51 protein-coding genes, 1 pseudogene and 1 riboswitch (1 of these 53 only partly in view) are annotated in these 56,769 nt (G+C 70.2%); of the genes and pseudogenes, 26 read left to right on the top strand and 26 right to left on the bottom strand.

Translation table 11 applies throughout. The features are described 5' to 3' along the window. Window positions 1–1,015: 1,015 nt before the first annotated feature. Together AB0389_RS22050 and AB0389_RS22055 are read right to left on the bottom strand one after the other, a co-directional pair. Window positions 1,016–2,266, bottom strand: coding sequence for an XRE family transcriptional regulator (locus tag AB0389_RS22050; RefSeq protein ID WP_366397151.1), 1,251 nt, complete (start codon window positions 2,264–2,266; stop codon window positions 1,016–1,018). A 159-nt stretch (window positions 2,267–2,425) separates the two neighbouring features. Then, window positions 2,426–2,758, bottom strand: a complete 333-nt coding sequence (locus AB0389_RS22055; RefSeq protein WP_366397152.1) for a GntR family transcriptional regulator — start codon at window positions 2,756–2,758, stop codon at window positions 2,426–2,428. A gap of 215 nt (window positions 2,759–2,973) precedes the next feature. On the opposite strand from AB0389_RS22055, the gene AB0389_RS22060 reads away from it, so the two are divergent. From AB0389_RS22060 to AB0389_RS22080, 5 genes are all read left to right on the top strand, one after another. Beyond that, on the top strand, window positions 2,974–3,768 hold the full coding sequence (locus AB0389_RS22060) for a hypothetical protein (RefSeq protein WP_366397153.1): 795 nt from the start codon (window positions 2,974–2,976) through the stop codon (window positions 3,766–3,768). 2 nt (window positions 3,769–3,770) lie between these two features. Then, on the top strand, window positions 3,771–4,610 hold the full coding sequence (locus tag AB0389_RS22065) for an HNH endonuclease (protein ID WP_366397262.1): 840 nt from the start codon (window positions 3,771–3,773) through the stop codon (window positions 4,608–4,610). Further along, complete coding sequence (locus AB0389_RS22070; RefSeq protein WP_366397154.1) at window positions 4,607–6,280, top strand: ATP-binding protein; 1,674 nt, start codon at window positions 4,607–4,609, stop codon at window positions 6,278–6,280. Before AB0389_RS22065 ends, AB0389_RS22070 begins: the two co-directional genes overlap by 4 nt. Window positions 6,281–6,528: 248 nt before the next feature. Continuing rightward, window positions 6,529–6,765, top strand: a complete 237-nt coding sequence (locus tag AB0389_RS22075) for a helix-turn-helix domain-containing protein (RefSeq protein WP_366397155.1) — start codon at window positions 6,529–6,531, stop codon at window positions 6,763–6,765. Between the two features lie 206 nt (window positions 6,766–6,971). Beyond that, the gene (locus AB0389_RS22080; RefSeq protein ID WP_366397156.1) at window positions 6,972–8,207 is read left to right on the top strand and encodes a site-specific integrase; all 1,236 of its coding nucleotides are present in this window, start codon (window positions 6,972–6,974) and stop codon (window positions 8,205–8,207) included. A gap of 37 nt (window positions 8,208–8,244) precedes the next feature. Here the strand turns inward: AB0389_RS22080 and hisN are convergent, their stop codons facing one another. Continuing rightward, the gene (hisN, locus tag AB0389_RS22085; protein WP_366397157.1) at window positions 8,245–9,045 is read right to left on the bottom strand and encodes a histidinol-phosphatase; all 801 of its coding nucleotides are present in this window, start codon (window positions 9,043–9,045) and stop codon (window positions 8,245–8,247) included. Between the two features lie 224 nt (window positions 9,046–9,269). Here hisN and AB0389_RS22090 point away from each other — a divergent pair. Continuing rightward, a pseudogene (locus AB0389_RS22090) lies at window positions 9,270–9,725 on the top strand (TetR family transcriptional regulator); the annotation flags it as partial. A 268-nt stretch (window positions 9,726–9,993) separates the two neighbouring features. Here the strand turns inward: AB0389_RS22090 and AB0389_RS22095 are convergent. From AB0389_RS22095 to AB0389_RS22110, 4 genes are all read right to left on the bottom strand, one after another. Then, entirely contained in the window at window positions 9,994–10,317 is a 324-nt protein-coding gene (locus AB0389_RS22095; RefSeq protein ID WP_366397158.1) for a multidrug efflux SMR transporter, read from the bottom strand. Between the two features lie 99 nt (window positions 10,318–10,416). After that, window positions 10,417–11,427 carry a ribosome small subunit-dependent GTPase A gene (gene rsgA, locus AB0389_RS22100; RefSeq protein ID WP_366397159.1) on the bottom strand — a complete coding sequence of 337 codons (1,011 nt, stop codon included), beginning with the start codon at window positions 11,425–11,427 and terminating at the stop codon, window positions 10,417–10,419. A gap of 4 nt (window positions 11,428–11,431) precedes the next feature. After that, window positions 11,432–12,805 carry a 3-phosphoshikimate 1-carboxyvinyltransferase gene (gene aroA, locus AB0389_RS22105; RefSeq protein WP_366397160.1) on the bottom strand — a complete coding sequence of 458 codons (1,374 nt, stop codon included), beginning with the start codon at window positions 12,803–12,805 and terminating at the stop codon, window positions 11,432–11,434. Between the two features lie 107 nt (window positions 12,806–12,912). Next, complete coding sequence (locus tag AB0389_RS22110) at window positions 12,913–13,635, bottom strand: M50 family metallopeptidase (protein ID WP_366397161.1); 723 nt, start codon at window positions 13,633–13,635, stop codon at window positions 12,913–12,915. Window positions 13,636–13,774: 139 nt separating this feature from the next. Here AB0389_RS22110 and AB0389_RS22115 point away from each other — a divergent pair, with 139 nt between their 5' ends. From AB0389_RS22115 to def, 8 genes are all read left to right on the top strand, one after another. Further along, window positions 13,775–14,590, top strand: coding sequence for an SOS response-associated peptidase (locus AB0389_RS22115; protein WP_366397162.1), 816 nt, complete (start codon window positions 13,775–13,777; stop codon window positions 14,588–14,590). 30 nt (window positions 14,591–14,620) lie between these two features. Next, on the top strand, window positions 14,621–15,310 hold the full coding sequence (locus AB0389_RS22120; RefSeq protein WP_366397163.1) for an alpha/beta family hydrolase: 690 nt from the start codon (window positions 14,621–14,623) through the stop codon (window positions 15,308–15,310). A 279-nt stretch (window positions 15,311–15,589) separates the two neighbouring features. Next, entirely contained in the window at window positions 15,590–16,249 is a 660-nt protein-coding gene (locus AB0389_RS22125; protein ID WP_366397164.1) for a sigma-70 family RNA polymerase sigma factor, read from the top strand. Next, entirely contained in the window at window positions 16,246–16,629 is a 384-nt protein-coding gene (gene rsrA / locus AB0389_RS22130; RefSeq protein ID WP_366397165.1) for a mycothiol system anti-sigma-R factor, read from the top strand. The genes AB0389_RS22125 and rsrA overlap by 4 nt, the downstream gene beginning before the upstream one ends. A 230-nt stretch (window positions 16,630–16,859) precedes the next feature. After that, window positions 16,860–18,377 carry an HD-GYP domain-containing protein gene (locus AB0389_RS22135; protein WP_366397166.1) on the top strand — a complete coding sequence of 506 codons (1,518 nt, stop codon included), beginning with the start codon at window positions 16,860–16,862 and terminating at the stop codon, window positions 18,375–18,377. Further along, complete coding sequence (locus AB0389_RS22140; protein WP_366397167.1) at window positions 18,374–19,681, top strand: HD domain-containing protein; 1,308 nt, start codon at window positions 18,374–18,376, stop codon at window positions 19,679–19,681. Before AB0389_RS22135 ends, AB0389_RS22140 begins: the two co-directional genes overlap by 4 nt. Window positions 19,682–19,777: 96 nt before the next feature. After that, complete coding sequence (locus tag AB0389_RS22145; protein ID WP_366397168.1) at window positions 19,778–20,803, top strand: hypothetical protein; 1,026 nt, start codon at window positions 19,778–19,780, stop codon at window positions 20,801–20,803. 217 nt (window positions 20,804–21,020) lie between these two features. Next, window positions 21,021–21,677 carry a peptide deformylase gene (gene def / locus AB0389_RS22150; RefSeq protein ID WP_366397169.1) on the top strand — a complete coding sequence of 219 codons (657 nt, stop codon included), beginning with the start codon at window positions 21,021–21,023 and terminating at the stop codon, window positions 21,675–21,677. On the opposite strand, the gene AB0389_RS22155 is transcribed toward def, so the two are convergent. From AB0389_RS22155 to AB0389_RS22180, 6 genes are all read right to left on the bottom strand, one after another. Continuing rightward, window positions 21,653–23,923 (bottom strand): transglycosylase domain-containing protein, encoded by a 2,271-nt coding sequence (locus tag AB0389_RS22155; RefSeq protein ID WP_366397170.1) that lies wholly within the window; start codon window positions 23,921–23,923, stop codon window positions 21,653–21,655. The two genes, def and AB0389_RS22155, sit on opposite strands and share 25 nt — an antisense overlap. 94 nt (window positions 23,924–24,017) lie before the next feature. Next, window positions 24,018–24,272 carry a hypothetical protein gene (locus AB0389_RS22160; protein WP_366397171.1) on the bottom strand — a complete coding sequence of 85 codons (255 nt, stop codon included), beginning with the start codon at window positions 24,270–24,272 and terminating at the stop codon, window positions 24,018–24,020. 15 nt (window positions 24,273–24,287) lie between these two features. Further along, window positions 24,288–25,283, bottom strand: a complete 996-nt coding sequence (locus tag AB0389_RS22165) for a helix-turn-helix domain-containing protein (RefSeq protein ID WP_366397172.1) — start codon at window positions 25,281–25,283, stop codon at window positions 24,288–24,290. A 163-nt stretch (window positions 25,284–25,446) separates the two neighbouring features. After that, window positions 25,447–25,893, bottom strand: a complete 447-nt coding sequence (locus tag AB0389_RS22170; RefSeq protein ID WP_366397173.1) for a DUF2809 domain-containing protein — start codon at window positions 25,891–25,893, stop codon at window positions 25,447–25,449. A gap of 24 nt (window positions 25,894–25,917) precedes the next feature. After that, window positions 25,918–27,027, bottom strand: a complete 1,110-nt coding sequence (locus AB0389_RS22175; RefSeq protein ID WP_366397174.1) for a radical SAM protein — start codon at window positions 27,025–27,027, stop codon at window positions 25,918–25,920. A gap of 37 nt (window positions 27,028–27,064) precedes the next feature. Further along, window positions 27,065–27,598, bottom strand: coding sequence for a CYTH domain-containing protein (locus AB0389_RS22180; RefSeq protein ID WP_366397175.1), 534 nt, complete (start codon window positions 27,596–27,598; stop codon window positions 27,065–27,067). A gap of 141 nt (window positions 27,599–27,739) precedes the next feature. Here AB0389_RS22180 and AB0389_RS22185 point away from each other — a divergent pair, with 141 nt between their 5' ends. The 3 genes from AB0389_RS22185 to AB0389_RS22195 are packed head-to-tail and all read left to right on the top strand — an operon-like array spanning window position 27,740 to window position 29,490. Beyond that, window positions 27,740–28,174 (top strand): hypothetical protein, encoded by a 435-nt coding sequence (locus tag AB0389_RS22185; RefSeq protein WP_366397176.1) that lies wholly within the window; start codon window positions 27,740–27,742, stop codon window positions 28,172–28,174. After that, the gene (locus tag AB0389_RS22190) at window positions 28,119–28,643 is read left to right on the top strand and encodes a DUF6879 family protein (protein WP_366397177.1); all 525 of its coding nucleotides are present in this window, start codon (window positions 28,119–28,121) and stop codon (window positions 28,641–28,643) included. Before AB0389_RS22185 ends, AB0389_RS22190 begins: the two co-directional genes overlap by 56 nt. A 7-nt stretch (window positions 28,644–28,650) precedes the next feature. Continuing rightward, window positions 28,651–29,490 (top strand): helix-turn-helix transcriptional regulator, encoded by an 840-nt coding sequence (locus AB0389_RS22195; RefSeq protein WP_366397178.1) that lies wholly within the window; start codon window positions 28,651–28,653, stop codon window positions 29,488–29,490. 1,178 nt (window positions 29,491–30,668) lie between these two features. On the opposite strand, the gene AB0389_RS22200 is transcribed toward AB0389_RS22195, so the two are convergent. From AB0389_RS22200 to AB0389_RS22210, 3 genes are read right to left on the bottom strand one after another with little or no spacing between them, the layout of a single operon-like run. Further along, window positions 30,669–31,799, bottom strand: coding sequence for a hypothetical protein (locus tag AB0389_RS22200; RefSeq protein ID WP_366397179.1), 1,131 nt, complete (start codon window positions 31,797–31,799; stop codon window positions 30,669–30,671). Then, on the bottom strand, window positions 31,796–32,002 hold the full coding sequence (locus AB0389_RS22205) for a DUF397 domain-containing protein (protein WP_366397180.1): 207 nt from the start codon (window positions 32,000–32,002) through the stop codon (window positions 31,796–31,798). Before AB0389_RS22205 ends, AB0389_RS22200 begins: the two co-directional genes overlap by 4 nt. Further along, window positions 31,999–32,841: a helix-turn-helix transcriptional regulator gene (locus tag AB0389_RS22210; RefSeq protein WP_366397181.1), complete on the bottom strand. Its 843-nt coding sequence runs from the start codon at window positions 32,839–32,841 to the stop codon at window positions 31,999–32,001. The genes AB0389_RS22205 and AB0389_RS22210 overlap by 4 nt, the downstream gene beginning before the upstream one ends. Window positions 32,842–33,018: 177 nt before the next feature. Between AB0389_RS22210 and AB0389_RS22215 the strand changes: the two genes are divergently transcribed. Continuing rightward, the gene (locus AB0389_RS22215) at window positions 33,019–33,531 is read left to right on the top strand and encodes an ATP-binding protein (protein WP_366397182.1); all 513 of its coding nucleotides are present in this window, start codon (window positions 33,019–33,021) and stop codon (window positions 33,529–33,531) included. Window positions 33,532–33,605: 74 nt separating this feature from the next. Here AB0389_RS22215 and AB0389_RS22220 read toward each other — a convergent pair whose 3' ends face one another. The 3 genes from AB0389_RS22220 to AB0389_RS22230 form a co-directional block, all read right to left on the bottom strand. Continuing rightward, a complete protein-coding gene (locus AB0389_RS22220; RefSeq protein ID WP_366397183.1) occupies window positions 33,606–35,666 on the bottom strand; it encodes a DUF6461 domain-containing protein in 2,061 nt (686 codons plus the stop codon). A gap of 223 nt (window positions 35,667–35,889) precedes the next feature. Then, window positions 35,890–36,924 (bottom strand): ribonucleotide-diphosphate reductase subunit beta, encoded by a 1,035-nt coding sequence (locus AB0389_RS22225; RefSeq protein ID WP_366397184.1) that lies wholly within the window; start codon window positions 36,922–36,924, stop codon window positions 35,890–35,892. Then, complete coding sequence (locus tag AB0389_RS22230; protein ID WP_366397185.1) at window positions 36,924–39,353, bottom strand: ribonucleoside-diphosphate reductase subunit alpha; 2,430 nt, start codon at window positions 39,351–39,353, stop codon at window positions 36,924–36,926. The genes AB0389_RS22225 and AB0389_RS22230 overlap by 1 nt, the downstream gene beginning before the upstream one ends. 153 nt (window positions 39,354–39,506) lie before the next feature. After that, window positions 39,507–39,677, bottom strand: a riboswitch (cobalamin riboswitch). Between the two features lie 68 nt (window positions 39,678–39,745). On the opposite strand from AB0389_RS22230, the gene AB0389_RS22235 reads away from it, so the two are divergent. Continuing rightward, on the top strand, window positions 39,746–40,330 hold the full coding sequence (locus tag AB0389_RS22235) for a Uma2 family endonuclease (protein WP_366397186.1): 585 nt from the start codon (window positions 39,746–39,748) through the stop codon (window positions 40,328–40,330). 69 nt (window positions 40,331–40,399) lie between these two features. On the opposite strand, the gene AB0389_RS22240 is transcribed toward AB0389_RS22235, so the two are convergent. The 3 genes from AB0389_RS22240 to AB0389_RS22250 form a co-directional block, all read right to left on the bottom strand. After that, a complete protein-coding gene (locus AB0389_RS22240) occupies window positions 40,400–40,603 on the bottom strand; it encodes a YbdD/YjiX family protein (protein ID WP_366397263.1) in 204 nt (67 codons plus the stop codon). Beyond that, entirely contained in the window at window positions 40,603–42,828 is a 2,226-nt protein-coding gene (locus AB0389_RS22245; protein ID WP_366397187.1) for a carbon starvation CstA family protein, read from the bottom strand. The genes AB0389_RS22240 and AB0389_RS22245 overlap by 1 nt, the downstream gene beginning before the upstream one ends. Before the next feature lie 146 nt (window positions 42,829–42,974). Beyond that, window positions 42,975–43,769, bottom strand: a complete 795-nt coding sequence (locus tag AB0389_RS22250) for a GntR family transcriptional regulator (protein ID WP_366397188.1) — start codon at window positions 43,767–43,769, stop codon at window positions 42,975–42,977. 245 nt (window positions 43,770–44,014) lie between these two features. Between AB0389_RS22250 and AB0389_RS22255 the strand changes: the two genes are divergently transcribed. From AB0389_RS22255 to AB0389_RS22270, 4 genes are read left to right on the top strand one after another with little or no spacing between them, the layout of a single operon-like run. Further along, entirely contained in the window at window positions 44,015–45,307 is a 1,293-nt protein-coding gene (locus AB0389_RS22255) for an extracellular solute-binding protein (RefSeq protein WP_366397189.1), read from the top strand. 27 nt (window positions 45,308–45,334) lie between these two features. Beyond that, a complete protein-coding gene (locus tag AB0389_RS22260) occupies window positions 45,335–46,366 on the top strand; it encodes a sugar ABC transporter permease (protein ID WP_366397190.1) in 1,032 nt (343 codons plus the stop codon). Next, the gene (locus AB0389_RS22265) at window positions 46,363–47,223 is read left to right on the top strand and encodes a carbohydrate ABC transporter permease (RefSeq protein WP_366397191.1); all 861 of its coding nucleotides are present in this window, start codon (window positions 46,363–46,365) and stop codon (window positions 47,221–47,223) included. Before AB0389_RS22260 ends, AB0389_RS22265 begins: the two co-directional genes overlap by 4 nt. 7 nt (window positions 47,224–47,230) lie before the next feature. After that, entirely contained in the window at window positions 47,231–48,799 is a 1,569-nt protein-coding gene (locus tag AB0389_RS22270) for a glycoside hydrolase family 3 N-terminal domain-containing protein (RefSeq protein ID WP_366397192.1), read from the top strand. 647 nt (window positions 48,800–49,446) lie between these two features. Here AB0389_RS22270 and nagB read toward each other — a convergent pair. Beyond that, on the bottom strand, window positions 49,447–50,229 hold the full coding sequence (nagB, locus tag AB0389_RS22275) for a glucosamine-6-phosphate deaminase (protein ID WP_366397193.1): 783 nt from the start codon (window positions 50,227–50,229) through the stop codon (window positions 49,447–49,449). Window positions 50,230–50,408: 179 nt separating this feature from the next. Here nagB and AB0389_RS22280 point away from each other — a divergent pair, with 179 nt between their 5' ends. Together AB0389_RS22280 and AB0389_RS22285 are read left to right on the top strand one after the other, a co-directional pair. Next, complete coding sequence (locus AB0389_RS22280; RefSeq protein ID WP_366397194.1) at window positions 50,409–51,503, top strand: SIS domain-containing protein; 1,095 nt, start codon at window positions 50,409–50,411, stop codon at window positions 51,501–51,503. Window positions 51,504–51,801: 298 nt separating this feature from the next. Then, window positions 51,802–53,301, top strand: a complete 1,500-nt coding sequence (locus AB0389_RS22285; protein WP_366397264.1) for a PAS domain-containing sensor histidine kinase — start codon at window positions 51,802–51,804, stop codon at window positions 53,299–53,301. Window positions 53,302–53,576: 275 nt separating this feature from the next. Here the strand turns inward: AB0389_RS22285 and AB0389_RS22290 are convergent, their stop codons facing one another. Both AB0389_RS22290 and AB0389_RS22295 read right to left on the bottom strand, forming a co-directional pair. Continuing rightward, window positions 53,577–53,834 carry a WhiB family transcriptional regulator gene (locus tag AB0389_RS22290; RefSeq protein WP_004937597.1) on the bottom strand — a complete coding sequence of 86 codons (258 nt, stop codon included), beginning with the start codon at window positions 53,832–53,834 and terminating at the stop codon, window positions 53,577–53,579. A 317-nt stretch (window positions 53,835–54,151) separates the two neighbouring features. Further along, window positions 54,152–55,120: a diacylglycerol kinase family protein gene (locus AB0389_RS22295; protein WP_366397195.1), complete on the bottom strand. Its 969-nt coding sequence runs from the start codon at window positions 55,118–55,120 to the stop codon at window positions 54,152–54,154. Between the two features lie 232 nt (window positions 55,121–55,352). Here AB0389_RS22295 and AB0389_RS22300 point away from each other — a divergent pair, with 232 nt between their 5' ends. Beyond that, a complete protein-coding gene (locus AB0389_RS22300; RefSeq protein ID WP_366397265.1) occupies window positions 55,353–55,733 on the top strand; it encodes a hypothetical protein in 381 nt (126 codons plus the stop codon). Between the two features lie 79 nt (window positions 55,734–55,812). Here the strand turns inward: AB0389_RS22300 and AB0389_RS22305 are convergent, their stop codons facing one another. Further along, window positions 55,813–56,769 carry the 3' portion of a SigB/SigF/SigG family RNA polymerase sigma factor gene (locus tag AB0389_RS22305; protein WP_366397196.1) on the bottom strand. Its footprint extends 204 nt past the window's final position, so the window shows 957 of its 1,161 coding nt (coding positions 205–1,161); its start codon lies beyond the right edge, outside the window — the gene reads right to left on this strand; it ends in the stop codon at window positions 55,813–55,815.

The following is a 56,769-nucleotide window of genomic DNA, read 5'->3' on the forward strand; positions in this document are numbered from 1 at the left end:
CCCACCGAGCGCCCAGAAAGCGCCCCCGCACTACCCAACACCACCAACACGACCGCCACTTGATCGGCTACACCACTCGACGGGACATGACCCGGGCGCCCGTAGGGAATCCTCCGTACGGGCATGAACGGACCGCCCTCCGGGCGGACGACTCCCCGGCGCCTCGCCCCGGGCCTCCATGGCTCGTAGGCGTACGCGGCTCCGTGGACCTCACGGACGGGGCAAGAGGAGCACGCCTCCCCCGGGTGCTCCTCTTGTCTGTCTGGCGACGACCCAGCCGCTCCTGAATAGCCGTCTGTGCCGAGTCCGGCCGAAGAGCGAAGAGACCACCCGGGCCCGGGCGGCGGATGGTCTCTTCAGGAAGGGGCGAAGCGGCCGGACGAACGGTTCCGCTTGTGGAGGGGACCACCTCTTACTAGAGAGTTAAGAGGAGACAGCGTCCGCAGCGTCCGCAAGACCAGCCGCGCCCTGTCTGACCAGCGATAATCGGGCGGACGCTAACCAAAATGCTTAGCGTCCGGCAGCGTCCGCAGCGTCCGGACACGCTCTGCTACCTAAGAGGCATTATCCCAGGTCAAGAACCTCTTAGGCAGGGGAGACGTGCGGACGCTGCGGACGCTGTCTCTCGTCACGAACGGCTGTAACACCAGGGGGCAGCCACTCCGCTTGCAGGTGTTTCAGCCGGGCGCACTCGGCTGGCGAGCAACCGCGCCACGGCGCCCGGCATGGGCGGCGCCGGTCGCGCGCGAGCGGAGCGAGCTGCCAAGAGGATGTGCGGCTATGCCGCCCCTTCTATCACCCTACGTAGCAATGCCGGGCGCGCCGAACACCGCTAGACCTAGCACCACACCCTGCTAGGTCTAGCGGCACCGCTAGCGGCCCATATGCGCTCTGATCAGCGATCTAGCAACTAGCGGGCAGATCGGCAGAGCCCCGGATTCGCTCGGAATCCGGGGCTCTAGGGGTGTGCGCACGCTGCTAGCCTCCGATTCTGCAACGTCACGCAGGGTTAGCTCTACTGCGGAGGGAGGAAGCCCGGTTTCTCTTGGCCAAGCGCGCGCAGATGCGCCAAGTAGTCCTGCGCTGCCGGTTCGTCGCTGTACCGGCGCCTGATCTGCGCGGCCAGCTCACGGCTCGTCATGATGAGCGAGGGAACAGACTGCCGGTTCCCCTCAAGCGCTCGTTCCCCCATCAGGAGGGCACCCTCCAAGTCCCCTTCGCGCGCTGCGGCAACACCCAACGTCACCCGGGCCTCAGCGTTACGCATAGGCGCCCGTTCGGTTCCGTCAAAGTCCGTACCGGCCCTGAGTACCTCCTCTGCGAGCGTGCGCGCGATCTTGTCTTCTCCGACCAATCGATAGCAGTCCATCGAATAGAAGTCGAATTTAGCGGGATCAACGACGAAATGATTATCCAGATTCTCAGGGTGCGGCATTCCCTCCAAGAGTCGCCGCCCCTTGTCCAACGCAACCTCGACTTGACGACGGTCCCCCAACCGCGCCCACGCTTTGGCTTCCTGACCTGCAAGCTGAACCGCCACACCATGGCTTCCCGCCACCTCGGCCCCGGCCCGTGCTGCGGAAATGACTCCGCGATAGTCGCCGGTCGTCAGCGCAAACCAGGCACGCATTTCGTGCGCCCATCCCGCAATCTCGGCGTGGTCGGATTCTGTCGCAATCGAAAGGGCTGCCCGCCGCGTCGATTCGGCCGCGTGACGATCACCCGAGTCGTATTCAACGCACCCGACCAAAAGAGCAAGCCAACCCGAAAGCGCGAGCACTTCGCGATGCTGCGAAAGGGTAAGGCTCTTCGAGTGGAGTTCAACAACTCGGCGCAGCCACTGGCGCCCCTCAATGAGGAGTTGAGCACTCGGCATAAATGGGTACTCGGAACAGAGCCGATCCGTCGTGATGCGGAGCGCGTCCAACGTAGCGCCATCAACGTCAGATCGGTTGAGGCGACTCACGATCTCCAGCGTCTCCATACCGCTTGCGGCAAGGATCTCCCGCTCGCCATCCCGGCGGCTCGCCACGGGGAAGATCGCGTGCGTAACGGTCCCGAAGACAGCCGCAATTATGGGCTGATAGAAGTCGTTGGGAACGGCGCCAGCCTCCCAGCGCTTCCACTGACGGATCATGCTCTCGTCAGACGGCAGCTCGGTGGGGGCATGCGCCCGGAGCGCGCGTACCGCGTCGCGCTGAGACCAGTCCCGCGCGTTCCGCTCAGCAGCCATACGCCGCGCCCATGCGGGCCTGTCGTCACCCATACGCCCTCCTCCGACTAGCTACCCGCGAGTCTGGCCCATCCCCCAGGGGGACACACAAGGGGACAGGGTGGGGACACCCACTCTGTCCCCCCGCCTATCTCACTGCCCCCAAGCTGTCACCTGTTCCACACGCTCTGTTCACCGCATGGTTGTTGCAGATCACGCACCACCGGCTGCCGAGCGCGATTCCAGCTCCGCAACCCGTTCAGTCAACGCCTGAATCTGGGAGCGAATTTCCTTGATCTCGACACTCACACCTTCCTGCGCGCCACCGCCGCTGACGAAGTTCCCCAGGTTGCCGGCCGACTCGATTACCCCTTCAGCTCGCAGCATTGCCAAGCCGTTCTGAACGGTCTGTCCGGCGTACCCGAATCGGTCTGCCAACTCCCGCTGAGTCGGGAGTCGTTCACCCGGTTGCATCCTCCGGATCTCCTCCCTCAGCGCATCGGCAACCAGCACGGCCTTCGACTTGGGCCCTCTCGTCACAGTCATACTCCCGAGCGTACCCACCAGAGCGAACTAGCGCACACCACCGCACGAGGCTTGCGAACTAGTCTGGACTAGTGCAAGCTAGCTAGCAGATGCCCCGCCGGTTCCTCGGCAGGGAATCAGCAGGAAAGCGCTGGTCAAAGCCAGTGCCTGACAGGGAGCGGCGCCCAAACCGGCAAGTGAAGCCGCCGCTCCCCGACCCACAGAGGGGTAAATCCATGATGCCTGGAATCGTTGCTGAACGTCGTACCTCGCAGGTCACGGACGGGGTGCTGGTGGAGCGTCGGCGTGCGGGGGAGCTCTTCCCGCGTGTGCCGGTCGGCCCGGTGGAGCTGACGCGGGAGCAGGCGGCGGCTGGACTGTTCACGCAGCTCGACACGCTGCCCTCGCTGCCCGAGAGGCCGACCGACCTGGACTTGCTCCGGGCGCTGGACCGCGCTCTCGGCACGCTCGGGGTCACGGGGCTGGACAGGGTACAGCGGGAGCTGGAGGCACTGCCGCTGTTCACGCCGGGGGCCGGTACCGCGTGGGCGTTCGCGTACCGGCTGTGCGTCGAGTACTGGTACGAGGGTGCGCTGTGCGAGCCGCTTGGTCAGGGCGAGATGACCGTGGCGCTGTACACGTCGGACATCGTCGTCTCCCGCCGCCGTCGCGGGTGGGCCGACCACGTGGTCGACGGTCACCTGATGGAGGGCGTGGCCCGGATCGGCAGCAACGGGCTGGTCACGTTCGCGGACGAAGTGGGCTGGGAGTTCGGGAAGTTCGCCGGGCCCCGGGTGGCAGCGCTGGACCTGAGTGCCGAGTACCGGACGGTTATGCCCGACGCCCGGCGTCGGAAGTTCTGCTACGACATCGCGGTCGACCGGTGCTTTAAGCCCCGTCCGCTCATGGCCTGCTTCAACGACGGAGGGTTCGCGGTCGGGGCCGTTCCGCCGGAGTCGCCCCACCTGCTGGAGATGTTCCGGGACATCCGCGCCGGGCGTGCGTCCGCTGAGCGGGAGACGGTGGCGTGACGATGGCCCTCGCACCGTTGGGTGACGAAACCTGTGACGCGTCCCCCGTGGAGCAGGTGAGGCGTTCGGGTTCTCAGCTCAAGAAGCACCGGCGGTCGATGCTCGCCAAACGGGATGGCAGGCAGTGCTTCTACTGCCACCAGCCCTTCAACTGCCGCTTGACCGGCGCGACGATCGACCACGTCGTCCCCCGCAGCCTCTTCTCCACCAACGCGCAAGTCCACCTGGTACTCGCGTGCTTCTCGTGCAACCAGGCCAAGGCGGACCGGCTCCCGCTGTCGATCGCGCTGCTCCTGTGCGCCTACGCGGACGGGCGCCGGCCGGACACCGTGGCGGACACCCGTGACGCGGTGGACACCCGTACGACCTGGAGTGTTCCCGAGACCGTGAGGCCCCCCGTGCGGCCCCCGTACGGCCACGTCACCGGGTGTGCGGACGGTGTGCGGACACCCGATCCGCACACCCCGCACGGCCACCGTGCGGGCGATCCGCACACCCCGTACGGACCGGCCACCGGCCGGGGTGACGGGTCGACCGTCCACCCCGGTGTCACCCCGGAGTTCACCCCCGTCACCCCGGTGGCCGGGGTGACGGGGTGGGCCGGTTGGCTCGCGCTGGCCCGGCTCGCCGCCGCCAACGAGTCGGCCCAACGGTCGACCCATGACCTGCACCGGTCGACCCCCGCCGCCCAGGAGATCCCCCCGACCACCACGGGGACGTCCCCCGACCGGCCGGAGGGATCCACCACCCCCGACCACACCGACCGCCCCGACCGGGCCGACCGGTCGACCCTCCTCACCCTCGTACGCACCCGCCCGACCGATCGAAAGGTGGCCGCGTGACCACCCCGACCGCACCCGTGAACGGACACCTGCACCCCGGCATCCCCCCGACCGTCCCCCACGCCGACACGGCGCCGACCGCCGGTCCGCCCCCCGACCGGCAGACCCCTGACCAGCGTGACGCGCCGCGTCACACCCGCCGTCACACCCCCGACAACAGTCCGGAGACCGGGGGCAAGAAGCCGTCCGCCGCGTCCCGGTTGGTGACCATGGCGCGGGAGGAGTTCCGGTTCGTCGTGTCGACGGACGGGCGTCCCTACGCCGTCGCCATCGACGGCCCCTCGATCGTGCTTCCGTTGCGTGGCAGGGGCGGACTGCGCCAGCGCCTCGCACGCAGGTACGCCGACGCTTTCGAGGGGGACGTGGCCTCACAGTCCGCGCTGGCCGATGCCATGGCCGTACTCGAAGGGATCGCCGAAGATGGCGACCCGGTCCCCGTGCATCTGCGGGTGGGACCGGACGAGACGGGCGGCATCGTCGTGGACCTCGGCACGGCGGACGGGCGTGCGGTGACCGTGGGCGCCGGCGGGTGGCGCGTGGTCGACCGCTCCCCGATCCTCTTCCGCCGCTCCGGCGCCATGGCACCCATGCCCACCCCCGTCCTCGACAGCGACGGACTCGCCAAGCTCCACGGTCTGCTCAACATGGATCAGGACGCGTTCCGGCAGCTTGTCGCGTGGATGGTCGCCGCGTGGATCCCGACCATTCCCCACCCGGTACTCACCTTCAAAGGGGAGCAGGGGACGGGGAAGTCGTGGGCCGCGCAGATGGTCGTGAACCTCATCGACCCCACCCCCGCCGCCAAACGGTCCCAGCCCCGCGACATCAAGACATGGGCCACCCAGGCGTTCAACTCATGGGCGCTGTGCCTGGACAACGTGAGCGTCATCCCGCCGTGGCTGTCCGACACCCTGTGCAAGGCCGTCACCGGGGACGGCATCGTCGACCGCGCCCTCTACACCGATGACGACGTCGTCGTCCTCACCTTCCGCCGCGTACTCGCCATGACCACCATCGACGCCGGAGCGTTGGCGGGGGACCTGGCCGAACGTCTCCTCATGGTCGATCTCCAACTGATCGGGGAAGACCAGCGGCGCAGCGAGGAAGAGCTGAACGCGGCCTACACGGCGACGCGTCCGGCGGTGCTGGGAGCTCTGTTCGATGTGCTGGCGTGTGTGCTGGCGGTGCTGCCCACGGTGCGGCTCGACTCCATGCCGCGCATGGCGGATTTCGCCCGGGTGCTCGCCGCCGTCGACACGGTCATGGAGTGGCGCACCCTGGACTCCTACCTCGTAGCGTCGGCGGCCGTCGCCGGAGACGCGCTGGAGGGCGACGCGTTCGGGTCCGCCGTCGCCGCCCTGGTCGACACGGCAGGGACATGGTCGGGCACCGCCTCCCAACTCCTTGCCGCCCTCGGTACCGGGGAGGGGCACCGGCCGCAGGGCTGGCCCAAGGACCCCACCCGCGCCAGCGGCCGGATCAAACGCCTCGCGCCGCTGCTGCGGTCGATCGGCATCACCGTGGACGACACGCAGCGTAGTGGCGACCGGACCCGTCACAAGCTCATCGTCCTCTCCCGTACGCCCCCAGCGTCCGCAGCGTCCGCACCCGAGCAAGACGGACTCTGGCCACCCGTCGCACCAGTCGGACCCCACCCCGACACACCCTGACCAGCACGGACACCAGCATGGGCACCCGGACCGGGCCTCAGGAAGAGGCCCGGAAACGGGCGGACGCTGTGCGGACGCTACGAAACCCAGCGTCCGCACAGCGTCCGCACCCCACACCCCTCCTGAACTGCACAAACACCAGACTGCGGACGCTGAGACCCTGCGGACGCTGGAATACGGCCCTTCTCTAGGACCGCCACCCCACACCCCCGCACGCCATCCGACGGACACGAGGAGTCACCACCGCCATGGCCACCCCCTCGCACCAGGACCCGCGCGCCATCCTCCGATCCGGACTCCCCGACCGCTACCTCACCCCCGAAGATCTCGCCGCGATGCTCGCCGTCTCCATCGAAACCGTCTACGGCTGGCGCAAGAAGCGGACTGGGCCGCCCGGCTTCCGCGTCGGCAAACACGTCCGCTACGACCCCCGCGCCGTCGCCACCTGGATCACCGAACGGACCGCCCTCACGGACGCTGCCTGACCCTCCGGCCCCGGAAGAACGCCCCCACCGCGCCGCTATCGATAGCAGCCGCACCCGCTATCGATAGCCCCCCCAATAGCACGCCCACACCCTCGCTGATCAGGCCCCTAGCAGATAGCGGGTCTACCCCCGCACACCCAAAAACCGGCCGGAGAGCGCCCACACAGCGCTCCCGCACCCGGCTATCAGACACAGGAGTCCCACCCATGGCAGGCCACATCCAAGACCGCTGGTTCAAGACCGAGACCAGCACCAACGGCAAGACCACCCGCGTCAAGACCGACCGCCACGGCACCGGCATGCGCTACCGCGCCCGCTACATCGGCCCCGACGGAACCGAGAAGTCCAAGAGCTTCCCCGACAAGCAGAAGCGCCTTGCCGAGAAGTGGCTGTCCGGGATCGAGGCGGACATGTCGCGCGGTCAGTACATCGACCCCCGGGCCGGTCGCCTCACCGTGCGGCAGCACGGTGAACGGTGGTTGGCCTCCCTAACCATGGACCCCAGCACGTACGTGAGCACCGAGACACGCATCCGTCTGCACGTCCTGCCGCATCTGGGTAGCCGATCGCTCGACTCTCTGAGGGCGATCCACATTCGCGAGTGGCTCCGGAAGCTTGAAGACGCGGGATTGGCCCCTGCCTATCAGCGGGTCATTTTCGCGAACCTCAACGCGATGCTGGCGGCTGCCGTTGACGATCTCCTGATCCCGCACAATCCGTGCCGATCGTCATCTGTGAAGGCGCCCAAGCCGGAACCTCGCCGGATCGTGCCATGGGGGCCCGCACGCGTGCTGGCGGCGCGCTCGGCACTGCCAGAGCGGTACCGGGCCATGGTGGACTTGGCCGGCGGGTGCGGCATGCGGCAGGGCGAAGTGCTCGGCTTGGCCGTTGACGATGTGGACTTCGCCGAGGGAGTGGTTCACGTCGTCCGACAGGTCAAACTCATCGCTGGACGGCAGGTGTTCGCGCTGCCCAAGGGAGGCAAGACGCGTACCGTCCCGTTGCCGGAGAGCGTTGCTCGGGTACTTGACGCGCACATCGCACAGCACCCGCCCGTGGCCGTGACGTTGCCGTGGCGAGCTGTCGACGGTCCACCGGTCTCCGTATCCGTCCTCTTCCGAAATGCTGAGGGCCGCCCGGTGAACCGCTACGCCTTCAACGAGAAGGCATGGAGGCCCGCCCTCGACAAGGCATGCATCCCGCGCGGCCGGGAGAACGGCATGCACGCGCTGAGGCACTTCTACGCGTCCGTCCTGCTGGACGCGGGGGAGAGCATCAAGGCGCTGTCCGAGTACCTGGGACACCACGATCCGGGCTTCACGCTGCGGACGTACACGCACCTGATGCCCGCCAGCGAGAAGCGAACGAGGGAGGCAGTGAACCGGGCCTTCCAGAGCGGCCCGGACACCGACGACGGCCCACAGACGGCCCAACGGGGGTGAGAAGCCCCGAAACGTGCTGGTCAGACCCTAAGTGGCTTCAGTAGCGCTGGTTCAGATACCCGAGCAGCTCCTCGTGGAGCACCCCGTTCGACGCCGCCGCGTTGCCGCTGTGCGGGCCCGGACGGCCGTCAAGGCCGGTGAAGCTGCCGCCCGCCTCCTGGACGACGATCGCCGTCGCGGCCATGTCCCACAGCGACAGCTCGGGCTCGGCGCAGATGTCCACCGAGCCCTCCGCGACCATCATGTACGGCCAGAAGTCGCCATACCCGCGCGTACGCCAGCACGCTCTGGTCAGATCCAGGAAGCCGTCAAGGCGCCCCTGTTCCTCCCAGCCGGTCAGCGAGGAGTACGCGAACGACGCGTCCCTGATGTGTGCCACGTTCGAGACGCGCAGCGGCGTCGCCGAGGTCAGGCTGCGCCCGGTGTACGCGCCCCCGCCCTTCGCCGCCCACCAGCGCCGGCCCAGCGCCGGCGCCGAGACCACGCCGACGACCGGCTCGTACCCGCCCTCGGCGGCGACCATCAGCGAGATCAGCGTCGCCCATACGGGGACGCCCCTGACGTAGTTCTTGGTGCCGTCGATCGGGTCGATGACCCAGCGGCGCGGGCCCGTGCCCTCGACGCCGTACTCCTCGCCCAGGATCGCGTCGCGCGGCCGTGCCCGCTGGAGGTTGCCGCGGATCAGCTCCTCGGCAGCCTTGTCGGCCTCGCTCACCGGGGTCATGTCCGGTTTGGTCTCGACCTTGAGATCCAGGGCCTTGAACCGGTCCATGGTCACGGCGTCGGCGGCGTCCGCCAGAACATGGGCGAGGCGCAGGTCATCGTGGTAATCGGGCATGGGCGTCACAGTAGCGATCGGCCGCCCCTCCGGGCCACGGGGTCCGCTCCGTGGAAGGCAGGCCCGTCCGGTGCGGGTCCGGTGGGGATATGGCGGACGATGCGGCGTGAACTCGACGACGGTCTTGACAGAAAGCGACGACCCGTCAACTCTGAGCGCATATTCCAGCCCCAGAGTCGATTACCCAGCCGAGCCACGAGCCGAACCCGGCCCCGGAGACAACGATGCCAACAGCGCGCGAAGCCCTGCTCGACGCCGCCCTCTCCGCCCTCGCGGACCTGCCCTGGTCCGCGGTCAGGATGGTCGACGTCGCGTCGGCCGCCGGGCTCTCCCGGCAGACTCTGTACAACGAGTTCGGCACCAAGGACGGGCTCGCCCGCGCACTGCTGCGCCGGGAGGCGGACCGTTACCTGTACGGCGTGGAACGGCTGCTGCGGGAGCGCGCCGACGCCGCCGACCGGCTGGTGGCCGTCGCCGAGTGGACCGTCGTCGAGGGCCGCTCCAGGCCGCTGCTGCGGGCGCTGCTGACCGGCTGCTGGAGCGAGCGGCTGCCCGAGCCCCGGCCCGTACGGCCCACCGCCACGCCGTCCGTCGTCCCCGCCCAGCGCCGCGCCGACGCGGGCCCGCCGGCCGCCACCGAACTGGTCGCGCTCGTACGGGACAGATCGGCGGCGGCCCTGGGGCGCCGCCCGGCCGAGCCCCTGCGCAACGAACGCAGCGAACGCAGTGAACGGAACGAGCCGCCGCGCCCCGATCACCTGCGGCCCGAGCCGGTGCGCGGTGACCCGGGGCGGTTCGGCCGGGTCCGGCTCGACCAGGGCCGCGCCGAACTGCTGCACCGCTGCGAGCTGGCCGTACGCCTCGCGCTCGCGCATCTCGTCGCCCCCGGCGGTGACTCCGTGGGGCCGCTCGTGCGGACGGCCGTGACCGCCGTACCGTCCGCGCTGCTCAGTGCGCCGAGCCCGAGAGCTGGAGCCCGATGACGCCGATGATCACCAGCGAGATCGAGACCAGCTTGAGCACGGACACGATGTCGCCGAGGAAGACCATCCCGTAGATCGCGGTGCCGGCCGCGCCGATGCCCGTCCACACCGCGTAGGCGGGCCCCACGTCGAGCTTCCGCAGCGCCAGCGTCAGCAGGCCGAAACTGCCGAGGGCGAAGGCCGCGAAGGCGATCGTCGGCCAGAGCCGGGTGAATCCGTGGGAGAGCTTGAGACAGACGGCGAAGCCGGTCTCCAGAATCCCGGCGACGACTACCAGCAGCCACGCCATCGTGAAGGGCCTCCCCGTAGTGACCTTGTCCTGCCTGGTGTGATTATGGCCTTACCAGTCCGGGTTGATCGCAAACGCGCACGACTCGGACGGTCGGTCTCAGTCGCCTTCGCGTCGCTCCCGGGTGGCGAGAAGCCGGCGCAGCGAGTAGAGCCGGGCCGGGTCGGCGTGGCCCTCGGCCACCCACGCGTCCAGCGCGCAGTCCGGCTCGTCGTGGCTGCACGCGCGCGGGCAGCCCTCCGTGCCGGGCACCAGCTCGGGGAAGGCGAGGATGACCCGGGACGGGTCGACGTGGTGCAGCCCGAAGGAGCGGATGCCCGGCGTGTCGATCACCCAGCCCTCGGCCCCGGCCAGCGGCAGCGCGAGCGCCGAGGTGGTGGTGTGCCTGCCGCGGCCCGTGACCGCGTTGACCAGCCCGGTGGTGCGGTGCCTGTCGTCCGGCACCAGCGCGTTGACCAGCGTCGTCTTGCCGACGCCGGAGTGACCGACGAACGCGGTCGTGCGGCCCGCCAGATACTCGCGCACCCGGTCCGCCGCGTACCCGTCGGCCAGTTCGTCGCGGCGGGTGACGACATACCGGATACCGAGCGTCAGATACGTCTCCAGCAGCTGCTCCGGCGCCGCCAGGTCCGACTTCGTCAGCACCAGCAGCGGTTCGAGACCCGCGTCGTACGCCGCGACCAGACAGCGGTCGATCAGCCGGGGCCGCGGCTCCGGGTCGGCGAGGGCGGTGACGATCGCCAGCTGGTCGGCGTTGGCGACGACCACGCGCTCGTAGGGGTCGTCGTCGTCCGCCGTGCGCCTCAGTACAGAGGTTCGCTTCTCGATCCGTACGATCCGCGCCAGCGTGTCCTTCTTGCCCGACAGATCCCCGACGAGGAAGACCCTGTCGCCCACCACGGCGGCCTTGCGGCCCAGCTCGCGCGCCTTCATCGCGAGGACGGGCCGGTCCTCGACGAGACACGTCAGCCGGCCCCGGTCGACGGTCAGGACCATGCCCTCCGACGCGTCCTCGTGCTTGGGCCTGATGTTCGTGCGCGGCCGGTTGCCCTTGGGGTTGGGGCGGGTGCGGATGTCGTCCTCGTCCGGGTTCTTGCCGTAGCGGCGCATCGCGTCAGGCTCCCGCTCCCGCGAGCATGTCGGTCCACATCCGGGGGAAGTCGGGCAGGGTCTTCGCGGTCGTACCGACGTTCTCGATCTCCACCCCGTTCACCACCAGGCCGATGATCGAGCCCGCCGTGGCCATCCGGTGGTCCTCGTACGTGTGGAACACGCCGCCGTGCAGCGGGCGCGGGCGGATGTGGAGCCCGTCGGCGGTCTCGGTGACATCGCCGCCCAGCTCGTTGATCTCCTTGGTGAGCGCGGCGAGCCGGTCGGTCTCGTGCAGCCGCAGATGGGCGACGCCCCGCAGGGTGGAGGGCGAGTCGGCGAGCGCGGCCACGGCCGCGATGCCGGGCGTCAGCTCCCCGACCTCGCTCAGATCGAGATCGACGCCGTGGATCCGGCCGGTGCCGGTGAAGGTGAGGCTGGTGCCCTCGGCGGTCTCGGTGAACTCGCAGCTGCCACCCATGGCGGTGAAGATCTCCCGCAGCGCGTCACCCGGCTGGGTGGTCCGCACCGGCCAGTCAGGCACGGTCACCCGGCCCCCGGTGACCAGCGCGGCGGCCAGGAACGGCTGGGCGTTGGAGAGGTCGGGCTCGACGGTCAGATCGCGGCCGAGCAGCGCGCCGCTGGAGACCCGCCAGACATTGGGCTCCCCGCCGGTCTCGGGCTCGTCCACCTGCGCGCCGGCCGCGCGCAGCATGTCGACGGTCATCCTGATGTGCGGCAGGGACGGCAGCGTGGCGCCCACGTGCCGTACCTCCACGCCCTGGTTGAAGCGCGCGCCCGAGAGCAGCAGCGCCGAGACGAACTGGGAGGACGCGGAGGCGTCGATCTCCACCGGGCCGCCCTCCAGCGCACCGCCGCCGTGCACCGTCAGCGGCAGGGAGCCCCGGTTGTCGTCGTCGATCCGGGCGCCCAGGACGCGCAGCGCGTCGATGACGCTGTGCAGCGGACGCTCGTACGAGCGGGGGTCGCCGTCGAAGCGGACCGGGCCGTCGGCGAGCGTCGCGACGGGCGGCAGGAAGCGCATCACCGTACCGGCGTTGCCGACGTCCACCGTGACCGGGCCGTGCAGCCCCGAGGGGATCACCCGCCACGCCTCGCCGGTCGTCGTACCGTCGGCGGTGGCGGCGGAGCTCGCGCTGGAGCTGGACGAGACGGTCTCCTCGATGCGGACGCCCAGCGCGCGCAGCGCCTCGGCCATCAGCAGGGAGTCGCGCGAGCGCAGCGGGCGGCGGAGCCAGCCGGGCTCGGCGGCCAGCGCGGCGAGCACCAGCCCCCGGTTGGTGACCGATTTGGATCCGGGCACGGTGACCGTCGCTTCGACGGCCCCGCTCGCGTAGGGGGCGGGCCAGAGGGCGGGCTGCACGGAGCTTTCGGTCATGGCCAACACTTTAGTGGCTCTTGACGGGCCCTGATCCTGATCAAATACGCTGAAACCGGGGCGTAATCGGAGGGTGATAGAGCAGTTTCCGCCGGGGCAGAAGGCTCTCAGGCTTCCAGCAGCCAGCGTCCGCCGCCGATGAGCGAGCAGAGCGAGACCGCGTGGAAGAAGAGCAGCCACGCGAGCGGCGGCGTGTGCGTCAGCCGGCCCAGCTGGTCCGCGTCCGAGTCCCCGGCCCCCTCGCGCCGGCGCTTGGACTGGAGCTCGAACGCCGGACGTACACCGCCCAGCAGCAGGAACCACACGGCGGAGTACGCGAACGCCGCCTGGACCTCGGGTCCGGTCAGCCACGATACGAGCAGGAACGCCGCCCCCGTGACGACCACGGTCAGCACGCCGTACGCGTTGCGGATCATCACCAGCATCGCGACCAGCAGCGCCGTCGTCAGCCAGAGCAGCAGCGTGATGTGGTGTGCGGCGAGCAGCCACGCGCCGCCGAGCCCGAGCAGCGGCGGCGCGGTGTAGCCGGCCACCGCCGTCAGGATCATGCCGATGCCGGTCGGTTTCCCCCGGCTCACGGTCAGCCCCGAGGTGTCCGAGTGCAGTTGTATGCCCTCCAGCCGGCGCCCGGTCACCAGGGCTATCAGCCCGTGGCCGCCCTCGTGCGCGATGGTGATGGCGTTGCGCGAGAGCCGCCACACCGGGCGCGGTACGACGGCGGCGAGCGCGACGACCGCCGTCACGATCACCAGCCACTGGTCCGGTGCGGGCTGGCTCCCGAAGACGCGATCCCAGAGATCGCCGATCGAGGCGGGGTCGATGCTGGCCATGGCTCGGTGGGCTCCTCAACTGGGTTCGCGTCGTGGCAGTCTGGCACTCAAGTGCGGTGAGTGGAAAAGACGCTCAACGGCCCCCGGCCGTTCCCCGGGTCCCGGAACGCACAGCTGATCCACAGGGGGCGGAACGGGAATGTGCGGACGGTACGCGGCGAGCCGGCGGCCCGAGGACCTTCAGGGGCTCTTCGGCGTGGAGAAGTGGGAGCCCGAGGAGACCCTCGCCCCGGACTGGAACGTGGCGCCCACCAAGGAGGTCTACGCCGTTCTGGAGCGCCCTCTCAAAGAGGCGCCCGATCCCCGGCCGGTCCGGCAGCTGCGACGGCTCAAGTGGGGGCTGGTGCCGTCCTGGGCGAAGAGCCCCGAGGGCGCGGCCCGCATGATCAACGCGCGGTCGGAGACCGTGCACGAGAAGCCCTCGTTCCGGCGGGCGTTCACCGCGCGCCGCTGCATCCTGCCGGCCGACGGGTACTACGAGTGGGTCACCGGCTCCGACGAACGGCAGCTGGAGGAGCAGGGGCGCAAGAAGCGCTCGCGCAAGCAGCCGTACTTCGTCACCCCCGCCGACGGCTCCGTGATGGCGCTGGCCGGGCTGTACGAGTTCTGGCGCGACCCGGCGCTGCCGCCCGACCATCCGGGCGCCTGGTGGGCGACCTGCACGGTCCTCACCACCGAGGCGGAGACCACCCCGCTCGGGGTGGCGCCGGCCGACGGGCCCCGCGCGCTCGCCGACATCCACCCCCGGATGCCGCTGATGCTGACCCCGGACCGCTGGGACGCCTGGCTCGACCCGGCCCGCGCCGACCCCGAGGAGCTGCGGCATCTGCTCGTACCCCCGCCGGCCGGGCTGATGCGGGCGTACCCGGTGGCCACGGCCGTCAGCAACGTCCGCAACAACGGTCCCGAGCTGCTGACGGAGCTGGCCGCGCCCGAGGAGTCCACGCTGTTCTGAGCGGGGGCTCGCGGCGGGCACCATGGCCCGGTGACCACCACAGACACCCAGACCGTCGACACCCCCGCCGGGGACGCCAGGATCACCTGGCACCCCGCAGTCGGCCCCCGCCCCCGTCTCGTCCTCGCCCTCGGCCACGGCGCCGGCGGCGGGATCGAGGCGCGCGACCTCCGCGCGCTGGCCGCCGCGCTGCCCGCGCACGGCGTCACCGTCGCCCTGGTGGAGCAGCCCTGGCGGGTGGCGGGCAGGAAGGTGGCGCCCGCGCCGAAGACCCTCGACACCGGCTGGCGGGCGCTCTGGCCCGCGCTGGCCGCGGCCGGGCCGCCGGTCGTCGCGGGCGGGCGCAGCGCGGGCGCGCGCGTGGCCTGCCGTACGGCCCGTGAGCTGGGCGCCCGCGCCGTACTCGCCCTCAGCTTCCCGCTGCACCCGCCGGGGAGGCCCGAGAAGTCCCGGGCGGCCGAGCTGCTGGGGACCGGGCTGCCCACGCTGGTCGTCCAGGGCGGGAACGACCCCTTCGGGAAGCCCGCCGAGTTCCCCGACGAGTTCACGGCCGCGTCCCGGGACGGGGGCTCCGGGGAGGCCGCCAGGGAGATCGTCGAGGTGCCGTACGGCGATCACGCCTTCGCCGTACCCAAACGCGCGCCGGTCACTCAGGACGCCGCGCTGGAGGGGCTCACCCGGTCGGTCGCGGAGTGGCTGGCGGCCCTCCGGGACGCCTGAGCGGGAATGCGGAGCGAGGTGTCTCTGTTGTCAAGGGCGTGTCGTTGGTCTCAAGGGCACCGGCCAATCACGCTTCGAGAGGGAGTCCGTCGTATGGGTTCGACCATCTGCCCGCGCCGCTCAGACGCCACTGACCTGGAGTGGACGGTGCTTTCCGCGGCCAAAACCACCTCGCAGGGGGTGGCGGGCGGCACGGGCCGACAGGCCCCGTCGCGACAAGGTCGACTATTCTCCGATTCGAGTGGGTCCGCATTCGGCCCCGCCGCGGTGTTGGAGGAGGTGGGTCAGGTCACAGGGACCGACGGGACGACCGATGACGGACGGGCCGAGGAGACCACCGCCGAGCGCAATGCCCGGTTCGAGCGGGATGCCCTGGGCTATCTCGACCAGATGTACTCCGCCGCGCTGCGGATGACGCGCAATCCGGCCGACGCCGAGGACCTGGTGCAGGAGACCTACGCCAAGGCGTACGCGTCCTTCCACCAGTTCCGCGAGGGGACCAACCTCAAGGCGTGGATGTACCGCATCCTCACCAACACCTTCATCAACTCGTACCGCAAGAAGCAGCGCGAACCCCAGCGCAGCGCCGCCGAGGAGATCGAGGACTGGCAGCTGGCGCGCGCCGAGTCGCACATGTCGACCGGTCTGCGCTCCGCCGAGTCCCAGGCGCTCGACCACCTCCCGGACTCCGATGTGAAGTCCGCCCTCCAGGCGATCCCGGAGGAGTTCCGAATCGCGGTGTATCTCGCCGACGTCGAGGGCTTTGCGTACAAGGAGATCGCGGACATCATGGGAACCCCCATCGGTACGGTGATGTCTCGACTCCACCGTGGCCGCCGCCAGTTGCGCGGCATGCTGGAGGACTACGCCCGTGACCGCGGGCTCGTCCCGGCGGGTGCCGGGGAGTCGTCGGACGATCGGAAAGGTTCGGACTCATGAGCTGCGGAGAGCCGCATGAGACGGATTGCGCCGAGGTCCTCGACCATCTCTACGAGTTCCTCGACCACGAGATGCCGGACAGCGCCTGCACCAAGTTCGAGGTGCACTTCGAGGAGTGCTCGCCCTGCCTGGAGAAGTACGGGCTCGAACAGGCCGTGAAGAAGCTGGTGAAACGGTGCTGCGGCCAGGACGACGTACCGTCCGACCTGCGCGCCAAGGTCATGGGCCGGATCGACCTGATCAGATCGGGCCTCGCGGTGCCCGAGCACGACGTCGCGGTGACCCCGGACGAACCGGCACGAGGGCCGGCGGCGCGCGGCCTGACGACACACGAAGTGTCCCCGGCGGGCGCGGACTTCCCCGGCGTCGCCAAGGAGTAGGGCGTAGCAGGGCGTACGGCACGGGGAGAGATGGCCCCTGGCCCATGGCGATGAGGGCGTACCACGCGGTATACGGTGCGCCCTCGCCCGTACCCCCGCTCTTGTCCCCCTTACCACCCTTGTCACTCGAAGGTGCTAATCAACGGCATTCTTCCGATCGTCGCCCCCCAACTCGCTAGCCTGACCCTCTGTTCGGGGCGGGCGATGCAGACGGGGAGGGGCGAGGACGCGTGAGGGCCATACCGGGTGCGGCGGGCGCGTACATCCTGTGCGTCGTGCTCTGCGCCGCCGCCTGTATCCACCCCGCGCTGCGCGCCGACACCCCCTGGGGGGCGGTCGCGCTGCTGACGGCGGTGTACGCGTTCTGCGAGATGCCCGCCACCGGCCGGCTGCTGCGCGGGCCGCTCAACGGATCCGTGCCCGTCACCCCCGGGTCGTTCTTCCCCGTCCTGCTCGCCGCCGCGTTGCTGCTGCCGCCCGCCGCCGCCGCACTGGTGGCCGTGCCCGGCGCGCTCTGCGGCCGGGTCGAGCGCGCCCCGCGCACACCCCGGCGGATCTGGCGCGCGGCGCAGCTCGCCGTCGCCACCTGGGCGGCGTCGCGGGCACAGGTGCTCTTCGGCGGCCCCGTGGCGCTCGGCGGCGGGGGATACGGCCTCACGGCGCCGGACTTCCCGTACGTCCTGCTGCCCGCCGGCGCCGCCGCGCTCACCTTCTGCCTGGTGCTCTGCGCCCTCGACGGCGGCATCCTCGCCACCGCGGAGCGGCTGCCGGTGCGTACCGCCTGGCGCGGGCTGCTGGCGCGCTCGCTCGCCCCGCACGGCGCGCACGGGCTGGCCGGGCTGATGATGGCCGTCCTGTGGCGCTCCCCGTACGGCCCGCTCCCCTCGCTCTTCGTCCTGCTGCCCATGTACATCTCCTGCTGGGTCTTCGCCCAGTACCACCGCGAGCGCGCCGCCCACCAGGCCACCATCAGGGCGCTCGTGCAGGCCGTGGACATCAAGGACACCTACACCCGGGGCCACAGCGAGCGGGTCGGCCACGCCTCCGTGCTGATCGCCGAGGAAATGGGCATGGAACGGGAACGGATCGAGACGCTCCGCTTCGCCGGGATCCTGCACGACGTCGGCAAACTCGGCGTCCCCACGCGCGTGCTGCGCAAGGACGGACCGCTGACGCCCGACGAGCGGCGGGTGATCGAGCTGCACCCGGAGTACGGGCACGAGATGGTGCGCGGCATCGGCTTCCTGGGGGAGGCGCGGTCGGCGATCCTCCACCACCACGAACGGCTGGACGGCAGCGGCTACCCCTACGGGCTCGCCGGGGACCGCATCCCCGAGTTCGCGCGGGTGGTGGCCGTCGCCGACGCCTTCGACGCGATGACCTCGACCCGCTCGTACCGGCGCGGCCGGCCCGTACCCGCCGCGGTGGCGGAGCTTGAGCGGTGCGCGGGGACACAGTTCGACCCGGAGATGGTGCGGGCGCTGGTGCGGGCGCTGGACCGGCACGGCTGGCGGACGGCGGTCACGGCGGACGAGGAGGGGACGGGCGGGGCGGCTGGGTCCGCTGGAGCCGCCGGGGCCGCCGGGGGCGTTCCCTCGCCCGCCGGGCCGCCGGCCTCCGGGAGGCCCGCTCCCGCCGCGCCTCCGGGGGCCGTGCCCGAGCCCGCCTCCGCCGCGCGCGGAAACGTCCCTTCTGCCCTCCCTTCGGCCCTTCCCTCCCCGCCAGGCGGCGGCGGCGGTACGGGATGACGGCCCCGACCACGGTCGGCGCCACCCCCGGCCGCGACCACGACCACCGCCACCGCCTCCCCGGCACCGTCCTCGCCGTGTACGGAGGGGCCGCCGCGCTGACGGCCGCCGCGCTCGGCTCCGTCCTCCGCGACGGGCTCGCCGAACCCCGGATCGCCCTCGCCTTCGGCGTGCTCGTCGCCGTCGGGGAGCTGACCCGCTGGGGCGCGCCCTCCGGCCAGCGGGAGCCCGCGCCGCTCGCCGCCGCCGGGGCGCTCGCGTACGCGCTCCTCGGCGAGAACGCCGGGCAGGCCACACACCACGGCGTCCTCCAGACCGTCGCGGTCGTCCTCGCCGCCGGACTCGCCGGGGCCGTCCCCCGGGTGACCAGGGGCGAGGGGCTCTTCGCCCTGGACCACCCGGTCCGCCGCGTCCTCACCGTCGGCTTCGCCGCCGTCTGCTTCCAGCCCCTCTACAACGCGGGCGAGCTGCGCCACCAGCTCGGCGCGGGCCCCGGCTACGCACTGCTGCTCGTCCTCCTGCTGGCGCTCACCGCGCTCTGCGACGCCGTCCTGGCCGCGCTGCTGGTGCGCGCCCGCACCCGCCACCCCTTCGGGCCGCTGCTCCGCGACGAACTGCGCGCGCTGCCGCACATCGGCTCCGCCGTCTGCGCGACCGGCGCCGTCATCGCGCTCGGCGTCGCCGTCGCCGGACTCTGGGCGCTGCCCGTCTTCTGCGTACCCCTGCTGCTCACCCAGCTCTCCTACCGCCGGTACGCCGCCGTGCGCACGACCTACCGGCAGACCATCGCCTCGCTCGCCCGCGCCACCGAGATCGCCGGATACACCCGCCCCGGGCACGCCCGCAGGGTCGCGGAGCTGAGCTGCGCCGTAGGGCGTGAGCTGGGGCTCTCCGGACCCGAACTGACCGTTCTGGAGTACGCCGCCCTCATGCACGACATCGGCCAGCTGTCCCTCGTCGACCCGGTCCCCGAGGGCGCCACCGCGCTGCTGCCCATGGCCGAACAGCGGCGCATCGCCCTGCTCGGCGGCGCCGTCGTCCGGCAGACCGGAGTGCCGGCCGCCGTCGCCACCGTCGTGGAGCGGCAGGCCGACCCGTACCGGGAACAGCCGATGTCCGCCAGGATCGTCCGCGCCGTCAACGCGTACGACGACCTGGCCGGGGAATGTGCCAGTGCGAGTGGACCGCTCAGCGCACTGGAACGGCTGCGCCTCGGGACGGCGTACGACTACCAGCCCGAGGTGGTCGAATCCCTCGCGCGCGTCCTGTCCCGGGGCAGCCGGGCAGCGGGCCGGACGGGATAACCGATGGGTAATGAGCGGGCGTCCGACCGGGCATGGTTGGATGCGAAGAAGAGGGTGTACAGGGGCACTGACCCGAGCGACCGGCAGGCGGGAATCGTGAGGATCTTCGGGAAGGTACGGCATCGGCCCTCCGCCTCGTGGCGGCAGGCCACCGACCGCGCGTTCACGCTGATCGGTGACGGCCGGTACGAGGACGCGGGGGCGCTGCTGACGCGCGCGGCGGACCTGGAACCGTGGCTGGCCGAGTCCTGGTTCAATCTGGCGCTGCTGCACAAGTTCCGGCACGACTGGGAGCAGGCGCGCGCCGCCGGGCTGCGCGCCGTCGCGCTGCTCGACAAGGACACCGGCGCTCCCGACTGGTGGAACGTCGGGATCGCCGCCACCGCGCTCCAGGACTGGCCGCTGGCCCGCCGTGCCTGGCAGGCGTACGGGCTGCGCGTACCGGGCAATCCGGTCGGCGCCGTACAGACCGCGCACACCGGCGAGGCCAACGGCGAGCCCGACGGTATGGAGCTGGGCAGCGCGGCCGTGCGGCTCTCGCCCGAGGGCGAGGCCGAGGTGGTGTGGGGCCGCCGGCTCGACCCGGCCAGGATCGAGGTCCTGTCCATCCCGCTGCCGTCCTCAGGGCGGCGCTGGGGCGAGGTCGTCCTGCACGACGGCGTACCGAACGGCGAGCGCACGACGGCCACAGGACCGGCCGGCACCACGCGCGCGTACCCCGTCTTCGACGAGATCGAGCTGTGGGCGCCCTCGCCCGTACCCACCTGGGTCGTGCTGCTGGAAGCGGCGACCGAGGCGGACCGGGACGCCCTGGAGCGGCTGGCCGCCGACGCGGGCTTCGCCGCCGAGGACTGGTCCTCGTCCGTACGGCTGCTCTGCCGGGCCTGCTCGGAGAGCCGGATGCCCACCGCCGAGGGCGACGGCGAGCACCTCGACCCGCACGACCACAGCGAACCGGGCCACCCGGGGCCGCTCGGGCACCGGACGGCAGGGGAGCAGTGGGCGCCGGAGCGCGAGTGCGGGATCGCGGCGCCGCCGGGGCTGGTGCGCGGGCTGCTGGACGGTTGGGTCGCGGACAGCCCGGACACCCGGGAGTGGCGCGATCTGGAAGAGGTCTGCTGAAGGGGCCTGCTGAAGGCGCTGCTGAAGGGGTCTGCTGACGCCCGCGCTGCCGTCTTACCGCTTCAGGGGGTTCTGAACCCCTCCGGGGAGTCCGGGCGGACGGGCCGGTTGACCGGAACGTGCGGTGCGCCCCCGAGAGCTGCCCTTAGGCTGTACGGGCACATCGTACGGATCGTGCAGGCAGCACATCGGGTACCGAGGAAGGCGTACTGCGGACATGGCGCAGCAGGAGACGGACCAGCGGATCGACAGTGGCACCTCGGTGGCGGAGCCGGGTGACGGGTTCGTCGTGGACACGGAGGACGCCGAGGCGCGCGAGCTGGCGTACCGCGAGCGCGGCACTTCCCGCCCCATCACGGTCGTCGGGAACCCGGTGCTCCACAAGGAGTGCCAGGACGTCACGGAGTTCGGGGACGAACTGGCCGCGCTGATCGACGACATGTTCGCCAGCCAGCACACGGCCGAGGGCGTGGGCCTGGCCGCCAACCAGATCGGCGTTGACCGCAAGGTCTTCATCTACGACTGCCCGGACGACGACGGGGTGCGTCACGTCGGCGTCGTCTGCAACCCGGTGCTGGAGGAGCTGCCCCCGGCCGAGCGCGTGCTCGACGACTCCAACGAGGGCTGCCTCTCCGTACCGACGGCGTACGCGGCGCTCGCGCGCCCCGACTACGCGGTGGTGCGCGGCCAGGACGCTCGGGGGAACCCCATCAGGGTCAAGGGCACCGGCTACTTCGCGCGCTGCCTCCAGCACGAGACGGACCACCTGTACGGCTACCTGTACATCGACCGGCTCTCGAAGCGGGACCGCAAGGACGCGCTGCGGCAGATGGAGGAGAACACGCCGCGCTACGAGGTCGTGCCCAACGCCTGAGAGCGCAGCGGCCGGGAGCCCAGCGGCCGGGAGCCCAGCGTCTGTGTGCCGAAGTCGGGTCCGAAGCGGTCGGGCCCGAACTGGCCGTCGTCGACAGGATCGTCGCCGGCCGGGTCCTCGGTCGAGGTGTCGTTGCCGGCGGGGTCCTCGCCGGCCGGGGTCTCCTCCACCTGGATGTCGCCCGCCGGGTCGTCGCCCGCCGCGTTGTCGTCCGCCGGGACCTCGGCCTCGGGCTCCGTGGGGGTGACCGGGAGCGTCGGGGTGAGCGGGACCGTCACGAAGGAGTCCGGCGCCACCTCAAGCTGGTAGTCGCTCCAGATCTGCGGCGGGAATATCGTGCCCCGCGCGGACTCCGCGCCGCCCACGCCGTCCATCCCCAGCAGCTGCGACGTGTCCGGCGACGTACGGAACATCGTGACCGAGGTGCTCAGCACCTTGGTGGCGCCGATGAACCACGCCGAGTTCATCCCGTCGTCCGCCCCGGTCGCGCCCGCCCAGACCGGGGCGCCGAACCACTGGTCCCGCGTCGGCCCGAGCGTGGCGGGCCCGAGCGTGCTCACGCCGAGCTCCTGGAGCGCCACACCGACCTCCTGCGCCACCGCCGGGTCCATCGCGCGCCGCGCCTGGGGCGGGCTGAAGCCGCTGAGCACGGTGCCGTTGCGCTCCACCCGCGTCACCGAGTACGGCTCGTGCCCCGTACCGTCGCCGGAGAACGCCGTGTACGCGCTCGCCAGCCGGACGGCGCTGGGCGTGGAGGTGCCGACGGGGAACGACGGGTCCAGCTGGGCCATGCTGTCCTCGCGCAGCCCGGTCGCGACCGCCATGTTCTTGACCCGGTCGAGGCCGACGTTCTCGCCCGCCGCGATGAACGCCTCGTTCTGCGACCGCACCAGCGACTCGCCGAGCCCCGGCTCGGACGGCACCCCCGAACTGTCCGCCGGTACGAAGCCGGGACCGCCGAACTCCAGCGCGGCGGCGTACACGAACGGCTTGAACGCCGAGCCCGCGGGGACCCCCGAGGTGTCGGCGTTGTTGGTGAAGTGCGTGACGGCGTCCTCGCCGCCGTACACCGCGACCACCGCGCCGTCCTCCACCCGTACCGACGCGGCGCCCACCTGCACGTTCCGGTCGCTCTCGCGCGTCTCGGGCGCCAGGTTCTCGCGCCGTACCCGGTCCACCGCGCCGGCCAGCGCGAGCACCTTGTCCTTCTCGAACGTCGTGTAGATGCGCAGCCCGCCGTCGGCGAGGTCCTGGTCCGTGAGGCTGGAGCGGTTCTTGAGGTACTTGTTGGCGATGTCGACCAGGTAACCGATCTGGCCCGCCTGGCTGTTGGGCTTGACGGGCAGCTTGGGCTCGGGGAACACCGTGTACGTGGCGCGCTCGGCGGCGGTCATGGCGCCCGTCTCGACCTGCCGGTCCAGGATGTACTTCCAGCGGCGCTCGGCCCGTTCGTGGTGGGCGGGGCTGAGGGACGGGTCGAGCGAGTCGGCGCCCTTCAACAGGCCGGTGAGCAGCGCGGCCTGACTGGCGTTCAGATCCTTGGCCGAAATGCCGTAGTACGCCTGCGCGGCGGCCTGGATACCGTACGAATCCCGCCCGAACCAGCTGGTGTTGAGGTACCCCTCCAGGATCTGCGGCTTGGTGCGCTGGTTGGTGATCTTCAGCGACAGGAAGAACTCGCGGGCCTTCCTGCTGATCGTCTGGTCCTGGCTGAGATAGGCGTTCTTCACGAACTGCTGCGTGATGGTCGAACCGCCCTGGGTCTCCTCGCCCTTGAGCATGTTGAGCCCGGCGCGCGCGATGCCCTTGTACGAGACGCCCGAGTCCGAGTAGAAGCCCGCGTTCTCGGTGGCCACGACGGCGCGCTGGACGGCGACGGGCACCTGGTCCAGTGCGACCTCCTGCCGGTTCACATCGCCGACGCTGACCATGCGCTTGCCGTCGGCCCAGTAGTAGACGGTGGCCTGGCGGCGGGCGACATCGTGCTCGGCGGGGATCTCGATATTGACGTAGATGAGCGCGCCCAGGCCCAGCAGCCCGCCGAACGACAGCAGGACGGTCCCCGAGAAGAGCCGCCAGGAAGGCACCCAGCGCCGCCATCCCTGCCGCCCGGCCCGGGGGAAGTCGATGAGCCGCCGTCCGTCGCCGCCGTCTCTCCCGCCCCCGAAGCCCATGCCGTCCGGACGGCCCGGGTGGGGCCAGTCCGCGTCGGACTGCGTGGCGCTGCGCGTGTGGGGCGGATTCATCTGCGCGGACCTCTCTCCTCAGTCATGAGAGCGGTACGTAATAGCGGGCGTATGCGTTCAATGCTCCCGTGAACAGGCCCCGGGGGAAACGGAATCAGGCCACCGGCACGGGCGCGGCGGCGGCCGGCGGCACGAGCACCCCGTTCCCGATCGGGCCCCGCTCGTCCCACCCCGGGGTGGTGGGCACGTACGGTGCCACGGTGGCCCGGTAGTCGAACCGGATCCGGGGCGGGAAGACGATGCCCCGCCCGGAGTCCTCCCCGCCCACCCCGCTCATGGGCAGCGGCCGGGGCTCGTCCGGCGGCGCGGAGGCGAGGACGAACGGCTTGAACGCGGACCCGGCGGGCACTACGGCGCGTCACTCTCACGCCACGTGCGAGGGGTCCACCTCCCGCACCCCCGCGAGGGCCGGGCCCCGGAACGTACGGCGGTAGGTGTGCGGGGTCGTCCCGAGCGTCCGCAGGAAGTGGTGGCGCAGCCCGGCCGCCGTACCGAAGCCGGCCCGGCTCGCGACGCTGTCGACCGTCTCGTCCGTCGCCTCCAGCAACTCCTGCGCCAGCAGCACCCGTTGACGCAGCAGCCAGCGGTACGGCGTGGTGCCGGTCTCCTGCTGGAAGCGGCGGGCGAACGTACGCGGCGACATGTGCGCCCGTGCGGCCAGCTCGTCGACGGTCATCTCGCGGTCGAGGTGCCGCTCCATCCAGCCGAGCACGTCCCCGACCGTGTCGCAGCGGCTGCGGGGCAGTGGGTGCCGGATGAACTGCGCCTGACCGCCGTCCCGGTGGGGCGGTACGACCATACGGCGGGCGATCGCGTTGGCGACCTCGGTGCCGTACTCCTTCCGTACGAGATGGAGGCAGGCGTCGATCCCCGCCGCCGTGCCCGCCGAGGTGATCACCGGATCCTCGTCCACGTAGAGCATGTCCGGCTCGACGACGGCCAGCGGAAAGGCGCGCGCCAGCTCGGCCGCGTGCCGCCAGTGCCCGGCGCACCGCCGCCCGTCCAGCAGCCCGGCGGCCCCGAGCGCGAACACCCCGGAACAGACGCTGAGCACCCGCGCGCCACGGTCCACGGCACGGCGCAGCGCCGCCAGCAGCTCGGGGGGAAACTCGCGGGTCGTGTACGCGTCACCCGAAGGCACCGCGATCAGATCGGCCTCCTCCAGCCGGTCGAGGCCGTACGTCGTGCCGATGGTGAACCCGGCGTGGGTGCGGACCACCGGCGCCTCGGCGGAGACCACGGCGAAATCGATCAGGGGCACGCCCTCTTCGGTCCGGTCATGCGCGAACACCTCGCAGACGACGCCCAGTTCGAATGGATGGACTTGGTCGAGCACTACTGCGGCCACATTCCTCAGCATGGAGTCAGTGTGGCAGTAATTCGAGGGTCGATGACAGTCCTGCCACTGCTTTCCGTGGCGCGGAAACGCGACAGTAGAGCCATGGACACCAACACCTTTCCGACCGTTCTATCCCTCCTCGCCCTGTTCGCGGTACTTGCCGCCGGGCCGCTGTACTGGCACCTCAAGGACCGTGCGATCGACCGCCAGCTGCGCGCGGCGGAGCGCCCGACGCAGCGCCCGGCGGCGACGCCCGCCCGCTCCGCAGCGACGTATGTACTGCCCAGCACAGCCCCGCGCCTACGGCGTACCACAGCAGGTCAGGCGCGTTGAACGTCGACCCGAGCACCAGCCGGGCGACCACACCGCGCCCGGCCAGCTCGGCCGGCACCCCCGTCAGCTGGAACAGCTCGACGGCCCAACTGAACGCGAGCGCCCCCGATGCGGCGACAACGGGCCGCACCCGGGGGCGCGCGAGCACGACGAGCGTGTACACCAGCACGGTATAGAGCGCGTCCCCACCGAACTTGGCGACATCCCCGCCCCCAACGGCCCTGACCCCGAGCCCGGCGGCGACGGTCAGCAGAGCGGCGACGGCAGCGAAGACGCGCGTACGCGCGGGGTGCCCCATGCGCGGCAGCTTAGACCGGTCGGCTTACGGCGACGCATCGGCGGGAGCGGCGTGGAGGGCAGTGAGGCGGGCCGCCTCGTCATCACGGAAGTCCGCGACCTCCCGGCACAGCCGGCTCATCACGAACTCTCCGAGAGATACGCAGAGGTCCATGCGCTGAATGCAGACACCGACCATGAAGGGGCCGTCCTGGGCCCGGTAGAGCCGCACACCGTAGAACCCCTCCTGGCAGTCCTGGTCGTTGTTGAAGCGGCAACCGGCGCAGGTGGCCGGCAGCCGCACCGGACGGATGCTCTTCGCGTACAGCGGGCGGCCGTCGGGCAGACGGTAGCGGGTGCGCTGGTCGGAGGTGCCCGCGGTGAGGACGCGCTGTTCGGGGACGGCGCCGAGGTGCTCCACGATCTGCCGCATGGCGGCCAGCGACGCACCGTTGTCCGCCAGCGAGACCAGCATGCGCACGACGACCCGCTGTCCGTGCTCCTCGATGACGCGCAGCACGCGCTCCACATGGGCGACATCGGGGACCACGATGTTCGCGGCGACTCTCACCCCGTGCCGCGAAGCGGCTTCGATGGTGGCGCCGAGCGCGGCGAGCTTCCGTGCCGCCCGATCGGGTGAGGCGAGGCGGGGAGCTTGGACCGCGGCCAGCTCTTCCGGAGTCGTGCCGAAGACGCTCAGATTGATCCGGTCCAGTCCCGCCGCCGCGCACTCCGGCAGAATCGCCGCTCCGTTCTCCCCGTTGGACGTGACCCCGACGGTGAGGCCGAGACGGTGAGCGATGTCGATCAGAGCGGGGAGACCGGGGTGCAGAGTGGGCTCACCTCCGGTGAAGTGGACTTCATCGGTGGGCAGACTCCCGCGTACGGCTGCCAGGGCGAGGGCGAAATCGGCGTCCGCCTCGATTCGCCGGGGCAGGAAGGCGGCGCGGTTGGTGCGCAAGTAGAGGGAGACCCGGCCGGTGCGGCCGGGGCCGCCGGTGAATTCCGCGGCCGTGCGCCCAAGGTTGTCCGCCGCCACGGGGGTGCCCTCGTTGTGGCAGAAGGTACAGGCCAGCCCGCACGCGTCAATGACCTTGACGCGGAGGGTGCGATCGGGCACCACCGTCACAGGAATCCGGTGTGCGTCGTACGTCATCGTGTCACCTCCTGATCGGACCAGGACGGGATACCGCTCAGAACCGCAGGTCGGCGATCGACTCCAGATCGATGCCGTAGCGGGCGAACACTTTGGTGGTGTTCTCGCTGGTCAGATCGTCCAGCGGAACGTCCAGCCGCTTCGCGGACGCCCAGACCTCCGCCGCGCTGTCGGCCTCGATCTCCAGGTACGGCGGAATGAGCGGCCAGGAATCGATCTCCAGCCGTACGCCGCCCAGGAGCCAGGAGCTCCGCCGGTTCTCCTGGTAGGACTTGGGCGAGATGCCCATCCGGCCCAACAGCGCGTGCGCGGTGCCGAAGTCACCCACCGTCGTCTCGGTCTCACGGGTCCCGTCGACGGTGTCGGAGGTGATCTCCTTGACGCACAGCGTCACTTCGTCACCGGTGTCCCGAAGCCGGATCCACCGTCCGTGAGCGGGGGGCCGGGTGTCGTAGACGTACCGGCGCATGAGCCGGTCCGCCATGTGACGGCCACCCGCGTCCGCGATCCGGGCCGCCATCGCGAGGGGATCGACGTTCAGGAACTTCGCTTCGTACTCGACAACTGACATGCCGTGACCGTAGGGAACGATTCGGTCAACCGGCAAGCAGATTGCGTGAGTTTGCGGCACATGCGTTGACAGGGGTAGATGCCTGCCCGACGATCGGTTCACCGCACAATGATGAGCAAGTCGGTGAACGGGAGAGTGGCAATGAAGCTACGGTTCCTCGGCAAGAACTCCACTCCTGGAGACAGCCCCACCCTGTACGTCAGCGACCAGGACAGTTACGTGATCCAGGGCTGGAGGGTGTACGCGCGTGATCTCCTCGCACAACTCGACGTGCCCGATGGTCACACTGTCGTCGAGGTGCCGATCGAGCTGTTCGAACATCTCGTGAAGGACGGGGTGCCGTCCGGCGTGATCAGGAAACTGGCGGCCCCGATCATGCTCGTCACCGAAGAGGGAACGTGCCTTGTCCAGGGGCCGCGGATGTGCGACGCCGAGGCGCTGGGGCACATGCGCATGCCCGACTACGAGACCTGCGTCGAGGTCCCACGGTCCTCGGTCATTGCCCTGCTTGAGGAGAACGGTGAATCTGATCACCAGCGCCCAGCGCGACGAACTGTTCGACAGCTTCACCCATGACGCGTTCCATCTGGAGCTACGGGACGACTACGGGTCTCCGGTGGAGGACACTCCTTATGCCCGGTGGCAGCGAGGAGAGCCGGACGACTTCGGCTGGCTCGATCCCTGGATGGGGCGCATGAGGCGGGCCATCGGATCGGGTAAGTCGGTGCGACGGGTCCGAGTCGTATCCGAGCCGCACTCCCCGTACGTCAGGTGGGAGCACTCGCTCACCCGGCTGAACCTTGAGGCCGGCGAGGACATCCGCTGGGTTCCCCGGCACCAACTGCCCGAAGACACGCGCTTCCCCGTGACCGGCAACGACTGGTGGCTCTTCGACGACCGCCTGTTGGCCGTCGGTCACTTCGACCACGAGGGCCGGGTACTCGGGTCCGAGTTGCTGGAGGATCCCGAGACCGTGGCCGAGTGCATCCGCGTACGCGATCAACTCTGGGACATCTCGATTCCGCACGTGGAGTACAGGTTCTGACGCGTCAGTGAGCAACGAAGCGAAGGAACTCCGCGAGGCGCTGGGAGCCCGGCTGCGCACACTCCGCAAAGACGGCGGATTCGCGAGCGGCCGGGCATTCGCCGCTGCCACGAAGTGGCAGGAGTCAAAAGTCTCCCGGATCGAGAACGGCAGACAGAACGCCAGCGAAGAGGACATCCGTCTCTGGTGCCGTAAGGCCAATGCCCCGGACCAGATCGAAGATCTGATTGCCACCGTCCGGCATATAGAAGAACTGTGGCTGGAGTGGCGACGTCAGCTGTCGAACGGCGCTGCCCCAAGGCAAGAACGGGCGCTTCCGGTATACGCGAAGACAAAGGTCTTTCGTATCTGGCACCCCACGGTGATCTGGGGAACGCTCCAGACCGCCGAGTACGCGGCCGAAACGTTCAAGCAGGTCATCGACTACTACGAGATCCCCGACGATACCGAATCGGCCGTCGCGAAGAGGCTGGAGCGCCAGCAGTATCTGTACCGGGGTGACCGCATGTTCCATGTCGTTCTTGCGGAGCAGGCTCTCTACACCAATGTCGGCGGCCCGGACGTGATGAGAGGCCAACTGGACCGACTCCTGGCCGTAATGACGCTGCCCCGATTGAGCCTGGGGATCGTACCGAAGCAGGCGGAGATGCGGATCTGGCCCGGAAACTCCTTTTCGATGTTCGACAGCAAGCTGGTACTCGTGGAGACGTACTCGGCAGAGCTTTCCGTCTCTCAGCCGCGTGAGATCGCCCTTTATGCCAAGGCGTTCGACCTGCTGAAAGCATCTGCCGTTTATGGCCGACCTGCCAGGGGACTGATCGGGTCGGCTCTCGACGCACTGGGATAGAGCCCTGCTCCGGCCGTGGATTTGATGCCGACGGATCGCTCTGGATGCGTGTGCGTGTGCGCGGGGGCGGGCACGGTGGTCGTGGTGGCCGGACTCGCCGTCGGTACGGTGCTGCTGACCTGGCGTCGCCGGCTGCGGGTCAGTACCAAGAGGTAGACAGGGGTGGGCCGGTGGCGGGGGTCGTGGACGTGGGGCCGCCCCTCCTGGTGTGAGTGTCGCGTCTCCGGGACAGGTGTAAAGGGCGCTCCTGCGTCGCGTCGGCTGCGCCGATTGCGCTTCGCTGCACCCTTGACACCTGTCCCGGAGTCGCAAGTGCGGCTTATCGGGAGGGGCGGCCGGGTGGGAGGGGGTTGCCCCGGGGGCCGGTTGTTCTGCCGCTCGGTTCGGGGTCCGGCGGGCCGGTGGGCCCTGCGGGGCTGCGCGGCAGAGGAGAGGGGCGGTCCGACACCGGCTCGGCGGCTGACAGTCCGTTGTTGGTTGCGACTCATGCCCCGCCGGTCGCTCCGGGTGGGGGAGGGGTTGATGGGGCATGTGCGGCGGTAAGTGGGCTTCCGGAGGCGGTCTTTGCCTCCAGAAGGGCGTCTAACGCACCTGAGGACACATGTGTCGTCCGGAGGGGCTCCCAATGTGCCCGTCATACCATCCCATATGGGGCATATTGGCGGGGGTGGGGTGCTTGATCCCGAGGACTGTGACGTTGTAGCCGTCTGACGTGCCGGAAGTGGCTCTAACGTCGCACTCCTGCTCTCGGGCACCGCCCGGAAACCCCGCGCCGGCCCGGGGACCCCGACCGGACAGCAACTCCCGCCCAGCTCCCGGGCACCACAACGCAACAGTGACCAGCGGGGCATGAGTGCCGGCCAACCGGCGGCCGTCAGCCGCCGAGACAAGCCCAGCAGCCCCATGCCACTGCCGCGCAGCCCCGCAGGGCCCGCCCGCCCGCCGGACCCTGAGCCGAGTGGCAGAACAGCAGACCTCTCGGGCCCCCTCACCCCCCGGCCGCCCCTCCCGAAAAGCCGCACTTGCGCCGGAAGGGCAGGTGTCAAGGGTGTAGCGAAGCGTAATCGGCGCAGCCGACGCGACGTAGGAGCGCCCTTTACTCCTGTCCTGGAGGCGCGAAACTCACAGCTGGAGGGGCGGCCCCACGTCCACGACCTCCGCCACCGGCCCACCCCTGTCTACCTCTTGGTACTGACCCGCAGCCGGCGACGCCAGGTCAGCAGCACCGTACCGACGGCGAGTCCGGCCACCACGACTACCGCGACCGCCACGGCCACCGTGCTCGCGCGGGGTAGGGCTGATCCCGGTCCGGAGTCGTCGCCCGTCACGGTGAGCGTGATGGTGGCCTTGTCGTTGGACGGGGCCTTGTCGAAGGGGCGGGCGGCGCCGGCGAGTGCTGCTGAGCCCTTGGCGCCGTCCACCTTCTTGTCCATCCGTACCTTGAACGTGTACGTCTCGCTGCCGCCCTCGTCCACCCACGACTGGCTTGTGCCACACGTGTAGCTGCCCGCCGCCTTCTTGGCGCAGTACCCGTTGGCCTTGGTGACCGTCGTACCCGGTGGCAGGTCGATCAGCAGGTCGGTGGCGGATGTACCGAGGTCCCTCAGCACCCAACCCGGCCCGGTGTTGGTGAAGGTGACCTTCAGATCGACCGTGTCCCCCACGGCCCCCTTCATCTCCGCGCCGGAGACCTGGAAGTCGGCGGTGTTGTCCGCCGTCACCGTGGTGTCGGCAGCATCCCAGCCACCGCGCCCGCCGGTCGCCGGGATGTCGTCGGGCCGCTCGACCAGCTTGACGGCGGCGCCGGTTCCGCGCACCGGCGCCGAGGCGTTCTCGTCGGAACCCATGAAGTCGGTCCTCACGACCACCCGGAGCCGGTCGTACAGGGCGTGGTCGGTGGCTTTGAGCGTCAGCGGCCTTTCCGGCGCGTAGACGGCACCGGGCTTGAGGGGCTGGTCGAACGCGCAGACCGCGTCCGACTTGCCGGGCTCCTCGTCGTGTGAAGGGACAGCGTAGAGGGAGCAGTTGGAGGGAAGCTCGGTGTGGCTCAGCCCGCGCGTCACGCTGTACGACAGATAGATCTTGTCCAGTGCCTCGATGCCCGTGTTGGTCAGTGTGACCGGCACCTCGAAGCTGCTGCCGGGCTTGATCCCCTTGATCAGGTCGAGCCTGCCGAGGGCGACTTCCGGAATGGGGTCAGCGGCGGTTGCGGGACCGGCACCGAGCGCGAGCAGCGCGACGGCCCCGACCGCCGCGGCGCCCCGTCGGAGCGTACGGCGGCCGGAGGAGGTCTGGACCGTTCGCGTCACGGCCTGCCGGCGAAGGCGATGAAGTCCGTCCAGGCGGGGGTGGGGACCTGGAGGGCGGGGCCGTGGCTCCTCTTGGAGTCGCGGATGTGGATGGTGGTCGTGGCCATGGCCACTTCTACGCAGTCCCCGCCGTCGGAACCGCTGTAGCTGCTCTTGGACCAGGCCAGGCCGGACAACTGGGACGCCGCGTCTTCGGTTTTCATAGTTCTCCTGCCATACGCTCGATCAATTGCGCCGACGCCTGCGCGCTCAGGGCCTGCGCGCGCAGCTTGCCATAACGGAGGGCGAAGCCACTGACCTGCGCGGCGTCGGTGACCACCAGACCCACCCCCTGGGACTCGATGTAGCCAACCTGGCGGTGCTCCAAGGTCTCCATCAGGACCATGGGCCCATTTAGACCGAGATGGAATCCTCGTTCCGATGGCATTACCTGGATCTCCACGTTGCGCATCGACCCCTGCTTCAACAGGTGCAGAAGCTGGCTCTTCATGATGCTGCTACTGCTGCCTGCCATGCTCGTCAGGGCCGACTCTCCGATGATGAAACAGGTGTCCACCATAGGCGTTCTCGTCAGCAGCTTCTGCCGGTTGATCCGGGCTTCGAGGTTCTGCTCGATCATCTCCTCGCTGAGTGGAGGAGTGTGTGCCGAGAACAGAGCCCTCGCGTACCCCTCGGTCTGGAGCAGACCCGGGATCAGTAGGGGCTCGTAGCACGTGCGACTGATGGCCTCTGTCTCGATGAGGGCGAAGTCCTGGAAGAACAAAGGGAGTTTTGCGAGATCCACATCATCTTGCAGCGCGTTCAACGTTCCCTGCGCGTCCAGTGTCACCTCGGCTTTCTCCGTGAACGCGGCCTTCGCGGGCCTGCGGCCCTGCTCGATCGACGCGACCAGTTCGACTGAGTAGCCCACCGCCTCTGCAAGCCCCTCCTGTGTCAGCCCGGCCCGATTCCGGAAGAGCTTCACGAGCTTTCCGTAACCCACCCAGATGGCCGGCCTGTCGTCGTTCTGTGAACGTACTCGCTTCTGTTGGCTGGTTCCCATACGTCTCACACCCCAATGTGTGTGCCGATGCAGGCATTGCCTTTTGTGCTGCAACGCCCGGCTCGCCGGGACCGTTACGGCTCGCGACCCGTACAAAAACCGCCCCGCCCCGTACACGGCCACCTGGTACGGCCATCCTCCCTGGTGAGGCTAGCCGTGCAACGGGACCGTCACCCTATGAAGTCGGAAACTCCCCCCGCCGCCGTCTCCGCCGTCTCCACCGGCCCCGCCCTCCCCGCCGAGCTGGTCTCCCCGCCACCCCTCGTCCCCCTGTACCCGCCCTCCCGGATCAGGCTCAGTTCCAGCCATCGCGGCGCCCGTCTCGCCCGGTTGCTCGCCACGCAGCAGCTCGACGAGTGGGGGATTCCCCGTTCGACGTCCGACTCCGCCGTGATCGCGGCGGTCGTCGCCGAGCTGGTCGCCAACGCCGCGACCCATGGGCGTACCCCCGGGCGCGACTTCGAGTTGCGGATGACGCTCGCGGCGGAGCTGGTACGGGTCGAGGTCGTCGACACCCGGCCCGACCGGCTGCCCAAGGCGCCCGGGATCTCGCCCCGGCCGCCGGCGTTCTCGACCAGCGGGCGTGGGCTGCTGCTCGTCGCCGCCTACGCCGACCGGTGGGGGTGGGCCGTGCGCGACCCGTACACCAAGGTGGTCTGGGCGGAGGTGGAGTGCCGGGGGGACCTGTGACGCCGGGTGCGGAGGCGCCCCCCATCCCTTCCGCACCGCCATCCGGTAGCTCCCACGGATCCGTTACGGTCCCGTCACGGCCCCGGTATGATCGCCCACCGCGCGACGCCGGTGACGTCCGCCACCGTCGGTCGCACGCCGGCTGTGCGGCACAGCAGCTCCAGGTCGTACTCGAAGGCGGCGTTCAACGGGTCGTCTGCGCCCATCGCGTCCAGCGCCGCCTGGACCTCGGGCGTGGTCGGTTCCGCGCTGCCGTTGTCGGAGTGGTCGGCGATCACCTCACCGTCGCGCGACACCACGAAGCTCGCGTCCGCGTTGACGCTCATGTAGCAGGACACGGCGAACGTGCCCCGGGACAGCTGCGGACTGCTGACCCCTGTCCACCCGTTGTCCTCCACGAGCAGCGTGTGCGGGCCGAGCGCGAACGCGGCGACGACGAGGTCGTCGATGTCGACCCCTTCGATCTCGCCCTGCGTCCGCAGGTCGTCCCAGGTGCCGGTTGTGATGCGGTCGGGCTCGGCGCCCAGTCGGCGTAGTGCTTCGTCGGGTGTCGTGTGGTGGATGACGGTGGCGCAGTACGCCTGGCCGCCCGTCAGCTCGTCCATCCAGGATTCGAAGTCGTCGGCGTCATCGTCGTCGGTGTTGTCGGTGTCGTGGGATCCTTCGGAAGGCGGTGTCCCCGGCTCGGGTTCGGCCACCTCCGCACCGTTGCGCCACACCACGGTCCCGTCCGCGCGGCGCAGTTGGACCTCGCCCGCCAGCACCCGCAGCTCGTCGGCCGGACCGCCCAGCTCCTTTTCCACACCGCCGTCTTCGGCCCGGACTCGCAGCATGCCGTCCTCGTCCAGCACCAGTGCCGACCGCTCCGCGTCCCACCCGCACGCGTTCCAGATCCAGTCTCCGTCGGCGGCGTGGAGCACCAGCCGTCGGTCCTCCCGGTGGACCAGCACCGTGCTCCCGTCGGCGGAGGTGAGTGACTGGCGCTGGAGCGTCTGCCCCCGGCGCAGCACCGAGCCGCGCGCGGTCGTGCCGCGCGCGGTGTTCATGCCGGGCCCGGTGTTCATGCCGGGCCCGGTGTTCGTGCCGGGCCCGGCGCAGGACGTGTGCGCGTCCACCGCCCAGACCTCCACGCCGCCGGTGTCCCGCAGCGACACGCGGCCGTCGTCACCGACCACGAGCCGCCGCCCGCCCGAACCCGCCGTTCCGGAACGCCACACCGTGGCGCCGTACGGATTGCGCACCGCCAGGTCGCCGTCGACCGTCAGCTCGGCCCAGCCGCCACCGGACCACCCGGTGCCGGTGGACCACACCGCGCGGTGCGCCGGATTGCAGTGGAGCACCAGGTCGCCGTCCTCCTGGTGGACGAGTGTGTGGGTCCCGGAGGGGGAGGTCAGCGACTGGTGGCGCAGCCGCCCGCCGGCGCCGAGTTCCGGACCGCCGTACGCGTGTGGCTCCGCCGGAGGCAGCGTGGTTTCGAGGGTGAGCCTGCGCTCGGACCAGAGCACCGAGCCCTCGGAATCCGTCAGACAGAGCGTCCAGCACCTCGACTTACCGCCTTCCGGCAGTAACCGCCAGGTGAGTACGGTCTCGTTCTGCTCCAGCCAGTGGACCAGCGGCCCGGACAGGGTGTAGCTCATCCCGCCGTTCCTGGAGTGCTCGCAGACCCGCAGCGAGCCGTCCTGCTCGCGGGCGACGGTCCGGCGCAGCTTTCCGTCCTCACGCAGCAGGAAGCGGTCGGCGGTGATGTCGGCCGCGGGCGCGGAGCCGTGCGTCGCCCGCGCTTCCACGGGGCCGGTGCGGGAGTTGAACAACCGGACGCGCGCTCTGTCGAGCAGCTCCAAGTCACCCGCGTCCGTGAGGATCAGTTCCTGTGCCCCGCTCGCGGCGATCCCCGACCGCCAGATCGTCTCGCGGTCCCCGTCCACTCTCTCGACCTGTATCTCGTACCCGTTCCCGAGCAGCAGGTCCCCGGCCACGGGTCGCCCCTCCTCGCCCGCCCGCCAGGTGGTCCCACCCGTTCTCGTGTCCGTGAGAACCGCGGCACCGTCCGTGTCGTAGTGCAGCACGAACCGCCCGGACGGCGACCGCAGCGGATCGTCCTCCCGAAGACGCTCGAACTGGTTCAACTCCCGCATGGTGGCACTCCCTCGCCAGGCGAATCGCCAGGTCAATGCCGGGCGAACCTTCGACGCCACCGATCCTGCCACCGACCACTGACAATCGGCCGGGGCGCGGCATGGCGGGGCACGGAGCTGGGGGAGGTGGTGGAGCTGGGGGAGCTGGAGCGGCACCGCGGCCGGACCGTCGAGGCCCTCGACGGTCCGGCGCCACCACAAGACCCGGCCAACCGCGACTCGTCTAGAAGTCGTCGTCGAAGCCGACCGTGCCCTCCACCGCCACCTGGTACGCCGACGGACGCCGCTCGAAGAAGTTCGTCAGCTCCTGCACGCCCTGCAACTCCATGAAGGAGAACGGGTTCTGCGAGCCGTACACCGGCGGGAAGCCCAGTCGCTGGAGGCGCTGGTCCGCCACGCACTCCAGGTACTCGCGCATGGACTCCGTGTTCATACCGGGCAGGCCCTCGCCGCACAGGTCGCGGCCGAACTGGAGCTCCGCCTCGACCGCCTCCTTGAGCATGTCCGTGACCTGCTGCTCAAGCTGCTCGTCGAAGAGCTCCGGCTCCTCCTTGCGTACGGTGTCCACGACCTCGAACGCGAAGTTCATGTGCATCGTCTCGTCGCGGAACACCCAGTTCGTGCCCGTGGCCAGGCCGTGCAGCAGCCCGCGCGAGCGGAACCAGTACACGTACGCGAAGGCGCCGTAGAAGAACAGCCCCTCGATGCAGGCCGCGAAGCAGATCAGGTTGAGCAGGAAGCGACGGCGGTCGGCCTTCGACTCCAAGCGGTCGATCTTCTCTACCGAGTCCATCCACTTGAAGCAGAACTGCGCCTTCTCGCGGATCGACGGGATCTCCTCGACCGCGTCGAACGCCGCCGCCCGGTCGTCCGGGTCGGGCAGGTACGTGTCCAGCAGCGTCAGATAGAACTGGACGTGCACGGCCTCCTCGAAGAGCTGGCGCGACAGGTAGAGCCGCGCCTCCGGGGAGTTGATGTGCTTGTAGAGCGTCAACACCAGGTTGTTCGACACGATCGAGTCGCCCGTCGCGAAGAACGCGACCAGCCGGCCGATCATGTGCTGCTCGCCCGGTGTGAGCTTGGCCAGGTCGGTCACGTCCGAGTGGAGGTCGACCTCCTCCACCGTCCAGGTGTTCTTGATCGCGTCCCGGTAGCGCTCGTAGAAGTCCGGGTAGCGCATGGGCCGCAGGGTCAGCTCGAAGCCCGGGTCCAGCAGGTTCTTCTGTACGGAAGTGCTGGCGGAAGTGTTGTTCGTCATTACTGGCATGCCTCGCAGGACTCGGGGTTCTCCAGGGAGCAGGCGATCGCGTCCTCCGTGGACACTGCCTGCGCGGGTACGGGAGCGGCCGTGGCCGTGGCCGGCTCCGGCCTTGACGCCGTCTGCTGCGAGCCCGCCGCCCGTGCGATGCGCGTCGCCGGGCGCGACCGCAGGTAGTACGTCGTCTTCAGGCCCTTCTTCCAGGCGTACGCGTACATCGAGCTGAGCTTCCCGATGGTCGGAGTCTCCAGGAACAGGTTCAGCGACTGGCTCTGGTCCAGGAACGGCGTACGCGCCGCAGCCATGTCGATCAGGCCGCGCTGCGGGATCTCCCACGCCGTACGGAACAGCTCCCGCACCTCCGCCGGGACCCAGGTGAAGCCCGCCACCGAGCCGCTGGACTCGCGCAGCGCCTCGCGGGTCTGCGCGTCCCAGACGCCGAGCCGCTTCAGCTCGTCCACCAGGTACGAGTTGACCTGGAGGAACTCGCCCGACAGCGTCTCGCGCTTGAAGAGGTTGGAGACCTGCGGCTCGATGCACTCGTACACGCCCGCGATCGAGGCGATCGTCGCCGTCGGGGCGATGGCGAGCAGCAGCGAGTTGCGCATGCCGGTCTTCGCGACGCGGGCGCGCAGCGCGTCCCAGCGCTCCGGCCAGGTCAGCTCCACGTCGTAGTGGTCGGGGTGCAGCACCCCGCGCGCGGTGCGCGTCTTCTCCCAGGCGGGGAGCGGGCCGTTGCGCTCGGCGAGGTCGCAGGACGCCTCGTACGCGGCGAGCATGATGCGCTCGGCGATCTTTGTGGAGAGCGCGGCGGCCTCGGGGGAGTCGAAGGGCAGGCGTTTCTTGAAGAAGACGTCCTGGAGGCCCATCGCGCCCAGGCCGACCGGGCGCCACTTGGCGTTGGAGCGGCCGGCCTGCTCGGTCGGGTAGAAGTTGATGTCCACGACGCGGTCGAGGAAGGTCACGGCCGTACGGACGGTCTCGTCCAGGCGCTCCCAGTCGATCTCGCCGTCGGCTTCTCTTACGAACGCGCCCAGGTTGATCGAGCCGAGGTTGCAGACGGCCGTCTCGCCGTCGTCCGTGACCTCCAGGATCTCCGTGCAGAGGTTCGAGGAGTGGACGGTGTGGCCGGGCTCGGCGGTCTGGTTGGCCGTACGGTTCGACGCGTCCTTGAAGGTCATCCAGCCGTTGCCGGTCTGCGCGAGGGTGCGCATCATCCGGCCGTACAGCTCGCGCGCGGGGAGGGATTTACGGGCCAGGCCGGCCGCTTCCGCCTCGCGGTACGCGGCGTCGAACTCGTCGCCCCACAGGTCGACCAGCTCCGGCACGTCGGACGGCGAGAACAGCGACCAGGTGCCGTCCGTGTCGACCCGGCGCATGAACTCGTCGGGGATCCAGTGCGCGAGGTTTAGATTGTGCGTACGACGCGCCTCCTCGCCCGTGTTGTCGCGCAGTTCGAGGAACTCCTCCAGGTCCGCGTGCCAGGTCTCCAGGTAGACACAGGCCGCGCCCTTGCGCCGGCCGCCCTGGTTGACGGCCGCGACGGACGAGTCGAGCGTGCGGAGGAAGGGGACGATGCCGTTGGAGTGGCCGTTCGTCCCGCGGATCAGCGAACCGCGCGAACGGATGCGGGAGTACGACAGGCCGATCCCGCCCGCGTGCTTCGAGAGCCGCGCCACCTGGTGGTAGCGGTCGTAGATGGAGTCCAGCTCGTCCAGCGGGGAGTCCAGCAGATAGCAGGAGGACATCTGCGGGTGCCGGGTGCCGGAGTTGAAGAGCGTGGGGGAGGAGGGGAGGTACTCCAGCCGGCTCATCAGCGTGTAGAGCCGGCCGACCTCGGTCACGGCCCGGTCGCTGTCGTCCTCGGCGAGGCCGGCGGCGACGCGCGCCATGAAGTGCTGGGGGGTCTCGATGACCTGGCGGGTGATCGGGTGCCGGAGGAGGTAGCGGCTGTAGAGCGTCCGGAGCCCGAAGTAGCCGAAGCGGTCGTCGGCGGCGGGGTCGATCATCGCGTCGAGCCGGTCCGCGTGGAGCGCCACGAAGGAGGCCGTACGGTCCGCGATGAGGCCCTCGCGGTGGCCGACGGCGACGGAGGCGGAGAACGACACGGCGCCCTGGGTGGCCGCCTCGTCCGCGATGGCGCGCGTCAGCAGTCCGGCCGCGAGCCGGGAGTACGCCGGGTCCTCGGAGATCAGCCCGGCCGCCGCCTCGGTGGCGAGCCCGCGCAGCTCGGCCGCGTCCGAGCGGGCGTTCCGGCCGCGCAGCGCGGCGGCGGCGACCCTGCCCGGATCGGTGTCGGGCAGATCGGCGGTCAGCTCGGTCAGGGTCCGCAGCAGCGCGGTGCCGGGACCGTCGGACGGCTCGGCGACCACTGCGGAAAGGTCCGCTGCGGAAAGGACTGAGGCCGGATCCGCTGGCGCGATGCTCACGGGGTGCTCTCCCTCGCTCGGCTCCGGGCCTGTACGGCGGGAGGGGAACGGGGGATCGCGGGCGCGGCGGTACGGCCCGGAGGCGGGCAGCACAGCGCGGCGCGTCCACCGGCCCAACCGCGAGGCCCGGACGTCTGGGCGTCCGGTTCGGGTCGAGCCGGACGCACCGTCGGCAGGTACCCGGACTCATGAGGGTGCGGCAAAGCGCACCATCACACACCGTTGCGGGACAGTTCCGGATTCGCACCGGATTCCCCTGCGTCGACAGCGAGGTTGAGCATACATCTGGGGGGCGGCTGCGATGCCACCCCCCAGATGTTGTGTCGCACGTCATTCTGGCGGCCTGTGTCAGACCTCATCGCTATCGTCGTACGCACTAGGAGGTGTCCCCTGTGACGGTCATCGATTACGAGTCCCCGATCCTTCCCGATGAGTTCGACGAAGCCACTCGTGTACTGGCCCGGACCACCCCGAGTATTCGGCTGGAACTCATCGACGGGAGGATCAGGAACAGGGTCCTGCCAGATGGGGACCACGGGCGCATCATGCAGTGGCTGACGCGCGTCTGTGTGCGGTCATGTCCCGAGCTGTGGCTCTATCCCCGGCAGGGACTCCAGGTACAGGCGTACCGGAAGGGCCGTGCCCGACCGGATGGCTCGGTGGCGCCCAGCGGCGCCTTTGTCGGTCAGGGCGAGTGGGCCGATCCGGCGCCCGTGCTGATGGCGGTGGAAGTCACCTCGTACGACTCGGACACCGACAGCCGTGACCGGGTCGAGAAGCCCCGGGCCTACGCCGAGACCGAGATCCCGCTCTATCTGCTGGTCGACCGCGAGCGCTGCGAGGTGACGGTCTACAGCGAGCCGGACGGCGGGCGCTACGAGAATGCCCACACGGTGCCGTTCGGCAAGGAGATCACGCTCCCTGACCCGGTGGGTGTCACGCTGGAGACGGAGCAGCTCAAGAACTGGGTGCGCTGACGCCGGGGGCCGGGGTGGCCCGGCTCCCGTAGTGGGTGCCGGGCCGCCCCGGCCGGGGCGTGATCCCGCTCAGCAGCAGCGGAAGCCCTCGCGGGGGTCTGCCTCGCGGGCGTCTGTGCGGGTGCGTTCGAAGGTTCGGCGGTCCATGATCTGGGCCGTGGGGGCGTGGGTTCGGGTGTGGGTGACGTAGTGGTCGTACGCGGATTCGCCGGTCAGCTCGCGTACGTACCAGCGGATCCGGGATGCTAGGTGGCGCAGCCGGGGGGTTGCCATCACGGGGTGCCGTTTCCGGTGCCTGCCGCCACCTTGGAGGCCTCAGCCGCTTCCGCTTCCGCTTCCGCCGCTGCCAGTTCCGCCTTCTCCTCCTGCGTGGGGATCAGGCCTGCCGGGGCCACGATCCGGGACTTGACGTACGGGGTTTCGGAGAGTTTCACGCTCTCCGGGTGACGGATCGCCTTGACGCAGACCCGCCCCGCGTCCGCCAGGACCACCAGGATGAGCAGCGCGAAGATCGCCGTGAGGACGCCGTCGACGAGGGAGTTGGTGACGACGGTGTGCATGTCGTCCATCGACTTGGCGGGTGGCAGGATCTCGCCCCGGTCGATGCCCGCCTGGTAGACGTCCCGCTGGGTGAAGAAGCCCACCTTGGGATTGTCGGAGAAGATCTTCTGCCAGCTCGCCGTGAGGGTGACGGCGGCGTCCCAGGCCAGCGGTACGGCGGTCACCCAGGCCCATTTCAGCCGGCCGGACTTGATGAGCAGCGTCGTGCAGACGGCCAGCGCCACCGCCGCCAGCAGCTGGTTGGCGATGCCGAAGAGCGGGAACAGCTGGTTGATGCCGCCCAGCGGGTCGTGCACGCCGACCCAGAGGAAGTAGCCCCAGCCGCCGACCACGACCGCGCTGGCGAACCAGACGCCCGGCTTCCAGCTGACCTGGCGCATCGGCTTGTACACGTTGCCGAGCATGTCCTGGAGCATGAAGCGGCCGACGCGGGTGCCCGCGTCCACCGTCGTGAGGATGAAGAGCGCCTCGAACATGATCGCGAAGTGGTACCAGAACGCCTTCATTCCGGCGCCGCCGATCACGGACGAGAAGATCTCCGACATGCCGAGCGCGAAGGTCGGCGCGCCGCCCGTCCGGGACAGCAGGCTGGCCTCCTCGACGTCCTTGGCGGCCTGCGCGAGCTGGTCGGGCGTGATGGTGAAGCCGAGGTTGGCGACCGCCTGGGAGGCGGATTCGACCGTACCGCCCATGAGTCCGGCGGGGGAGTTGACCGCGAAGTACAGCCCGGGGTCGATGATGCAGGCCGTGATCATCGCCATGATCGCGACGAACGACTCGGTCAGCATCGCGCCGTACCCGATCATCCGGATCTGCGTCTCCTTCTGGACCATCTTCGGCGTGGTGCCCGAGGAGATCAGGGAGTGGAAGCCGGAGAGCGCGCCGCACGCGATGGTGATGAAGACGAACGGGAACATCGAGCCGGCGAAGACCGGGCCGTTGCCGCCGCTCGCGAACTCCGTGACGGCGTCCATCTTCAGCGTCGGCAGCGCGATCACCACACCGAGCGCGAGCAGCACGATCGTGCCGACCTTCATGAACGTCGACAGATAGTCGCGCGGCGCCAGCAGCAGCCACACCGGCAGTACGGAGGCGAGGAAGCCGTACGCGATCATCCAGATGACGAGGGTGCCGGCCTCCAGCGTGAAGGTCCCGGCCAGCGACGACTCGGCGATCCAGCCGCCCGAGACGATCGCGAGCAGCAGCAGCGCCACCCCGATCAGCGAGACCTCGGTGACCCGGCCGGGCCGCAGCACCCGCAGATACACGCCCATGAAGAGGGCGATCGGGATGGTCATGGCGATGGAGAAGACGCCCCAGGGGGAGTGGGCGAGCGCGTTGACGATGACCAGCGCCAGCACCGCCAGCAGGATGATCATGATGACGAAGACCGCGATCAGCGCGGCCACCCCGCCGAGCGGCCCTATCTCGTCACGGGCGATCTGGCCGAGCGAACGGCCGTCGCGGCGGGTGGAGAAGAACAGCGTCACCATGTCCTGCACGGCGCCCGCGAAGATGACCCCGGCGACGATCCAGATGGTGCCCGGCAGATACCCCATCTGCGCGGCGAGGACCGGGCCCACCAGCGGCCCGGCGCCCGCGATCGCCGCGAAGTGGTGGCCGAACAGGACGCGCCGGTCGGTGGGGTGGAAGTCCACACCGTTGTCCAGCCGTTCGGCCGGGGTGGCGCGGGTCCGGTCGACCTTGAGCACGCGGTTCGCGAGGAAGCGCGAGTAGAAGCGGTACGCGATGGCGTACGAGCCGAGCGCGGCGGCCACCATCCAGGCGGCCGAGACCTCCTCGCCCCGGGAGAGCGCGAGCACGCCCCAGCCGGCCGCGCCCGCCAGGGCGACGAGCGACCATATGACGATCGATCTCGTTGTGAGGCCGCTACGGGCCTTGTCCGGTGCGGTGTTGGGCGGTGCGGGCTCTGTCACGGCGGTTCCGTCCCCTCACTCGGTGATCACCTGCGGTCACGCGCAGGAAATCTAAGCGAGACGATCGGGCGCCGTCACCCCCTGTCGCCGGATCTGCACAGAAACAGCGTTTCCGGCCGGGCGGGCCTGGCCACGCACCCGCCCGATCAGCGCGGCGGGCGCTTCAGGCGCGCCACGAACTTGTAGCGGTCGCCCCGGTAGACGGACCGCACCCACTCCACCGGCTCGCCGGCCCCGTCCAGCGAGTGGCGCGAGAGCATCAGCATCGGCAGGCCGACGTCCGTACCGAGCAGGCCGGCCTCGCGCGGGGTGGCGAGCGAGGTCTCGATGGTCTCCTCGGCCTCGGCCAGATGGACGTCGTACACCTCGGCCAACGCCGTATAGAGGGACGTGTACTTGACGAGCGAGCGGCGCAGCGCCGGGAACCTCTTCGCCGACAGGTGCGTTGTCTCTATCGCCATCGGCTCGCCGCTGGCCAGCCGGAGTCTCTCGATGCGCAGGACGCGTCCGCCGGTGGTGATGTCGAGCAGCCCGGCGAGGGTGTCGTCGGCGGTGACGTAGCCGATGTCCAGCAGCTGCGAGGTGGGTTCGAGGCCCTGGGCCCGCATGTCCTCGGTGTACGAGGTGAGTTGCAGGGCCTGCGAGACCTTGGGCTTGGCGACGAAGGTGCCCTTGCCCTGGATGCGTTCCAGCCGGCCCTCGACGACCAGCTCCTGGAGCGCCTGGCGCACGGTGGTGCGCGAGGTGTCGAACTCGGAGGCGAGGGTGCGCTCGGGCGGCACCGGTGTGCCGGGCGGCAGCGTGTCGGTCATATCGAGCAAGTGCCGCTTGAGCCGGTAGTACTTGGGCACGCGCGCGGTGCGGGTGGGGGTGCTGGGAATGCTGGGGATGCCGGGAGGAGTGCCGCTCTCGGTGTCCGTACCGCCCGCATCCGTGGCCATGGCCCGCCTTCCCGAGTCGTGCGCTGCTGCCGTCACCGGCTCCTCCGTCTGTCGCGGCTCACATGGTGGCACGGTCCTGCGACGAGAGTGCCATCCGATATGGCCCGCCCTCAGATGTCGGTCCGGTAACGGACCTGACTGCCCTTCTTATACACCCTTGACACCCCTAAAGGTCTAGGCCAAGCTCCCGGTACTGGTCTAAACCATTAAAGACCAGGGGTACGGGCATCCCTGAGGAGGGTGGCGTGAAGCGCAAGTTCATCGCGGCGATGGGCGTCGCGGGCATGTTGGCCGGCGTAGCGGCGTGCGGCTCGGGCGATTCGGGCGACTCCAAGGGCGGCGCGGCCAAAGGCGAGTCCGCCAAGGAGTTGACCGTCTGGCTGACGGTCGATGCCCAGAACAACTGGCCGGAACTGGTCAAGGCCGCCGACGCGGCCGTCACCGAGAAGCACCCGGGCATCAAGATCAAGCACGAGTACTACGGCTGGCCCGACAAGAACACCAAGCTCGACGCCGTCCTCGCCACCGACAAGGCACCCGACGTGGTCGAGATGGGCAACACCGAGATGCTCGGCTACACGGTGAAGGGCGCCTTCGCCGAGCTGGATCCGGCCGCGTTCGACAACTCGGACGCCTGGCTGGACGGCCTGAAGTCGTCGGTCACGTACGGCGGGAAGACTTACGGCGTGCCGTACTACGCGGGCGGCCGGGTGGCCAACTGGCGCAAGGACGTGGCCGCGGCGGCCGGCGTCAAGGCCGTCCCGAAGACGTACCCGGAGCTGACCGCCGCCCTGGACAAGATCCAGGCGAAGAACGGCGACAAGTTCAGCGCCTGGTACCAGCCCTCGCGCGACTGGTACGCGGCGATGTCCTTCGTATACGACGCCGACGGTGCGATCGCCGAGGAGAGCGGCGGCTCGTTCAAGGCCACGCTCTCCTCGCCCGAGTCGGTCAAGGGCCTCAAGGAGTACAAGCGGGTCCTCGACGCGTATATGAAGGGCGACAAGACCAAGGACGAGTCCGACCGTTACATCGTCTACGGCCAGGGCAAGTCCGGCATGATCTTCGGTTCGGCCTGGGAGGGCGGCGCGGCCGAGGACCCGAAGGCCGACAAGACCGGCAAGCTCAAGGGCAATCTGGAGAACTTCGTGATGCCGGGCCCGTCCGGCGGGAACATGCCCGTCTTCCTCGGCGGCTCCGACCTCGCCGTCCCGGTCAAGTCCAAGGCCAAGGCCGTAGCGGCCGAGTGGATCAACGCCTTCACCGGCGGCAAGGGCCAGCAGGGTCTGATCGCCAAGGGCAACCTGCCGAACAACAAGACCGATCTCGCCACGCTGAAGGGCGACCCGGCGACCGCCGTCCCGGCCACCGCCGCGGAGTCGAGCTGGTTCGTGCCGATGGCTCCGGGCTGGGGGCAGGTCGAGAAGGCGCAGGTCCTCCAGACGATGCTCCAGTCCATCGCCACGGGCAAGAAGTCGGTGGAGGAGGCCGCGAAGGACGCGGACACCGCCATCGACAAAGTCATCAACACCAAGTGACCCGACGGTGCCGCTGAGGAGCGCGCGATGAGCGCCGTGGAGACAACGACCCCCGAGCAGCCGCCCGTACGGCGCGATCCGGCGCGCGGCGGCGGGGGACAAGGGGAAGGCCGAGCCCGGGTACCCGGGCAGGGCGTGAAGAAGCCCGGCGCGGGCGCCGGAGCGCGCGCCCGCGCCGGCGCGGCGCCCTGGCTGCTGCTCGCGCCCTGTCTGGGCGTCCTGCTGCTGGTCCTCGGCTATCCGCTGACGCGGCTGGTCACCCTCTCCTTCCAGACGTTCGGCCAGTCCCAGCTCTGGGGCTTCCAGGCCCCGGAGTTCACGGGCTTCGACAACTTCGCCGGCATCCTCGGCGACGGTGAGTTCTGGGCGGTCGTCGTCCGTACGGTGCTCTTCGCGGCCGGCGCGGTGATTCTCACCATGGTGCTCGGCATGCTGGTCGCCCTGCTCCAGCAGCGGGTCTCCCGCTGGGTGCGGACCCTGGTCAACATCGCGCTGGTGGCGAGCTGGGGGATGCCCGTCCTGGTCGCCATCACCATCTTCAAGTGGATGTTCGACTCGGACTACGGCGTCCTCAACTGGGTGCTCAGCAGGCTCCCCGGGGTCGATCTGATCGGGCACAACTGGTTCGCCAGCGGCCCCCAGGGGCTCGCGGTGATCATGCTGCTGGTGGTCTGGGGCGCCGTTCCGTTCGTCGCGATCACCCTCGGCGCCGGACTCACGCAGGTCCCCAAGGAGCTGGAGGAGGCCGCCCGCCTCGACGGGGCGGGCGCCTGGGGCGTCTTCCGCCATGTCACCGTACCGATCCTCAAGCCCATCATCGTGATGCTCGCGACGCTCTCGGTGATCTGGGACATGAGCGTCTTCCCGCAGGTCTTTGTGATGCGGGGCGGCCACCCGGAGGCCGAGTTCCAACTGCTCACCACGTACGCGTACGACCGGGCCTTCGTGGTCAACGACTACTCCCAGGGCTCGGCGATCGCGCTGATCACGGTCTTCCTGCTGCTGGGTGTGATCGCCGTCTACATGCGCCAGATGCTCAGGATCGGAGAGGTGGAGTGACCGCGAACGCGCCCACCGCCACAGCACCCCGTACTCGTCGGCCGGGAAACAAGTTCGGCTGGAACCTGCTCGGGCTGCTCGTCTTCCTGGTCGCCGGCTTCCCCGTCTACTGGATGCTGAACACGGCGTTCAAACCGGCCGGGGAGGCGATCGACCCCGACCCGCACTTCTTTCCCCGTACGTTCACGCTGGACAACTTCCGCCGGGCGCTGAACATCGCCGACTTCTGGGGGCCGGTCGGGCGCTCGCTGCTCGTCTCGTCCGTCGTCGTGGTCATCGGCATCGCCGTCGGGCTGCTGGCGGCCCTGGCCATCTCGCGGTTCGCCTTCCGGGGCCGAAAGATTGTGATCGTCGGCATCCTCGCCGTACAGATGGTCCCGCTGGTCGCCATGATCATTCCGGTCTTCCTGCTCCTCAACGACCTGGGGCAGTACGACAGGCTCTCCGGTCTGGTCATCACGTACCTGACCTTCATCCTGCCCTTCACGGTGTGGACGCTCCGGGGCTTCATCGTCAACATCCCCAAGGAGCTGGAGGAAGCGGCGATGGTCGACGGCTGCTCCCGCACCGGCGCCTTCCTTCGGGTGGTTTTCCCGCTGCTCGCCCCGGGCATGGTCGCCACCTCCGTCTACGGCTTCATCCAGGCGTGGAACGAGTATCTGTACGCGCTGATGCTGATGAGCCAGCAGAATCAGACCGCGACCGTCTGGCTCTCGAACTTCTCCACCAAGCACGGAACCGAGTTCGCTCCGATGATGGCGGGCTCCACGATGATGGCTGTGCCCATCGTCCTTCTGTTCCTGCTGGTCCAGCGCAAGATGGCAGCGGGTCTGACGGCCGGCGCCGTGAAGGGTTAGGAAGCCGATGACGAAGCTCGCCCCCCGTACGGACAGCCTCACCCGCGACGCCCTCGCCGTCCTCCAGCCGGGTTTCGTGGGCACCACCGCGCCCGACTGGCTGCTGCGGCGGCTCGACGAGGGCCTCGCCTCGGTCGGACTCTTCGGCAGGAACGTCTCCTCACCCGAACAGCTCGCCGCGCTCACCGAGCGCCTGCGCGCCGAGCGGGACGACGTCCTCGTCGCGATCGACGAGGAGGGCGGCGACGTCACCCGGCTGGAGGTACGGCGGGGCTCCTCCTTCCCCGGCAACTACGCGCTGGGCACCGTCGACGACCCCGACCTCACCAGGAACGTCGCCCACGAGCTGGGCCGGCGGCTCGCCGCGTGCGGGGTGAACTTCAACTGGGCGCCGTCCGCCGATGTGAACTCCAACCGGGACAACCCGGTCATCGGCGTACGGTCCTTCGGCGCGCACCCCGAGCTGGTGGCCCGGCACACCGCCGCTTACGTCGAGGGCCTCCAGCGCGCCGGGGTCGCCGCCTGTACCAAGCACTTCCCCGGCCACGGTGACACCGCCGTGGACTCGCACCTCTCGATGCCCCGGATCGACGCGGACCCGAACACCCTGCACAAGCGGGAGCTGGGACCGTTCCGCGCGGCGATCGCGGCGGGCTCCCTGGCGGTCATGAGCGCGCACATCCTGCTCCCCGCGCTCGATCCGGAGCTCCCGGCGACCCTCAGCACGCGGATCCTGACCGGGCTGCTCCGCGAGGAGCTGGGGTTCCAGGGCCTGATCGTCACCGACGGCATGGAGATGCAGGCGATCGCCTCGACGTACGGGATCGAGCGCGGCTCCGTCCTCGCCGTCGCCGCGGGCGCCGACGCGATCTGCGTCGGCGGCGGACTGGCGGACGAGGACACCGTGCTGCGGCTGCGCGACGCCCTGGTGGCGGCCGTACGGGCGGGCGAACTCCCCGAGGAGCGACTGGCCGACGCCGCCGCGCGGGTGCGCGCGCTCGCCGACTGGGCGCTGCGGGGCAGGGGGACGCACGGGCCGGGCGCGGACACGCAGGAGGGGACCGCGCCCGGCGCGGGCGCTCCCGTCGGCCTGGTCGCGGCCCGTCGCGCCGTACGGGTGACGGGGACGGCCCAGCCGTTGACGCGGGCGCCGTACGTCGCCGCGTTCACCCCTGTCGCGAACATCGCCGTCGGCGACGAGACGCCGTGGGGGCCCGCGGCGGAGCTGGAGCGGCTCCTCCCGGGCACCGGAACCGGCTCGTACAGCGGCGACCGGAGCGCCGAGCGGCCGGTGGACGACCTGGTCGCGGAGGTACTGGCGGCGGCGGGGGACCGTACCGTCGTCGCGGTCGTCCGCGATGCCCACCGCCACCGCTGGATGGCCGAGGCCCTGACCGCGCTGCTCGCGGCGCGGCCCGGCACGTTCGTCGTAGAGATGGGCCTCAACGAGGCGGCACCCGCCGGAGCCCTGCACATCGCCACGCACGGCGCGGCGCGGGTGTGCGGGCGGGCGGCGGCGGAGGTCATCACGGGCGTCTCGCCTCCCGGCGAGGGGCCGTGGTCGGGTTTGGGCTGAGCCCGGTGGGCACCTGCGGGTTGCCTTCCGGCGGGGGCCGTGGCTTGTCTTGGGCGGGGCCCGGTTCGTACGTGCGGGTTGCCTCCCGGCGAGGGTCCGTGGTCTCGGGTGTCTTGGGGGGCCCGGTGCACACCTGCGGGTTGTTGCCGGGTGCCCCTCCGGGGGCACGTGCCCGGACTGCACGATTTACGCCGCGTGCGGGCCGGAACACACAGCGCGGGTCTCGTTCAGCGGCACAAATCGCACTTTACGTCCGGACACATACCCCCTGCGGTGCCCCCTTCACCGGCCCGTCACGGACCCACCCGCCCCGGCCGGGCCGGGTGGTTTGCGCGCGAGCCGACCAGCGACCCGAGGGGGCCGGGGTCGCAGGAGGTGACGTCCCCGGATGTAAAGCGCGATTTGTGCCGCTGAACGCACCCGCGGACTGAGAACCGGCCCGCACGCGGCGTAAATCGTGCATCCGGGGATGCGCCTCCGGAGTGCCCCGGCACCCGGCACCGGAACCAACCAGCCGCACCCCGCAACGCACCGCTAACCCACGGCCCCCGCCGGGAGGCGACCCCGCCCCGGCCCCCGGCACCGCGTGCACCGGCTCGGACCCCGCACCGTCAAAGACCACGGCCCCCCGCCGGGAGGCGACCCCGCTATATGTGCTGCCAGGCCGGCTTCGACGCGTACGTCGCACGGAAGTAGTCCGCCAGCTTCAGCCGACCGGCCGCCGCCTCGTCCACGATCACCGTCGCATGCGGGTGCAGTTGGAGCGCCGAGGCCGGTACAAGCGCGGCCACCGGGCCCTCGACCGCCTGGGCCACGGCCTCCGCCTTGCCTTCGCCGGTGGCGAGGAGCACCAGGTGGCGGGCCTCAAGGATGGTTCCGATGCCCTGGGTGATCACGTGGTGCGGCACGTCGTCGGGTGAGTCGAAGAAGCGGGCGTTGTCCGCGCGGGTCCGTGGGGTCAGCGTCTTGATACGGGTGCGGGAGGCGAGCGACGAGCAGGGCTCGTTGAAACCTATGTGGCCGTCCGTGCCGATGCCGAGCAGCTGGAGATCCACCCCGCCCGCCTCGGCCAGCGCCCGGTCGTACGCCTCGCACGCCGCCTGGACGTCCTCGGCGCTGCCGTCGGGACCGAGGAAGGCGCCCTCCTCCAGCCCGAGCGGCTCGACCACCTCGCGCAGGACGACCGAGCGGTACGACTCGGGGTGGCCGGGGGGCAGCCCCACGTACTCGTCGAGCTGTGCGATCCGGGCGCGCGACACGTCGACCGCGCCGGCCCGTACCCGGTCGGCCAGCGCCTGGTAGACGGGCAGCGGGGTGGAGCCGGTGGCCACCCCCAGCAGGGCATCGGGCTTGCGGCGGAGCAGGGCGGCGATGCTGTCGGCTACGAGCGTGCCGCCGGCCGGGGCGTCCTTGACGATGACAACTTCCACGCGGGAGACCTGCCGATCTGGGGCTGGGATGGGACGCACGGTACGAGCAGATGTGGTATAGACCAATTCTACCAGAGGGGGCCGGGCGCGTCCCATGCCCGGTGGCGGGAGTTCGACGGACCGTGGTCGACTGGGAACCGGGGGTTCCGGGAGCGTGAGCGACTTGGAGGCGATCCCGCATGTCTGCCGCGTATCCGGAGGACGGCCCCGTCGAGTGGCCCGGCCGGCTGATGTCCGCCGAGGTCACCGAGCAGCCCGCCGTGCTGCGGCGGATCCTCCAGGACGGCGAGCCGCGCATCCGCGAGGTCGCGGCGGTGATCGCGGCCCGCAAACCGCGCTTCGCGCTGCTCGCCGCACGCGGCACCTCGGGCCACGCGGCCCTCTACGGCAAGTACCTGCTGGAGATCAGGCGCGGGCTGCCCTGCGGGCTCGCCTCCATGTCCACGACGACGACCTACGGGGCGCACCCGGATCTCACCGGCGTGCTCTTCGTCGCCGTCAGCCAGTGGGGCGGCTCGCCCGATCTCGTGGCGTCCACCTGGGCGGCCAGGGAGGCCGGGGCGATCACCGTCGCACTGACGAACAACCCCGACTCGTCGCTGGCGGCCGTCTCGGAGTTCCACATCGATGTGCTGGCCGGCCCGGAACGGGCGCTGCCCGCCACCAAGTCGTACACCGCCTCACTGCTCTCCCTTTACCTCTTCGTCGCGGCGCTCGGCGGCGGCGAGCTGGGCGGTCCCCACGACGACCGCCCGTCCCTCGCGCCGCTGCCCGACCTGGCCGAGGAGATCGTGGCGCGCCGGGAGGAGATCCGTACGCTCGCCGCCCGGTACCGCTTCGCCGAGCGGGTCGTCGTCACCTCGCGCGGCTACAGCTATCCGACCGCCCAGGAGGCGGCGCTGAAACTCATGGAGACCTGCTACCTGCCCGCGCTCGCCTTCTCCGGCGCGGACATGCTGCACGGCCCGCTCGCGATGGTCGGCGACACCTCGGCGGTGATCGCGGTCGTACCCGACGGCAAGGGCGGCGAGGCGCTGCGTCCGGTCCTCGACCGGCTGCGGTCCCGGGGCGCCGATCTCTTCGTGATCGGTACGGAGGCGGAGGTGCGCCGGGCGTCGACGGGCTTCGTCCTGCCGACGCGGGGGGTGCCGGAGCGGCTCCAGCCGATCCTGGAGATCCTGCCGCTGCATCTGCTGGCGTACGAACTCGCCCTCGCCCGGGGGCACGACCCGGACGTTCCGCGCGCGATGGCCAAGACGCCGGAATCCCGCTGATACTCCGCGGTGAAGCCACCCGCGGGCCGCGGCGCCGGGTCGGGACCCTCAGCCCGCTCGGCACCGCAGCCCGGAATGCTCGGCCGGCGGGTGTGCGGTCCCGCGCGGCCGTGGGAGAGGTCCCGTCGCAGTCAGGGCAGAGAGCGTCCGGGTCCTCGGTCCACCCTCCTGTGCGGGGAGGATGGGGGCTTTTGTTCGATCGTGGTTCCCATTGTGGACTAGACCGCTTCTCCCGGCCAGACCCAGGTCCGGGCGGATCTGGATGTGCCACGCGGGTACGCTCGCGGGTGTGCCCTCCATGAACGACCTCGTACGCCAGCACACAGCTCTCGGTGAATCCGACCTGGAGTGGCTGCATCTGCTGGTTTCGGAGTGGCAGCTGCTCTCCGACCTCTCCTTCGCCGACCTCGTGCTCTGGGTCCCCACCCGCGACGGCACCCGTTATGTCTCCGTCGCCCAGATGCGCCCCAACACCGGCCCCACCTCCTACCAGGACGACATGGTCGGCCATCTCGTGCCGCGCGGCCGGCGTCCGCTGCTGGACGCCGCGCTCGACGAGGGGCGGATCGTCCGGGAGGGCGACCCCGAGTGGCGCGAGGAGGTGCCCGTACGCGTCGAGTCCATCCCCGTGCGCCGTGAGGGGCGGGTCCTCGGCGTCATCGCGCGCAACACCAACCTGCTCACCGTGCGCACCCCGAGCCGGCTGGAGCTGACGTATCTCCAGTCCGCCTCCGACCTGGCCCAGATGATCGCCGCGGGCTCCTTCCCGTTCCCCGGCCAGCAGGTCGACATGGACTCCTCGCCGCGCGCCGGCGACGGACTGATCCGGCTCGACGCCGACGGGATCGTGCAGTACGCGAGCCCCAACGCGCTCTCCGCGTACCACCGGCTGGGGCTCGCCTCCGACCTGGTCGGGCACCATCTCGGCCGGACCACCGACGAACTGGCGCCCGCGCGCGGCCCGGTGGACGAGGCCATGGTCAAGCTGGCCAGCGGTTACGCGCCCCGGGAGACCGAGGTCGAGGGCGGCGACGGCGTCATCCAGCTGCGGATCATCCCGCTCAAGCCCAAGGGCGTCCGGATCGGTTCGCTGGTGCTCCTCCACGACGTGACGGAACTCCGTCGGCGCGAGCGCGAGTTGATCACGAAGGACGCGACCATCCGGGAGATCCACCACCGGGTGAAGAACAACCTCCAGACGGTCGCGGCGCTGTTGCGCCTCCAGTCGCGGCGGATGGAGTCGGAGCGCGGCCGGGCGGCGCTCAACGAGGCGGTCCGGCGCGTCGGTTCGATCGCGATCGTCCATGAGACGCTGTCCCAGAATCTGGACGAGCGCGTCGAGTTCGACGAGATCGCCGACCGGGTGCTGGCGATGGTCTCCGAGATCTCGCCGGGCACGGTCGTCTGCCGCCGTACGGGACGGTTCGGCATTCTGGACGCCGAGGTGGCGACGCCGCTGTCGATGGTCCTCACCGAGATTCTCCAGAACGCGCTTGAACACGCGTTCGCCCAGGGGGAGCACGGCACGGTCGATGTCTCGGCGGTGCGCGGCGGCGGCGAGGCGCAGGCGGGCCGGGGACGTGCGGCGCACGCGGACGACGCGCGCCTGATGATCACCGTCCAGGACGACGGATGCGGGCTGCCCGAGGGGTTCGATCCGCAGCGCGGCGGCAATCTGGGGCTCCAGATCGTGCGGACGCTGGTGGAGGGCGAGTTGGGCGGCACGTTCGACATGGTGCCGGCGCCGGTGCGCGGTACGCGGGTGATGCTGGACATCCCGGTGAAGCCGCAGAAGTAACGGAAGTGCGCGGAAGCGGTGGAAATCGCCGTGCACGGAGAGTAATTGTGCTCGTACGGCGACCGTTTGTGCACGAGGGCTCCGCGTGTACGAGGGCCCCGCGTGTGCGACCGTCCCGAACACAGCAGCGAGCCCCGGACCGTGGTGTCGGTCCGGGGCTCGGTTCGAAGCTCACACTGCGATGCGCATCGGGGGGTACTGCGCGCTGCGTTTCGGGGGCGGGGCTATGCGTACACGCTGTACGCTCCGCCGTCCAAGGCTTGTGGCAGGGGGCTTCAGGCGGTCGCGTTACGCGCCCGGTTGCGAGCGGCACGGCGCTTCATAGCGCGGCGCTCGTCCTCGCTGAGGCCACCCCAAACACCCGAGTCCTGGCCGGACTCGAGCGCCCACTGCAGACACTGCTCCATGACGGGGCAGCGACGGCAGACGGCCTTGGCTTCCTCGATCTGCAGCAGCGCAGGACCGGTGTTGCCGATGGGGAAGAACAGCTCGGGGTCTTCCTCGCGGCAAACGGCGTTGTGACGCCAGTCCATGGCTGCTACCTCTCTTGTGTATGACGTGCAGGTTGCTTGTGAATGTGAACGCTTTCACGAATCCCTCGACAAGGGAAGGGCCGACCGCCAGCGGACTGGTGTGGTCCTTGTGTTTGAGGAGGGGTTCTGGCTCCCGTGGAGGCCGATGTTGCGGGCCGTCCCGATCGCCATGTAGAGACTCGCAAACCTCGGCGGCGGATACAACCCCTTCTGGAAAGTTTTTTTGGATTCCTCGGTGTCGACTAGGTCACAGCCGTACTTCCATGGGGTGGATCCCAGCCTAAACGTTCGAGTGAAAGGAGTTTCGGTCCTTCTACTCACACAATCACACGCAGTGCACGGCGAACGCCTGTGAACGTCACGCTCGTACGCACTCCAAGGTGGTCACCGTCCATCTGAAAAGGGAGGGGCGCCTTGGAATGCAAGGTGAAGTCGGTCAGGTCGTGCAGGGATACCGCGTGGCGCCCGTGGGGGCCCCGGTCGGGGGTCGATGTGAGCAGTTGAGTCCCATATATGGCGGCTGCCGAGGTCGACATGCTGGTCAGCCCGAGGACGTCGAGCGCCGAGTCGAAGGAGGCCGTGGGGGACGAGTACAGCGGGCGATTGCCCAGGTAAGTGTAGGGAGCGGTGTTGCAGATTATGGACAGCACGAGATCCTCGACAGGATCCTCACCGGGCCGTTCCAAAGTGATCATTCCGTGCCGGCGGTGCGGTTCCTCCAGGAACTGACGCATCACCTGTCGTACATAAAGCGCGTGTGTCGAACGCTTTCCGCGTTCCCGGTGCTGTTCGACCCGGCCGACCACTCCCGCGTCGAATCCGAATCCCGCGTTGAAGGTGAACCAGCGGGCCGGCGCGGCTTCGTCGTCCGAGCCCGGCGTGCCGGCCGCCAGTCCCAGACCGACCGTACGTTCGCTCCGCAGCGCGAGCGCGTCCAGGATCGCGCCGGTCGCCTCGACCGCGTCGTTCGGCAGTCCGAGCGCGCGGGCGAAGACATTGGTCGAGCCGCCGGGGACGACCGCGAGGCGCGGCAGCCGGTCCGGGTCGGGTCCGTGGTGCAGCAGACCGTTCACGACCTCGTTGACCGTGCCGTCCCCGCCGAGCGCCACGACCAGCTCGATGTCGTCGGACTCGGCGGCCCGGCGGCCCAGGTCGCGGGCGTGCCCCCGGTACTCCGTGGTCACGGCCTCCAGCTTCATCTCGCTGGCCAGCGCGTGGATCAGTACGTCGCGGGTGCGGGCGCTCGTAGTGGTTGCTGCCGGATTGACCACGAGGAGTGCGCGCATGACGAGCAGATTACCGGCCGAACGGGCCCCGGTCGCCCCCGGTCGCCCCCGGTCGTTCCCGGCCGGGCGGCGGACGGCGGCGGGCGGTGGCTACGCTGCTGGGGTGAGCAGCGACAAGAAGCGGCCCCGACCCGCGAGCGCCCCCGAACCGCCCGAGCCCGCCGGAACCGACGGCCCGGACGGTCCGGGTGATGCGGCCGGTCCCGGTGATGCGGGCGCGCGCCCCGGCCGGCTGACCGGGGCGGCGGCCGTCTGCGCGGTCGAGGCGCTCGCGCTCTTCGTCTGGGGGGTGTACCTGCTGGTGATGGGGCTGCTCGGGCGGCCCGACAGCCCGCAGCAGGCCGAGATGGGCGGGATCACCCTGATCGCGCTCGGCGCCATCCCGCTGCTGGCCGCACGCGGGCTGCTGCTGCGCCGTAGCTGGAGCCGGGGGCCCGCGCTGATCACCCAGATCATGGCGCTGCCGGTCGCCTACACGCTGCTGACCTCGACGGGCGGGCTGATCCCCGCCGGTATCGCGCTCGCGGCGCTCGCCGTGACGGGGCTGGTGCTGATCGTCAACCCGACGACCACCGAGGCACTCGGCATCCGGGGGCCGGCGGGCGGCGCGTAGGCCTGTCCTGGCCCCGCCCCGCCGCCGTACCACCGGGCCGTACGCCGGCACGTGTTTCCGTACCGACTGCTCCTCGTGGCTACTCCTCGACCAGCAGCCGCTCGCGCAGCTGCGCGAGGGTACGGGCCAGCAGCCGGGAGACATGCATCTGGGAGATGCCGACCTCCTGCGCGATCTGTGACTGCGTCATGTTGCCGAAGAACCGGAGCAGCAGAATCCGCTTCTCCCTGGGCGGCAGATCCTCCAGCAGCGGCTTGAGGGACTCGCGGTACTCGACGCCCTCCAGCGCCTCGTCCTCCGAGCCGAGCGTGTCCGCCACCGCCGGGGACTCGTCGTCCGTGTCAGGGACGTCCAGCGACAGGGTGGAGTACGCGTTGGCGGACTCCAGGCCCTCCAGCACCTCCTCCTCGGAGATGCCCAGCCGCTCCGCCAGCTCGTGGACCGTCGGCGACCGGCCGTGCTGCTGCGACAGCTCGGCCGTGGCCGTCGTCAGGGAGAGCCGCAGCTCCTGGAGGCGGCGCGGCACCCGTACCGCCCAGCCCTTGTCCCGGAAGTGCCGCTTGATCTCCCCGACCACCGTCGGGGTCGCGTACGTCGAGAACTCGACCCCGCGCTCCGGGTCGAACCGGTCGACGGACTTGATCAGGCCGATGGTCGCGACCTGGGTCAGATCGTCCAGCGGCTCGCCGCGGTTGCGGAACCGCCGCGCGAGATGCTCGACCAGCGGCAGATGCATCCGCACCAGCTGATTGCGCAGCTCCGCCTTCTCCGGGGAGCCGTCGGGCAGTTTGCCCAGGGCGATGAACATCGCCCGCGCCCCGCTGCGGTCGTGGGGATCGTGTCTGCTTCCGGGCCCGTTGGCGCGCTCGGAAGCGGGCGCGTCGGCAGGCGTGTCGCCCGGCGTGCTCGCGTTGCCGGGCGTACTGCCGGGTGTACTGCCGGGCGCCGCGCCGGGTGTGTCGCCTGGTGTACCGCCGGCGCCGGGCGCTTCCTCGCGCTGATTCCGCTGGATCTCGTGCTGCTCGCTCATAAGGGC

Source organism: Streptomyces sp. NPDC093109, assembly GCF_040701725.1.
GTDB lineage: Bacteria > Actinomycetota > Actinomycetes > Streptomycetales > Streptomycetaceae > Streptomyces.

Bases quoted from the DNA above. Each gene is read 5' to 3' on its own strand.
- AB0389_RS22270 (WP_366397192.1), top strand. From the start codon at position 47,231: ATGACGAAGCTCGCCCCCCGTACGGACAGCCTCACCCGCGACGCCCTC.
- AB0389_RS22155 (WP_366397170.1), bottom strand. From the start codon at position 23,923: ATGAATCCGCCCCACACGCGCAGCGCCACGCAGTCCGACGCGGACTGG.
- AB0389_RS22290 (WP_004937597.1), bottom strand. From the start codon at position 53,834: ATGGACTGGCGTCACAACGCCGTTTGCCGCGAGGAAGACCCCGAGCTG.
- AB0389_RS22140 (WP_366397167.1), top strand. From the start codon at position 18,374: ATGACGGCCCCGACCACGGTCGGCGCCACCCCCGGCCGCGACCACGAC.
- AB0389_RS22170 (WP_366397173.1), bottom strand. From the start codon at position 25,893: ATGGGGCACCCCGCGCGTACGCGCGTCTTCGCTGCCGTCGCCGCTCTG.
- AB0389_RS22225 (WP_366397184.1), bottom strand. From the start codon at position 36,924: ATGACGAACAACACTTCCGCCAGCACTTCCGTACAGAAGAACCTGCTG.
- AB0389_RS22180 (WP_366397175.1), bottom strand. From the start codon at position 27,598: ATGTCAGTTGTCGAGTACGAAGCGAAGTTCCTGAACGTCGATCCCCTC.
- AB0389_RS22205 (WP_366397180.1), bottom strand. From the start codon at position 32,002: ATGAAAACCGAAGACGCGGCGTCCCAGTTGTCCGGCCTGGCCTGGTCC.
- AB0389_RS22050 (WP_366397151.1), bottom strand. From the start codon at position 2,266: ATGGGTGACGACAGGCCCGCATGGGCGCGGCGTATGGCTGCTGAGCGG.
- hisN (WP_366397157.1), bottom strand. From the start codon at position 9,045: ATGCCCGATTACCACGATGACCTGCGCCTCGCCCATGTTCTGGCGGAC.
- AB0389_RS22115 (WP_366397162.1), top strand. From the start codon at position 13,775: ATGTGCGGACGGTACGCGGCGAGCCGGCGGCCCGAGGACCTTCAGGGG.
- AB0389_RS22220 (WP_366397183.1), bottom strand. From the start codon at position 35,666: ATGCGGGAGTTGAACCAGTTCGAGCGTCTTCGGGAGGACGATCCGCTG.
- AB0389_RS22095 (WP_366397158.1), bottom strand. From the start codon at position 10,317: ATGGCGTGGCTGCTGGTAGTCGTCGCCGGGATTCTGGAGACCGGCTTC.
- AB0389_RS22110 (WP_366397161.1), bottom strand. From the start codon at position 13,635: ATGGCCAGCATCGACCCCGCCTCGATCGGCGATCTCTGGGATCGCGTC.
- AB0389_RS22280 (WP_366397194.1), top strand. From the start codon at position 50,409: ATGTCTGCCGCGTATCCGGAGGACGGCCCCGTCGAGTGGCCCGGCCGG.
- rsgA (WP_366397159.1), bottom strand. From the start codon at position 11,427: ATGCGCCGCTACGGCAAGAACCCGGACGAGGACGACATCCGCACCCGC.
- def (WP_366397169.1), top strand. From the start codon at position 21,021: ATGGCGCAGCAGGAGACGGACCAGCGGATCGACAGTGGCACCTCGGTG.
- AB0389_RS22260 (WP_366397190.1), top strand. From the start codon at position 45,335: ATGAGCGCCGTGGAGACAACGACCCCCGAGCAGCCGCCCGTACGGCGC.
- AB0389_RS22065 (WP_366397262.1), top strand. From the start codon at position 3,771: ATGGCCCTCGCACCGTTGGGTGACGAAACCTGTGACGCGTCCCCCGTG.
- aroA (WP_366397160.1), bottom strand. From the start codon at position 12,805: ATGACCGAAAGCTCCGTGCAGCCCGCCCTCTGGCCCGCCCCCTACGCG.
- AB0389_RS22185 (WP_366397176.1), top strand. From the start codon at position 27,740: ATGAAGCTACGGTTCCTCGGCAAGAACTCCACTCCTGGAGACAGCCCC.
- AB0389_RS22285 (WP_366397264.1), top strand. From the start codon at position 51,802: ATGAACGACCTCGTACGCCAGCACACAGCTCTCGGTGAATCCGACCTG.
- AB0389_RS22295 (WP_366397195.1), bottom strand. From the start codon at position 55,120: ATGCGCGCACTCCTCGTGGTCAATCCGGCAGCAACCACTACGAGCGCC.
- AB0389_RS22210 (WP_366397181.1), bottom strand. From the start codon at position 32,841: ATGGGAACCAGCCAACAGAAGCGAGTACGTTCACAGAACGACGACAGG.
- AB0389_RS22080 (WP_366397156.1), top strand. From the start codon at position 6,972: ATGGCAGGCCACATCCAAGACCGCTGGTTCAAGACCGAGACCAGCACC.
- AB0389_RS22240 (WP_366397263.1), bottom strand. From the start codon at position 40,603: ATGGCAACCCCCCGGCTGCGCCACCTAGCATCCCGGATCCGCTGGTAC.
- AB0389_RS22215 (WP_366397182.1), top strand. From the start codon at position 33,019: ATGAAGTCGGAAACTCCCCCCGCCGCCGTCTCCGCCGTCTCCACCGGC.
- AB0389_RS22250 (WP_366397188.1), bottom strand. From the start codon at position 43,769: ATGGCCACGGATGCGGGCGGTACGGACACCGAGAGCGGCACTCCTCCC.
- AB0389_RS22055 (WP_366397152.1), bottom strand. From the start codon at position 2,758: ATGACTGTGACGAGAGGGCCCAAGTCGAAGGCCGTGCTGGTTGCCGAT.
- AB0389_RS22165 (WP_366397172.1), bottom strand. From the start codon at position 25,283: ATGCTGAGGAATGTGGCCGCAGTAGTGCTCGACCAAGTCCATCCATTC.
- AB0389_RS22075 (WP_366397155.1), top strand. From the start codon at position 6,529: ATGGCCACCCCCTCGCACCAGGACCCGCGCGCCATCCTCCGATCCGGA.
- AB0389_RS22060 (WP_366397153.1), top strand. From the start codon at position 2,974: ATGATGCCTGGAATCGTTGCTGAACGTCGTACCTCGCAGGTCACGGAC.
- rsrA (WP_366397165.1), top strand. From the start codon at position 16,246: ATGAGCTGCGGAGAGCCGCATGAGACGGATTGCGCCGAGGTCCTCGAC.
- AB0389_RS22175 (WP_366397174.1), bottom strand. From the start codon at position 27,027: ATGACGTACGACGCACACCGGATTCCTGTGACGGTGGTGCCCGATCGC.